50 protein-coding genes are annotated in these 57,671 nt (G+C 51.9%); 36 read left to right on the forward strand and 14 right to left on the reverse strand.

Annotated features, from left to right (window positions below):
* Positions 1-191 precede the first annotated feature (191 nt).
* The 5 genes from VIN76_RS00005 to VIN76_RS00025 are packed head-to-tail and all read left to right on the forward strand — an operon-like array spanning position 192 to position 5,589.
* A complete protein-coding gene (locus tag VIN76_RS00005) occupies positions 192-905 on the forward strand; it encodes a polysaccharide biosynthesis/export family protein (protein WP_332039758.1) in 714 nt (237 codons plus the stop codon).
* A 23-nt stretch (positions 906-928) separates the two neighbouring features.
* Positions 929-3,136 carry a GumC family protein gene (locus tag VIN76_RS00010; protein WP_332039759.1) on the forward strand — a complete coding sequence of 736 codons (2,208 nt, stop codon included), beginning with the start codon at positions 929-931 and terminating at the stop codon, positions 3,134-3,136.
* A 25-nt stretch (positions 3,137-3,161) separates the two neighbouring features.
* Positions 3,162-4,334 (forward strand): hypothetical protein, encoded by a 1,173-nt coding sequence (locus VIN76_RS00015; protein WP_332039760.1) that lies wholly within the window; start codon positions 3,162-3,164, stop codon positions 4,332-4,334.
* A gap of 11 nt (positions 4,335-4,345) precedes the next feature.
* Positions 4,346-4,939: a sugar transferase gene (locus VIN76_RS00020; RefSeq protein ID WP_332039761.1), complete on the forward strand. Its 594-nt coding sequence runs from the start codon at positions 4,346-4,348 to the stop codon at positions 4,937-4,939.
* A complete protein-coding gene (locus VIN76_RS00025) occupies positions 4,936-5,589 on the forward strand; it encodes a NeuD/PglB/VioB family sugar acetyltransferase (RefSeq protein ID WP_332039762.1) in 654 nt (217 codons plus the stop codon). Before VIN76_RS00020 ends, VIN76_RS00025 begins: the two co-directional genes overlap by 4 nt.
* Positions 5,590-5,602: 13 nt before the next feature.
* Here VIN76_RS00025 and VIN76_RS00030 read toward each other — a convergent pair whose 3' ends face one another.
* Positions 5,603-6,778: a DegT/DnrJ/EryC1/StrS aminotransferase family protein gene (locus tag VIN76_RS00030; RefSeq protein WP_332039763.1), complete on the reverse strand. Its 1,176-nt coding sequence runs from the start codon at positions 6,776-6,778 to the stop codon at positions 5,603-5,605.
* Positions 6,779-7,299: 521 nt separating this feature from the next.
* On the opposite strand from VIN76_RS00030, the gene wecB reads away from it, so the two are divergent.
* From wecB to VIN76_RS00100, 14 genes are all read left to right on the forward strand, one after another.
* Positions 7,300-8,415 carry a non-hydrolyzing UDP-N-acetylglucosamine 2-epimerase gene (gene wecB, locus VIN76_RS00035; protein ID WP_332039764.1) on the forward strand — a complete coding sequence of 372 codons (1,116 nt, stop codon included), beginning with the start codon at positions 7,300-7,302 and terminating at the stop codon, positions 8,413-8,415.
* Positions 8,416-8,456: 41 nt separating this feature from the next.
* Positions 8,457-9,692, forward strand: a complete 1,236-nt coding sequence (gene wecC, locus VIN76_RS00040; protein WP_332039765.1) for a UDP-N-acetyl-D-mannosamine dehydrogenase — start codon at positions 8,457-8,459, stop codon at positions 9,690-9,692.
* 6 nt (positions 9,693-9,698) lie between these two features.
* Positions 9,699-10,916: a glycosyltransferase family 4 protein gene (locus VIN76_RS00045; protein ID WP_332039766.1), complete on the forward strand. Its 1,218-nt coding sequence runs from the start codon at positions 9,699-9,701 to the stop codon at positions 10,914-10,916.
* A 98-nt stretch (positions 10,917-11,014) separates the two neighbouring features.
* Positions 11,015-12,013, forward strand: a complete 999-nt coding sequence (gene pseB / locus VIN76_RS00050) for a UDP-N-acetylglucosamine 4,6-dehydratase (inverting) (RefSeq protein WP_332039767.1) — start codon at positions 11,015-11,017, stop codon at positions 12,011-12,013.
* Positions 12,013-13,176 carry a UDP-4-amino-4,6-dideoxy-N-acetyl-beta-L-altrosamine transaminase gene (gene pseC / locus VIN76_RS00055; RefSeq protein ID WP_332039768.1) on the forward strand — a complete coding sequence of 388 codons (1,164 nt, stop codon included), beginning with the start codon at positions 12,013-12,015 and terminating at the stop codon, positions 13,174-13,176. Before pseB ends, pseC begins: the two co-directional genes overlap by 1 nt.
* Complete coding sequence (locus VIN76_RS00060; RefSeq protein WP_332039769.1) at positions 13,146-14,795, forward strand: aldo/keto reductase; 1,650 nt, start codon at positions 13,146-13,148, stop codon at positions 14,793-14,795. The genes pseC and VIN76_RS00060 overlap by 31 nt, the downstream gene beginning before the upstream one ends.
* The gene (locus VIN76_RS00065) at positions 14,795-15,592 is read left to right on the forward strand and encodes an SDR family NAD(P)-dependent oxidoreductase (RefSeq protein WP_332039770.1); all 798 of its coding nucleotides are present in this window, start codon (positions 14,795-14,797) and stop codon (positions 15,590-15,592) included. Before VIN76_RS00060 ends, VIN76_RS00065 begins: the two co-directional genes overlap by 1 nt.
* Positions 15,586-16,692: a UDP-2,4-diacetamido-2,4,6-trideoxy-beta-L-altropyranose hydrolase gene (gene pseG, locus VIN76_RS00070; RefSeq protein ID WP_332039771.1), complete on the forward strand. Its 1,107-nt coding sequence runs from the start codon at positions 15,586-15,588 to the stop codon at positions 16,690-16,692. Before VIN76_RS00065 ends, pseG begins: the two co-directional genes overlap by 7 nt.
* Positions 16,682-17,206, forward strand: a complete 525-nt coding sequence (gene pseH / locus VIN76_RS00075) for a UDP-4-amino-4,6-dideoxy-N-acetyl-beta-L-altrosamine N-acetyltransferase (RefSeq protein ID WP_332039772.1) — start codon at positions 16,682-16,684, stop codon at positions 17,204-17,206. The genes pseG and pseH overlap by 11 nt, the downstream gene beginning before the upstream one ends.
* Positions 17,203-18,270 (forward strand): pseudaminic acid synthase, encoded by a 1,068-nt coding sequence (gene pseI / locus VIN76_RS00080; protein ID WP_332039773.1) that lies wholly within the window; start codon positions 17,203-17,205, stop codon positions 18,268-18,270. Before pseH ends, pseI begins: the two co-directional genes overlap by 4 nt.
* 8 nt (positions 18,271-18,278) lie before the next feature.
* Positions 18,279-19,031 (forward strand): phytanoyl-CoA dioxygenase family protein, encoded by a 753-nt coding sequence (locus tag VIN76_RS00085; RefSeq protein WP_332039774.1) that lies wholly within the window; start codon positions 18,279-18,281, stop codon positions 19,029-19,031.
* Between the two features lie 33 nt (positions 19,032-19,064).
* Positions 19,065-20,240 (forward strand): hypothetical protein, encoded by a 1,176-nt coding sequence (locus tag VIN76_RS00090; RefSeq protein WP_332039775.1) that lies wholly within the window; start codon positions 19,065-19,067, stop codon positions 20,238-20,240.
* Positions 20,237-21,481, forward strand: a complete 1,245-nt coding sequence (locus tag VIN76_RS00095) for a hypothetical protein (RefSeq protein WP_332039776.1) — start codon at positions 20,237-20,239, stop codon at positions 21,479-21,481. The genes VIN76_RS00090 and VIN76_RS00095 overlap by 4 nt, the downstream gene beginning before the upstream one ends.
* Positions 21,482-21,644: 163 nt before the next feature.
* Positions 21,645-22,775, forward strand: a complete 1,131-nt coding sequence (locus VIN76_RS00100) for a hypothetical protein (protein WP_332039777.1) — start codon at positions 21,645-21,647, stop codon at positions 22,773-22,775.
* A gap of 125 nt (positions 22,776-22,900) precedes the next feature.
* Here the strand turns inward: VIN76_RS00100 and VIN76_RS00105 are convergent, their stop codons facing one another.
* The 3 genes from VIN76_RS00105 to VIN76_RS00115 form a co-directional block, all read right to left on the reverse strand.
* The gene (locus VIN76_RS00105) at positions 22,901-24,373 is read right to left on the reverse strand and encodes a putative sugar O-methyltransferase (protein WP_332039778.1); all 1,473 of its coding nucleotides are present in this window, start codon (positions 24,371-24,373) and stop codon (positions 22,901-22,903) included.
* A gap of 163 nt (positions 24,374-24,536) precedes the next feature.
* Complete coding sequence (locus VIN76_RS00110) at positions 24,537-25,655, reverse strand: M14 family metallopeptidase (RefSeq protein WP_332039779.1); 1,119 nt, start codon at positions 25,653-25,655, stop codon at positions 24,537-24,539.
* The gene (locus tag VIN76_RS00115; protein ID WP_332039780.1) at positions 25,652-26,188 is read right to left on the reverse strand and encodes a DUF4136 domain-containing protein; all 537 of its coding nucleotides are present in this window, start codon (positions 26,186-26,188) and stop codon (positions 25,652-25,654) included. The genes VIN76_RS00110 and VIN76_RS00115 overlap by 4 nt, the downstream gene beginning before the upstream one ends.
* 287 nt (positions 26,189-26,475) lie before the next feature.
* Between VIN76_RS00115 and galE the strand changes: the two genes are divergently transcribed.
* From galE to VIN76_RS00130, 3 genes are all read left to right on the forward strand, one after another.
* On the forward strand, positions 26,476-27,480 hold the full coding sequence (galE, locus tag VIN76_RS00120; protein ID WP_332039781.1) for a UDP-glucose 4-epimerase GalE: 1,005 nt from the start codon (positions 26,476-26,478) through the stop codon (positions 27,478-27,480).
* Between the two features lie 131 nt (positions 27,481-27,611).
* Positions 27,612-27,737, forward strand: coding sequence for a type B 50S ribosomal protein L36 (ykgO, locus tag VIN76_RS00125; protein WP_007165381.1), 126 nt, complete (start codon positions 27,612-27,614; stop codon positions 27,735-27,737).
* A gap of 9 nt (positions 27,738-27,746) precedes the next feature.
* On the forward strand, positions 27,747-28,376 hold the full coding sequence (locus VIN76_RS00130) for an HAD family phosphatase (RefSeq protein WP_332039782.1): 630 nt from the start codon (positions 27,747-27,749) through the stop codon (positions 28,374-28,376).
* A 53-nt stretch (positions 28,377-28,429) separates the two neighbouring features.
* On the opposite strand, the gene VIN76_RS00135 is transcribed toward VIN76_RS00130, so the two are convergent.
* Together VIN76_RS00135 and VIN76_RS00140 are read right to left on the reverse strand one after the other, a co-directional pair.
* Complete coding sequence (locus VIN76_RS00135) at positions 28,430-28,837, reverse strand: MerR family transcriptional regulator (RefSeq protein ID WP_332039783.1); 408 nt, start codon at positions 28,835-28,837, stop codon at positions 28,430-28,432.
* 17 nt (positions 28,838-28,854) lie between these two features.
* Entirely contained in the window at positions 28,855-29,154 is a 300-nt protein-coding gene (locus tag VIN76_RS00140) for an integration host factor subunit alpha (RefSeq protein WP_332039784.1), read from the reverse strand.
* Between the two features lie 136 nt (positions 29,155-29,290).
* Here VIN76_RS00140 and VIN76_RS00145 point away from each other — a divergent pair, with 136 nt between their 5' ends.
* A complete protein-coding gene (locus tag VIN76_RS00145) occupies positions 29,291-30,088 on the forward strand; it encodes a thioesterase family protein (protein WP_332039785.1) in 798 nt (265 codons plus the stop codon).
* A gap of 90 nt (positions 30,089-30,178) precedes the next feature.
* A complete protein-coding gene (locus VIN76_RS00150; protein WP_332039786.1) occupies positions 30,179-30,394 on the forward strand; it encodes a hypothetical protein in 216 nt (71 codons plus the stop codon).
* A gap of 7 nt (positions 30,395-30,401) precedes the next feature.
* On the opposite strand, the gene VIN76_RS00155 is transcribed toward VIN76_RS00150, so the two are convergent.
* Positions 30,402-31,097: an endonuclease/exonuclease/phosphatase family protein gene (locus VIN76_RS00155; RefSeq protein WP_332039787.1), complete on the reverse strand. Its 696-nt coding sequence runs from the start codon at positions 31,095-31,097 to the stop codon at positions 30,402-30,404.
* A 274-nt stretch (positions 31,098-31,371) separates the two neighbouring features.
* Here VIN76_RS00155 and VIN76_RS00160 point away from each other — a divergent pair, with 274 nt between their 5' ends.
* The 4 genes from VIN76_RS00160 (at position 31,372) to VIN76_RS00175 (ending at position 34,551) form a co-directional block, all read left to right on the forward strand.
* Entirely contained in the window at positions 31,372-32,208 is an 837-nt protein-coding gene (locus VIN76_RS00160) for a universal stress protein (RefSeq protein ID WP_332039788.1), read from the forward strand.
* A 95-nt stretch (positions 32,209-32,303) separates the two neighbouring features.
* Entirely contained in the window at positions 32,304-33,041 is a 738-nt protein-coding gene (locus VIN76_RS00165; protein ID WP_332039789.1) for a head GIN domain-containing protein, read from the forward strand.
* A gap of 164 nt (positions 33,042-33,205) precedes the next feature.
* A complete protein-coding gene (locus VIN76_RS00170; RefSeq protein ID WP_332039790.1) occupies positions 33,206-33,829 on the forward strand; it encodes a class I SAM-dependent methyltransferase in 624 nt (207 codons plus the stop codon).
* Entirely contained in the window at positions 33,826-34,551 is a 726-nt protein-coding gene (locus VIN76_RS00175) for a GIN domain-containing protein (RefSeq protein ID WP_332039791.1), read from the forward strand. Before VIN76_RS00170 ends, VIN76_RS00175 begins: the two co-directional genes overlap by 4 nt.
* A 54-nt stretch (positions 34,552-34,605) precedes the next feature.
* Here the strand turns inward: VIN76_RS00175 and VIN76_RS00180 are convergent, their stop codons facing one another.
* A complete protein-coding gene (locus tag VIN76_RS00180; RefSeq protein ID WP_332039792.1) occupies positions 34,606-34,815 on the reverse strand; it encodes a hypothetical protein in 210 nt (69 codons plus the stop codon).
* A gap of 192 nt (positions 34,816-35,007) precedes the next feature.
* Here VIN76_RS00180 and VIN76_RS00185 point away from each other — a divergent pair, with 192 nt between their 5' ends.
* Entirely contained in the window at positions 35,008-35,190 is a 183-nt protein-coding gene (locus VIN76_RS00185) for a hypothetical protein (protein WP_332039793.1), read from the forward strand.
* A gap of 113 nt (positions 35,191-35,303) precedes the next feature.
* Entirely contained in the window at positions 35,304-36,671 is a 1,368-nt protein-coding gene (locus VIN76_RS00190) for a sorbosone dehydrogenase family protein (RefSeq protein WP_332039794.1), read from the forward strand.
* Positions 36,672-36,705: 34 nt separating this feature from the next.
* On the opposite strand, the gene VIN76_RS00195 is transcribed toward VIN76_RS00190, so the two are convergent.
* Positions 36,706-37,551 (reverse strand): ATP-binding protein, encoded by an 846-nt coding sequence (locus VIN76_RS00195; protein ID WP_332039795.1) that lies wholly within the window; start codon positions 37,549-37,551, stop codon positions 36,706-36,708.
* A gap of 1 nt (position 37,552) precedes the next feature.
* Positions 37,553-39,304 (reverse strand): acyl-CoA dehydrogenase, encoded by a 1,752-nt coding sequence (locus VIN76_RS00200; RefSeq protein ID WP_332039796.1) that lies wholly within the window; start codon positions 39,302-39,304, stop codon positions 37,553-37,555.
* Between the two features lie 52 nt (positions 39,305-39,356).
* On the opposite strand from VIN76_RS00200, the gene VIN76_RS00205 reads away from it, so the two are divergent.
* The 6 genes from VIN76_RS00205 to VIN76_RS00230 all read left to right on the forward strand — a co-directional run bounded on the left by VIN76_RS00205 (position 39,357) and on the right by VIN76_RS00230 (position 46,567).
* A complete protein-coding gene (locus tag VIN76_RS00205) occupies positions 39,357-40,310 on the forward strand; it encodes an L-threonylcarbamoyladenylate synthase (RefSeq protein ID WP_332039797.1) in 954 nt (317 codons plus the stop codon).
* An 82-nt stretch (positions 40,311-40,392) separates the two neighbouring features.
* The gene (locus tag VIN76_RS00210; protein WP_332039798.1) at positions 40,393-41,481 is read left to right on the forward strand and encodes an efflux RND transporter periplasmic adaptor subunit; all 1,089 of its coding nucleotides are present in this window, start codon (positions 40,393-40,395) and stop codon (positions 41,479-41,481) included.
* Between the two features lie 36 nt (positions 41,482-41,517).
* Positions 41,518-44,613 (forward strand): efflux RND transporter permease subunit, encoded by a 3,096-nt coding sequence (locus VIN76_RS00215; protein ID WP_332039799.1) that lies wholly within the window; start codon positions 41,518-41,520, stop codon positions 44,611-44,613.
* Positions 44,614-44,756: 143 nt separating this feature from the next.
* Positions 44,757-45,290 carry a peptide-methionine (S)-S-oxide reductase MsrA gene (gene msrA, locus VIN76_RS00220; protein WP_332039800.1) on the forward strand — a complete coding sequence of 178 codons (534 nt, stop codon included), beginning with the start codon at positions 44,757-44,759 and terminating at the stop codon, positions 45,288-45,290.
* Positions 45,291-45,314: 24 nt separating this feature from the next.
* On the forward strand, positions 45,315-46,190 hold the full coding sequence (locus tag VIN76_RS00225) for a UTP--glucose-1-phosphate uridylyltransferase (RefSeq protein ID WP_414696236.1): 876 nt from the start codon (positions 45,315-45,317) through the stop codon (positions 46,188-46,190).
* Positions 46,191-46,258: 68 nt separating this feature from the next.
* Positions 46,259-46,567, forward strand: coding sequence for a DUF6726 family protein (locus tag VIN76_RS00230; RefSeq protein WP_332039801.1), 309 nt, complete (start codon positions 46,259-46,261; stop codon positions 46,565-46,567).
* Between the two features lie 111 nt (positions 46,568-46,678).
* On the opposite strand, the gene VIN76_RS00235 is transcribed toward VIN76_RS00230, so the two are convergent.
* The 4 genes from VIN76_RS00235 to rpoB form a co-directional block, all read right to left on the reverse strand.
* Positions 46,679-47,743: a M48 family metallopeptidase gene (locus VIN76_RS00235; RefSeq protein WP_332039802.1), complete on the reverse strand. Its 1,065-nt coding sequence runs from the start codon at positions 47,741-47,743 to the stop codon at positions 46,679-46,681.
* A 9-nt stretch (positions 47,744-47,752) separates the two neighbouring features.
* Positions 47,753-48,448: a LysE family translocator gene (locus VIN76_RS00240; protein ID WP_332039803.1), complete on the reverse strand. Its 696-nt coding sequence runs from the start codon at positions 48,446-48,448 to the stop codon at positions 47,753-47,755.
* A gap of 130 nt (positions 48,449-48,578) precedes the next feature.
* Complete coding sequence (gene rpoC / locus VIN76_RS00245; protein ID WP_332039804.1) at positions 48,579-52,925, reverse strand: DNA-directed RNA polymerase subunit beta'; 4,347 nt, start codon at positions 52,923-52,925, stop codon at positions 48,579-48,581.
* A 65-nt stretch (positions 52,926-52,990) separates the two neighbouring features.
* Positions 52,991-57,406 (reverse strand): DNA-directed RNA polymerase subunit beta, encoded by a 4,416-nt coding sequence (gene rpoB / locus VIN76_RS00250; RefSeq protein WP_414696237.1) that lies wholly within the window; start codon positions 57,404-57,406, stop codon positions 52,991-52,993.
* Positions 57,407-57,671 lie beyond the last annotated feature (265 nt).

Consider the following 57,671-nt stretch of genomic DNA (forward strand, 5'->3'; position numbering starts at 1 on the left):
CCCTCGTTAATCGCCCTGTTTGCGGTGATGGCATGTATTTTTAGCGATAGTATGCAGGCTGTTCAGCGCAATGCAATTAAAGCCCAATCATAAACCTTACATATTGTCATTAGGCTCACCTCGTCTATGAACAGTTTACGCAATAAACGGTTTCGTCTAACCGGGCTCAAAATCTATGGAAACTTTTGATAATGATGAAACGCCTATCCATCTTATTCTTGGCTCTCCTATTACCCGCCTGCGGTGGACCGACCACGCTAGGTGGCAGCCCAGACGTAACAGTCGTATCTAACGCAGAGGGGCTTCCCGAGCCAACACGACTGGATTTGCTCAGTTCCAATCGTCCTTATCTGATCGGGCCGTTTGACAAGCTTAAAATCGACGTTTTCGGTATCGAGGATTTGAGCAAGGAAGTTCAGATTGATGCCAGCGGCCGCCTCTCGTTCCCCCTCATCGGTGTCGTCGAGGCGTCCGGCCGAACCCCGGGCGAACTTGCCGATGAACTGGAGAAACGATTGCAGGGCCGCTATGTCCGTGATCCCCAGGTCACGGTCAACCTTGAGGAAACCGTGAGTCAGGTTATTACGGTTGACGGTCAAGTCGACGAGCCCGGATTATACCCCGTTATTGGCCGCATGACTCTTATGCGCGCCGTGGCGACAGCGGGCGGCACATCCGAATTTGCAAAGCTGAATGATGTCGTGATTTTCCGGAGCGTCAATGGCGAGCAACTGGCCGGACTCTACAACCTGAAAGATATTCGCCGCGGCGCTTATACTGATCCTGAAGTCTTTGCAAATGACGTCATTGTTGTGGGCGATTCGCAGGCGCGGCGTATGTTCCGTGACCTGATTCAGGCATCTCCGCTGATCACGACCCCGCTGATCATATTGTTTAGAAGATAATAGATGGTACAGACAGTCTGCGTATGAACAACATTTTATCTAGCGATAGTTTATCTAATGGTGGCCGGACCGTCTCAGCTGACGTCGATCCTTATGAGGATGTGGCTCACGAAACGCCGATATTGATCCAATATTGGCAAGCCGTGCTACGCCACAAGATAGCGATTGCGATTATCGTGGCCGCATGTATCGCACTCGGCATTATAATCACCTTGCTTATGACGCCTTATTATACGTCAACGGCAATGGTCGAGATCAGCCGCGAACAGGATAAGGTCACGAATGTCGAGGGCGTCACGGCATCCGATAGCGTCGGGCAAAATCTGGAGTTTTACCAGACGCAATATTCCTTGCTGGAATCACGCTCCCTTGCCGAGCGCGTTGTCCGTGCCAGAAATCTCTCTGCCAACGACCGCTTTTTTGAAACCTTCAATGTCGATGCGGACAATAGTGGGCTGCTGGCTGGCGGTTCAAATGCACAATCCGCCGCACAGCGTGACGCCCGGTTCAAACTTGCGGCAGATATTCTGCAAGAGCATATCAGCATTTCGCCGATCCGCGGCTCCAGTCTGGTGGAAATCAATTTCGAGAGCCCCAGCTCAGCACTTTCGGCACAGATTGCCAACACATGGGTTGAGCAGTTTATTGCATCCAACCTGGACAGGCGTTTCAGTTCGACCGCCGATGCCCGTAAGTTTCTTGAAAAGCAATTGGCAGAATTGAAGCAAAAGCTTGAAGATTCGGAACGTAATCTATCCGCTTATGCTGATAATAAAGAGATTATTACGCTGACGTCGGAACAGACCCCGGACGGCAAAACCGTTTCCCGGAAAACACTCGCTTCTGCAAATCTGGAAGCTCTGAATTCCGCCTTGGCACAAGCAACTGCCGACAGGATTGCCGCTGAAAGTGAAGCCCGTGGGCGGGCAGGTAACAAGCTTGCTCTTAGCAATAGTACACTTAATAACCTTCGCGAAGAACGCGCAAAGGTTCAGGCCGAATATGCCAAACAGCTGGTTCTGTTTGAACCGGAATATCCAGCTGCAAAAGCGCTCGCCACACAGATTGCCGCCCTCGACAAGAGCATCGCTGCCGAAGAAACACGTTCCCGCACGGGTACGTCTTCTCGCTTTCAGGAAGCGCTGGAGCGTGAGCAGCAGCTGCTTGCCCAGGTTAATTCATTGAAAGATGAATTTAGCGGGGAGCGACGCGACTCCATCCAGTATAATATTTTCCAGCGCGAGGTGGACACCAACCGCCAACTTTATGACGGCTTGCTCCAGCGATACAAGGAAATCGGCGTAGCAGGTGTTGGCACCAATAACATATCCGTTGTTGACCGCGCTCAACCGTCAAAATCGCCTTCAAGCCCCAAGCTTATTCTCAATATCGCGCTTGCAATGTTGGCTGGCCTTGGCTTGGCCGCGGCATATGTGTTCATCATGGAACAGATTGACCAAACGATCAAAGATCCGTCCGACCTGAAATCAAAGCTTGGTATTGCGCCGCTTGGTTCGATCCCGGACCTGGACAAGGATGATATAATCAGTTCCCTCAGCGACAAAAAATCGGTCGCATGGGAAGCCTATCTTTCGATCCGCACAAGCCTCGCCTTCCTCACAGATCATGGTGTGCCAAGGTCGTTCTTGCTTACCAGTACGCGGCCCAATGAAGGTAAAAGTACGTCTGCTCTCGCCCTTGCGGCCGTCCTTGCGAGTACCAAGAAGCGGATATTGCTTATCGATGGCGATATGCGTAATCCATCCCTGCATCAGATGCTGGGTGAAAAAAACACGAATGGCCTGAGCAATTATCTGGCAGGTGACAATGATCTGGACAAGTTGATTCACAAAGAAAGCGCTTATGGCTTTGACGCCATGGCGGCAGGACCAATACCACCCAATGCCGCGGAGCTTTTAAGCAGCTCACGCATGAGCGAGCTTGTCGCCAAGCTTACAGAAACTTATGATACCGTCATAATTGACGCCCCGCCGGTTCTGGGACTTGCGGATATTCCATTGCTGGCCGATTCCGTGGAGGGTGTGATCTATACAATTGAAGCAGGCGGCGTGAAACTGCGCGGTATCCAATCGGCGATTCAACGTGTCCGCAGCTCTCACGCTCATATATTTGGCGGCATCGTGACCAAAATCCAGCCTCAACATTCCGGTTATGGATATGGTTATGCCTATCAGTATAGCTACGGAAACAAAGTCGCCGATCCAGCCTGAAGCTGTTATAGGAAACTAGGTTGCTATGTTAAAAACCGGCATCATATGGATATCAGGTCTGGCGATCGCTCTGGTTTCCGGGCTAACGGCCATGGGTGCAATCGCAAAGAACAAGGCCCCCGAACTGGCCATCGCCCTGCCCCCGACGAACGGGTATGCTGCCGAAAACATAGCGTCAAAATCTGTCCAGATAGCCATTGCGGAAAATGCAGGGCAATTCCCTGACCAGATAGATCCAAAGGTGAGCGAACTTGCCCGGCAAGCCTTTATTGCTGAACCTGTGACACCCGAAGCGGTTGCAGTGCTTGCGCTGAGCGGAGCGGACCAGAGCAAGCGCGAGCTGATGGGCAAAGCATTATCGCTCACACGGCGGCAACCGCTCATCACCGCGTGGATGATCGCCGATAGCGGAGCGCAAAAAGACATTCCGGCTCTTTTGAACCATTATGACAGTATGTTACGCACGAACAGCTCTGCTGCATCAGCAATCATCCCGGTGATGGCAGAGGCACTTGCCGACGAAAGCTTCATAGCGCCATATACCAGTTTGCTGGAAAAACAGCCGCCCTGGGCGTCCCAATTCTGGGGAGCCGTAGTGCGCACACCAGTATCCGTAGTCAATGCCGCACTCTTGCGCGAGGCGCTGTACAAGCCGGATGAGAATGACGACATCTACCGGGACGCTGGCCTGATCCGCACACTCGCCTTCAACCAGCATTTCGAGACAGCCGAAGCTTTATACCATCTTTTAGCAGGTCAGAAAGAAACCAGCTCTTTCGTAAAAAATGGATCTTTCGATGCAGAGCCGGAATTTTACCCCATCGATTGGCAGCTATTCTCAACCGGAGAATATGGCGCTGCAGTCACGGGCGGCAAGCTACAATTAAGCGCTATCCAGAACTCCGGCGGCCTGTTTGCAAGGCAACTCGTCAAATTGCCGGCGAAGATAGTAAAACTGGACATAAAACCCCGCGATCCCATCCCTGACAATGCGCGGATAATCGTCAGCCTGAGATGCGCGCAAGCCATGGATAACGCGCCGCGAACCATTAGAATTCCCTTGGAACGAGAAATCACGGATCTTCAAATAAACAACGCAAATTCGGGATGCAGCTTTTATTGGATGGAAATCAGTGGCCGCGCTTCGGAAAATGGGGGTGGTTTTGATATTGCGCTGGATTCCATCTCACTGCGATAGGGTAGGCGGCAATGAAACGCACATTCGATTTTGTTACAGCACTGGCCGCGTTACTGATACTATTTCCTGTGATCCTCTTGGTCGCCATTCTCAATCGTATCTATCTCGGTAATCCCGTATTATTCATCCAACAGCGGCCCGGTCTGGGTGGAGAACCGTTTAATCTGCTGAAATTCCGGACGATGAAAGATGCCGTTAATGCAAAAGGTCATCCGCTACCGGATGCGGAACGGCTAACCCGCTATGGCAAATTCTTGCGTAGCACTAGTCTGGATGAACTGCCTGGCCTTTGGAATGTTATCAAGGGGGAAATGTCCCTTGTAGGGCCGCGCCCTTTGTTAATGGAATATCTGCCGCTCTATACCAAAGAACAAGCCCGGCGGCATGATGTTCGCCCCGGAATCACCGGATGGGCTCAAGTAAACGGTCGCAATGCCATAAGCTGGGACGAAAAATTTGCGGCCGATATCTGGTATGTGGATAATCAGTCTCTGGTGCTAGATTTAAAAATTCTTGCGATGACAGTGTTCAAAGTACTCAAAAAAGACGGAGTAAGCGCTGAAGGTGAGGCCACAATGCCGAGATTTAGAGGCACTTTGCCGTGACAACATCAATTCTCTATGGTGTTTATGGTGCCTCTGGATGTGGCAGAGGTGTCGCTCCCCTACTTGAGGAGCAGTTGCAACATCAAGCCGAGGCCGAAATCGTCTTTATCGACGATGGTCGTTCAGGTGAAGTCGTAAACAGCCTGAATGTCTTGTCCTACGAGCATTTCATACGATCAAAAATTGCAGAGAAACGGGTAACCATAGCAATTGCAGATGGCTTGGTTAGAAAGCGGCTTGCCGAGCGATGTACCTGCGATGGTGTCGAATTCTATACGATTGCTGCTAGACAACATATATCCATGAAAGATGTCATGGTCGGTGAGGGAGCGATATTTTCTCCGTTTACCACGGTTACGAGTAACATTCGTATCGGAGATCACTTTCACTGCAACATAGGAAGCTACGTTGAGCATGATTGCGTCATCGGCGATTTTGTTACGTTTGCGCCAGGAGTCAAATGCAATGGCAATGTGCATATTGGCGACGGAGCCTATATCGGTTCAGGGGCTATCCTAAAGCAGGGAACACCCGATAAGCCACTTGTTATCGGGGCTGGCGCAACTGTTGGCATGGGTGCTGTTGTTACAAAAGATGTTGCCCCCGGCGCCACCGTTATCGGCAATCCAGCACGCCCATTGGTAAAATAATGCTAGGCCAGATCTACTGCGTAGCTTTCTCAAACGACTGCCGAACCGCGCTGCAATATCCTTCGAGTTGATCTTCGGTAATTGAAGGATGTGTCAGAAACATGATACTCGTTTCGCCAAGTTCACGAGCGGCGGGCAAGCGTTGTTCGGGACGCCAGCCTGTTCCGTCAAAAGCCTTTTCCAGATAGACTTCGCTACAACTGCCTTGAAATGCCGGATAGCCCTGCGAGACTATATCTTCGATGATCCGGTCTCTAGTCCATCCGGATTTAAGTCCGTCCGGTTTAATGTAGTCATATTGACGGTAATAGGCATGCGTGAATCCGGGGCCGGGATCAGGCACACGGACGGCATCGGGAAAGGTTTGTAAAATAGCTTGCAATGCACGCGCGTTACGTGTGCGAAGAGCCGTCCATTCCGCCATGCGTGTAAGCTGAATCCGCCCGATTGCGGCCTGCATTTCCAGCATGCGCCAGTTTGTACCGAAACTTTCATGCAACCAGCGAAAGCCCGGTGGATGTTCACGATTATATACCGCGTCCCAGCTTTTCCCGTGATCTTTATATGACCACATCCGGCTCCAAAGCTCTTCGTCGTTGGTGGTCACCATACCGCCCTCACCACCGGTGGTCATGATTTTATCCTGACAGAATGACCAGGCTCCAACATGGCCTATGGATCCGACCATAGCATCACCAACTTTCGCACCGTGCGCCTGCGCGCAATCTTCGATGACGAACAGATCATGCTGCTTCGCAAGCGTCATGATACCATCCATATCACACGGCCAGCCGCCAAGATGCACCGGTATTATCGCTTTGGTTTTAGGAGAAATGACCTCGTTGACTGTGCGGGGACTGATATTCCCGCTATCCAGTTCGACATCAGCAAAAACCGGGGTAGCTCCTATCGTGACCACCGATGATACAGAAGCAATAAACGTGCGCGGCGTTACGATCACTTCGTCGCCGGGCCCGATGCCTAGAGCTTGAAGAGCCAAATCCAGGGCAACTGTACCATTGGCCAGGGCAATGGCGTGCTTCACATTGGTCCAGTTGGCGTATTCCTGCTCGAATTTACGGCCTATATCTCCGGTCCAGTAATTGACCTTATTCGATGCGATTACATCACGCACTGTATTGGCTTCCTCAGTTGAGAAATTGGGCCATGATACAATTTTAAAAACCATTGTGAAAACCGGCACCTCTATTAAATTTAGCTGTTAGTAGTGTAGGCTTAAGACGATTTTCAAGGTCAAGCCCCAGTCGAATGAACGTGCTTCTAAAGCGTTGATTTGTTGCAGTCATATGCTATCGAATAGCCATTATGCAACGGCTATTGCCTTCGAGCACCGTACAGGATTAATGATGGCGCTCTTTGAGCATATGAATTGCGATCAAACACTACGCCTTCACGATTTACAACCGTTGTTGCACTCAGATGACTCTGTGTGGGTTCTTAACCGATCCTCACCGGCATCGATCTTTGCCACATCCCGTTCTACCGTAAACTGGTTGACACATTGCCTCCTTATTGCAGACGCATCCGTAAAGATTATAGTCAACTTCTCCGCCGAGAAAAGGATGGCCTCAGGCAGCAAACAAGCTATTTGGGAAGGATAATTCGCATAAACTTTTTTGTTATTTCTTCCGTTTCTGCCAAAATTTCTTGGCGCAGTGTCAAAACTTCTTGTACGAAAAAGGGTAATTCATGAAAATCATGAGTGTATTTGGTACTCGCCCAGAGGCCATCAAAATGGCACCCGTCGTGAAAGCGCTGGAGGCCGATAGCCGTTTTGAAAGCTTTGTTTGTGTAACGGGCCAACATGCAGAAATGCTTGAACAGGTAAACGATCTGTTCGGGATAACTCCCGATAGAGACCTGAAAATAATGAAAGCAGGTCAGGGATTAACTCATATCACCACCGCTATTTTGGAAGGCATGGAAGCTATACTGGCGGAAGTCCAACCAGATTATGTGTTGGTTCATGGTGATACCACAACGTCAACTGCTGCCGCGTTGGCCGCATTCTACGCAGGTATTCGGGTCGGTCACGTCGAAGCTGGGCTACGGACCCATAATTTATTGTCGCCATGGCCCGAAGAGGCTAACCGGCAAATAACGGGTCGGCTCGCAAGCCTCCATTTTGCACCGACGCCTTTGTCGCAAGACAATTTGCTCAAGGAAAATGTGTCATCTTCCAGCATATATGTAACCGGGAATACAGTTATCGACGCACTTCTAATGGTAAAAGAGAGGCTAGACCAAGATACCAAACTTGATGCAGAACTTAGCGGGAAGTTCCCATTTCTGGACAACTCCAAGAGGTTGATACTGGTCACTGGGCATCGCCGGGAAAACCATGATGGCGGAATTGAACGCGTGTGTGAAGCTCTCACCGAAATAAGTCGCCGCGGCGATGTGCAGATACTCTACCCTGTACATCTCAATCCCAAGGTGAAGGCCGCAGTTGATAAGGTTTTGAATGGTGTGAAAAATGTCTTCCTGATCGAACCGCAATCCTATCTACCTTTTGTCTGGCTGCTCAACAAATCTCATATAGTGGTAACTGATTCCGGCGGAATTCAGGAAGAAGCACCAAGCTTTGGCAAACCCGTCCTAGTAACACGCGATACGACGGAACGTCCTGAAGCGGTCGATGCCGGAACCGTTGAACTAGTTGGAACAGACACTGCCATGCTCTTGAGAGAGGTCAATCATCTGCTAGATGACGAGCAGGCATATCTTGAAATGTCACGTGCCCATAATCCTTATGGGGACGGCAAGGCTGCGGCTCGTATCGCGGATGTACTGGCCGCACAATAAAATTCACGATTTATACGATTTGAATCAGACAGGATAATTAGATGCAACGGATTTCAGTTCTGGGCCTCGGCTATGTGGGCCTGCCAAGTGCGGCGGTTTTTGCCGATAGCGGCCTGAACGTCATAGGCGTGGATATTGATAGCAAGGCCGTGGAGACGATCAATAGCGGCAAAGCGCATATTATCGAACCGAATCTTGATGATTTGCTCCACAAAGTGGTCGGTAATGGCAGCCTGCGCGCTACGACACAGGCTGAAAAAGCAGACGTGTTTGTGATCGCGGTGCCAACGCCGTTCAAGGAAGGCAATCAACCAGATCTGCGTTTTGTGAAATCTGTTGCGGATATGATTGCGCCGCTGCTTGAAGCGGGAAATCTAGTGATTCTGGAATCGACCAGCCCTGTTGGTGCAACTGAACAACTTGCCGGGTGGCTCCGCGATGCCCGGCCGGATCTCAAGATTCCTAAACTGGACGGCGCAGAAGGCGATATCAATCTGGCTTATTGCCCGGAACGGATATTACCCGGTAAAGTGATAGAGGAAGTCGTTAATAATGACCGCGTGATTGGCGGCATGACACCAGCATGTAGTGAAGCTGCAGTGCGCTTTTATAAATATGCCGTTAAGGGCGAGTGTCATGTGACAAATGCTCGTACGGCTGAACTGTGTAAATTGTCAGAAAATTCGTTTCGCGATGTAAATATTGCCTTTGCCAATGAATTATCGGTGATTTCTTCCAAGCTTGGGGTAGATGTTTACGAACTGATCGCGCTGACCAACCGTCATCCGCGCGTTAATATCCTTAAACCCGGCACAGGCGTAGGTGGCCACTGTATTGCAGTGGACCCTTGGTTTATCGTAGATAGCGCTCCTGAGGAAGCACGGATCATCCGCACCGCGCGCGAAGTAAATGATAGCAAACCCGGCTGGGTGGTCGATCAAGTTGCGAAACTGGCCGAAGGCATGGATAAACCGACCATCGCATGCATGGGCCTAGCCTATAAGCCAGATGTTGATGATTTGCGTGAGAGCCCTGCGGTTCAGGCCGTAAAATTGCTCGTCGGTAAAGCTATTGGGAATACCGTTGTCTGCGAACCGTTTGTTGATACATTGCCGGAATCGTTAAATCAGTCGGGAGTTGAACTGATGGACGCTAACCAAGTATGCGATAAAGCGGATATTATTGTATTTCTGACCGCGCATGACCAGTTTCGGCATATTTCCCCGCATCAATTACAAGACAAAATTGTTTTTGATGCGTGCGGACTTACAAAGTAGCAACACGTGAAGATACTTTATTTCCACCAGCATTTTTCAACTCCTGCGGGTTCAGGAGGCACACGCTCATATGAAATGGCCCGTCGCTTACTGTCTTCGGGGCATGAAGTCACAATGATTTGCGGCAGTTCTGCTAATGGCAAAACCGGTATTGATAAGCCATTTGTCAAAGGCAAACGCCGCGGCCTTGTTGATGGAATAGATGTGATCGAATTTGATCTACCCTATAGCAATAAAGACGGATTTCTGAAGCGCAGTGCTTTGTTCATGAAATTTGCGCTTCGGAGCATCAGTATCGCGCTAAGAGAACCTACAGACATCGTTTTTGCCACCAGCACACCCCTGACTGCAGGTATTCCTGGTATCTTTGCGAAATGGATAAGGCGTAAACCTTTTGTCTTTGAGGTACGCGACCTTTGGCCGGAATTACCTAAAGCGATGGGAGTTATAACTAATCCAATCGTACTATGGGCAATGGGCGTTCTGGAATGGGTGAGCTATAAATCTGCTGATCGCCTTGTTGGGCTTAGCCCAGGGATCGTGGACGGTATAGCGCGCTATGTACCGGATCGTAGCAAAATCGCTCTTATTCCGAACGGCTGTGACCTGGAATTATTTGCCGGTGATGCCGAGCAGTGGCGGCCCGAAGGAGTTAGTGATAGCGACTTCATGGCGATATTTACCGGGACCCACGGAAAGGCCAACGGTCTTGGTGCCGTTATAGATGCAGCAGCTATATTGCACTCGCGAGGGACAAAGGGCATAAAAATTGTGCTGGTCGGGGATGGAGCAGAGAAGACGTCGCTAGTTGAACGGGTGGAGAAAGAGGGATTGGGGAATATTGTGCTCTTCCATGACCCCGTACCAAAAAATCACCTTGCAGGATTACTTGCATCAGCGGACGTAGGTCTGCAGATTCTTGCTAATGTTCCGGCATTTTACTATGGGACGTCGCCCAATAAATTTTTCGACTATTTAGCAGCAAGATTGCCGGTATTAACAAATTATCCGGGCTGGATTGCAGATTTGGTCGAAAGCAATCAATGCGGCATCGCAGTTCCTCCTGCAAATCCGGAATTGTTTGCACCCGCCCTAATCAACTTAGCAAACACAAGTAAGATTGAACGAAATGCTATGGGGGAACGTGCGCAAAATCTGGCAAATGATCAATTCAACCGCGATTATCTTTTTGCTATGTTTAATAAACATCTTTTAGGATTCTAAATCAAAGAAACAGCACTCTTCAATTCTTACTTTGGTCGATAAACTTGCGATAGTGAAAAACCGCCTTCCCCCTGGAACAATGCAGTCAAGGAATAAAAATGTTAACCGACAAAACGATTTTAGTCACTGGTGGTACCGGATCTTTCGGCCACACCTTCGTTCCAATGACCCTGGAAAAATATAATCCTAAAAAAATTATCATCTTTTCTCGCGACGAAATGAAGCAGTGGGAGATGGCGAAGCAGTTTGAAGGTGATAGTCGTGTCCGGTTTTTCATCGGCGATGTTCGGGACCGTGACCGTTTGTATAGAGCCCTTGATGGCGTGGATGTAGTTGTACACGCCGCCGCGACAAAAATCGTTCCCACAGCTGAATATAATCCTTTTGAATGCGTAAAAACCAACATCAACGGCGCCATGAACCTGATCGATGCTTGCATCGATAAAGGCGTCAAGCGTGTGGTTGCTCTATCAACAGATAAAGCCAGCAGTCCGGTCAATCTGTATGGCGCAACCAAGCTTGCATCCGATAAGCTGTTTGTTGCAGGAAACTCCTATAGCGGTGCTCATGATACGCGTTTTGCGGTCGTGCGCTATGGTAATGTTATGGGGTCACGGGGTTCAGTCATCCCCTTCTTCCTGTCCGTACGGGATAGCGGCGTCATTCCGATTACCGATGACCGCATGACCCGATTCATGATCTCGTTAGAGGAAGGTGTGGAATTGGTTTGGCACGCCCTAGATGATATGGAAGGCGGCGAAATCTACGTTAAAAAAATTCCATCTATGAAAGTGACAGAGCTTGCCAAAGTTGTCGCTCCGGATGCTGAATTCAAAATCGTCGGCATACGCCCCGGAGAGAAATTGCATGAGCAAATGATAAGCCCCGAAGATTCCTATTATACCTATGAATATGGTGAACATTTCAAAATATTGCCGACCATTAACGGATGGGCGAACTGCCCCAAAAGGATAAAAGACGGCAAGCGCGTGACTGAAGGTTTTGAATATTCCAGTGACAATAATTCTGAATGGATGAGCCCCGATCAACTTGCGGACTGGGTTGCTGCTAACCAGCAGAAAATCGGAAAAATTTAATGGCCCTGATACCATATGGGCGGCAAGATATTACTGATCGTGATATTGACGAGGTCGTGGCCGTTTTAAAATCTGATTTTTTAACGCAAGGCCCAATGGTACCGCAATTTGAGAATGTAGTAGCTGAATATTGCGGCGCGAAATATGCACTGGCAGTAAATAGCGCCACATCAGCCCTCCATATAGCTTGTCTGGCACTGGGCTTGCGCGAAGGCGATCAATTGTGGACAACACCAATCACATTTGTGGCCTCGGCTAATTGCGGACTTTATTGCGGTGCAAAGGTTGATTTTGTCGATATTGATCCGCGAACATATAATCTTTGTCCAGAGGCACTCTCTCAAAAACTGGAGAAGGCTGAGCGTGAAGGGAATTTGCCCAAGATTGTTGTAGCAGTCCATTTGTCGGGTCAGCCCTGCGATATGGAGGCGATTAAAAAACTTTCCGATCAATACGGTTTTTACATCATTGAAGATGCCTCGCATGCGATTGGCGGGAAATATAAAAACCGCCCGATCGGCAACGGGGAATATAGCGATGTAACCATATTCAGTTTTCACCCGGTCAAAATCATTACTACGGGCGAAGGCGGCATGGCTTTGACTAATGATGCGAAAATTGCAGCAAAAATGGACTTGCTGCGCAGCCACGGCATTACTCGCGACACCAAATTAATGGCTAACGAACCTGATGGCGCATGGTATTATGAGCAAATCGACCTAGGCTTTAATTATAGAATGACCGATTTGCAGGCGGCTCTCGGATTGTCTCAGATTCAGCGACTAGACAATTATGTGGCACAACGCCACAAACTGGCTCATCGCTACGACAAACTATTGGCCGAGCTGCCCTTGGTGCTTCCGTGGCAACATCCCGACAGCTATTCCGGGCTTCATCTTTATATTGTGCGGCTTAATCTTGATCAAATATCCTCATCCCACAAGCGCATTTTTGATCAGCTGAGAGAACAGGAAATAGGGGTGAATTTGCACTATATCCCGATATACCGGCAGCCCTATTACGCACAATTTGGATACTCCCAATCGGATTTCCCTCAGGCTGAGGCTTATTACAGCGAAGCGATTAGCATTCCCATGTTTGCAACTTTGACAGAGGGTCAACAGGATACAGTTTGCCAGACATTGGAAGAACTATTGGTATGAAGGCTATCGCTGTATTGCAGGCTCGCACAAACTCTTCCCGGCTTCCAGGTAAAATATTATTGCCTGTTTGCGGGATACCGATTGTTGTATTAGCGGCGAAACGCGCAGCCAATAAGCAGCGACATGTTATCGTTGCGACATCCACCGAACCTAGTGATGACCTTTTAGTATCTGTTTTAAAGCAACATGAAATTGAAGTTTTCCGCGGCAGTTTGGAAAACACACTGGGTAGATTTATCGGGGCAATTGGCGATTGTGACGATGAAACGCCGGTAATACGCCTGACTGCAGACAATCTATTGCCCGATGGCGAGTTTCTGGATGCGATTGAAGCTGATTTTATAGCGCGCGATTTGCAATATTTGTCCTGCAACAGCAAATCAGGTCTACCTTATGGGGTTAGCGCAGAGATTATCCGCGCTGGAGCTTTGCGGGCCGCAGCTAATAGCACCGATGCCCCTTATGATCTTGAACATGTTACACCTTGGGTCGTTCGTAAATACGGCATGGAGACTTATCGACCAGAGCAGGACGTTTCGATGCGGAACTATCGCTGTACAGTTGATACCCTTGATGACTACCTGCATGTCGCCAAGATTTTTTCTGACACCCAAGACCCGGTTTCGGAACCTATGTCACAATTACTGGAAGTGATGCGGGGTATGGGTGAACGTCCCCGAACAAATATTGACATGTCAAAATTTGTCCTGGGAACAGCTCAGATGGGGCTGGATTACGGTATTAATAACGCAACAGGTCAGCCAAGTATCAGCGCGGCCAGACATATCATCAGAACCGCTATTATGAACGGCGTAGCACAGCTTGATACTGCTCGTGCCTACGGTACAAGCGAGACGGTCGTAGGGAACGCTCTGGACAGTGGATGGAAAAGCCGCTGCAAGATTATCACCAAGATTGACCCTCTTGAATCCTGTTCTGCAGATACCCCGCCCGATATTGTAAAACGTTTTGTTGATGCGAGCGTATTCCAGTCATGCCGCGAGTTGAAGGTCCAGCGTTTGGACACTGTGCTTTTACATCGCGCAGCTCATCGAACAAAATGGGATGGCGCTGCATGGCAGCAGCTGCAAAAGCTACAACGGGAAGGTGTGATCGAAAGCTTGGGCGTCTCAATACAAAATCCGGTAGAATTGATTGATGCACTAACCGATAATTCGGTTGACCACATACAAATGCCTTACAATCTTTGTGATTGGCGGTGGACGGATGCAATAGCCGAACTGAAGGGCGTTAAACGCTCCAGAGGCCTGACTGTGCACACAAGAAGCACATTCTTGCAGGGCTTACTTCTATCCAGAGATAACAATCACTGGAAACGCGCGGGTGCGGATAATGGGTCAGAGATGATTGCATGGCTGGATCAACAAGTTAAACTTCGGGAACGCCGTGATCTGGCGGATCTGTGCCTTGCATATGTCAATGCACAAGATTGGATTGACGGAATTGTAATGGGCGTAGAAACTATAGATCAGCTTTTTGCCAATTTTACAGCCTTTTCATCCCCGCCGTTATCGCAGCAACAAGTTGCAGAAATGGAACAAAGCAGACCGCAAATGTCAGAAAATCTTCTTGATCCATCTCAATGGCAATCAACATAATGACTGTTCAGAATTTATTTAACCTGGAAGGGCGAACAGCACTCATAACAGGGGCTACGGGCTATTTGGGCGAACAAATGAGCTGGGCCCTGGCGGGTGCGGGAGCGCTGGTTCTGATTAATTCTCGCAGCCACTCAAAAGCCTCTGCCCTTGCTGACAAGATATGCCAGGCCGGCTTTCGCGCCCGTGCCGCAGCTTTCGATATTGTCGAGGAAAAGGACCTGAAAGCGACACTCGATGAAGTCACTCAAGGGGCTTTGCACATATTAATCAATAATGCCTATTCCGGAGGTTCCGGAACAATATCAACGGCATCAGCCAAAGATTATACCGACAGCTATAACGTCTCGGTGGTAGCAGCACATAACCTTATACAGGCGGCACTCCCATTGTTGCGGGAAGCCGTAAAAAGCGTCTCGGATGCTTCTATCATAAACATATCTTCCATGTATGGCATGGTTAGTCCCGATTTACGGATTTATAAGAATAAACTTCACGCAAATCCGCCATTTTATGGCACTGCAAAGGCTGCGCTTCTACAACTGACAAAATATGCCGCCTGTGAGTACGGGCCAGAGGGTATCCGGGTAAACTGCCTCTCACCGGGACCTTTTCCCAATCCGGATGTCCAGGAAGCCCAAGCTGATTTTATCGCTGATCTATCAAATAAAGTACCCATGTCACGGATTGGTCAAGCTCATGAAATCCAGGGCCCCGTCGTGTTTTTAGCTTCATCAGCGTCTTCTTTTGTAAACGGCGCGAATATTCCGATCGATGGCGGCTGGACCGCATGGTAAAGAAAAAAACTGCCGTCTTTCGGGCTGATGCCTCTCAGAAGATTGGCAGCGGGCATGTCATGCGATGTTTGACGCTGGCAGACTTGTTGCGTGAAGAGGGTTGGGCGACATATTTTATCTGCCGCGACCATCCGGGGCAAATGTCCGATACGTTAAAAGCTGCGGGCCATGTTGTTCATCTACTCGATCACAAACAAGCCACCGAGAGTGATATAGAACCGGACTATTCCGGCTGGCTTGGTACCAGTCAGGGCGATGATGCAGACGCAACGATCAAGTTCCTGAAAGATTTGCATGCGGATTGGGTCGTTGCGGACCATTATGCACTGGACTATGAATGGGAAAGTGCGGTTGCTCCATATTGCGACCATTTGATGGTTATCGATGATTTGGCCAATCGCAAGCATCAGTGTGATTTGATTCTGGATCAAACCCATGGCCGGATGCCAGCCGACTATTCGGCCCTTGTACCTAAGGAAGCACGCATATTATGCGGTGCCACATACGCGCTGCTGCGGCCCGATTTTGCCGCCATGCGCGAAACCAGCTTGCGTAACAAGTCACGCGACACGGTTAGCCATATTCTTATAAGCATGGGCGGGAGCGATCCTGACAATATCACTCACGATATATTGGGCCTTTTGAGCGATTTCCCACTTCCAGAAAAATGCAAAGTCACGGCTGTAGTCGGAGCTCAATCCCGGCATTTAGCTTCCCTGACGGATTGCGCCAGATCCCTGCCGTTCCCCTGCGATCTATTGTCTAACGTGACCGACATGGCCGCCTTGATGGCCTCCTGCGATCTTGCTATCGGTGCCGCCGGATCAACCTCTTGGGAGCGTTGTTGCCTAGGTCTGCCGAGTATAATGATAGTATTGGCAGATAATCAAAAATTAGTGGCTCAAAATCTGGAAAATAGTGGTGCTGCATTCATCGTCGAAAATGCAGGTCTGATAGAACGTGAATTTCCCCAATATATAAATTTGCTATTGTCTGACCCCCAGCTACGCAAAACGATGAGTATAGTTTCTTCGCATATTGTAGACGGGCTCGGCCGTGAGAGAGTGGCCTTTTCTATGGAAGAATTTAATGCCAGCTAATACAGATTTTGTAAGGCGGATGTGCCAAGATGACCTAGATATGGTCCGAAGCTGGCGGAATCATCCTGACGTCCGAAAATTTATGTATAAGAACCATGAGATAAGCGCCGAGGAGCACTCTGCCTGGTTCAGCAAAGCAAAGTGCGATCCCAAACGACATTTGCTTGTATATGAGCACCAGAATCAAGCTACTGGTTTCATTAACTTGCACCAAGTCGCAGATGGAGGCATAGCGGACTGGGGCTTTTACCTCGCTCCGGATGCAAAGCCGGGGACCGGAGCGAAAATGGGTTTATGTGCTTTGGATTATGCTTTTACTACGGCTGGCTTCCATAAAATATGCGGACAGGCAATCGCATATAATGAACGATCCTCCAACTTTCACCTTAAGCTCAATTTCCGCAAAGAGGGCATATTACGTGAGCAACACTTTGATGGCTCACGCTATCATGATGTAATCTGCTTTGGTTTGTTAAAAGACGAATGGGATAAAAATAAGGTAGCCCTTTTATGACTTCTGCACCGGATATAAAGATTTGTGGCCGTCCCATCGGCCTAGACCATTCGCCATATGTTATTGCCGAATTGTCAGCAAACCATAATGGCAGTATGGAAACGGCACTACGCATCGTGACAGAAGCAGCGAAGGCCGGCGTGGACGCGATTAAAATACAAACCTATACGGCTGATACCATCACCCTGAACAGTGACGCACCTGATTTTCGTATCGAAGGCGGCCTATGGGACGGGGAAACGCTCTACAAGCTTTATGAGCGTGCTCATATGCCTTGGGAATGGCATAAACCATTATTTGAGGCTGCCAAAAAAGCTGGGATTCCAATGTTCAGCTCTCCCTTTGATACGACAGCGGTTGACTTGCTCGAAGACCTGAACGCTCCTGCCTACAAAATCGCATCTTTCGAAGCCATAGATCTGCCCCTGATCCGCTATGTTGCAGGGACGGGCAAACCGATGATAATCTCGACAGGCATGGCGGATGCCCAGGAAATTGAAGAGGCTATTGCGGCTGCGAAAGACGGCGGATGCCGCGAGCTTGCCATTTTACATTGCGTTAGCGGATATCCAGCGCCTGCCGAAGATTATAATCTTCGCACTATTCCGGATATGATTGAGCGTTTTGGCCTTGTTACGGGCCTTTCGGATCATACTTTGGACAATAGTACCGCTATCGCATCTGTTGCGCTTGGTGCTTCAATCATCGAAAAACACTTTACGCTGGACCGCAATGGCGGTGGCCCTGATGATAGCTTCTCACTGGAGCCCGACGAACTGATGGCGCTATGCCGCGACACTAAGACGGCCTGGTCGGCGTTGGGCGAAGTCAATTATGGCCGCAAATCCAGTGAAAACGGAAATGTAAAATTCAGGCGGTCACTCTATTTCGTAAAGCCATTGCGCGCGGGCGATGTCATAACAAGGGATGCTGTACGTAGCGTTCGTCCCGGTTTCGGATTACCGCCTAAAATGCTGGACGAGGTAGTGGGGAGAACCGTTAATCGTGACATTGAGCCTAACACTGCCATTATCAGGGAAGTGCTTGCAGATCTGCAAAGTTGAGTGGTGAAATGATAAATACATCAGTAAATTTGATAAAAGTCCTTGCCTCTGATGGATATAAGAACATCTTCGGGAATCGAGGAAGATTTAAATTTCTCAACGATAACACTGCACAGGTATTTCCCAATGTTATTGATCCTGATCTATGCGCGGCTCTTAGATCTGTAATTGATGAAACGATCGATAAAAACGAGAATGGGCGAATTTGGCATGATGCACTAGGTTCTGATACTCGCATTTTACAATTCGAGCGAGATATTCCCAAGCTTGTTGAAAATTTCGATATTGAAGGCTGCATCTCAAATATTGATGCCTTTTTAGGGATTAAAACAAAATCTTGGATGTTGATGGCAAACCGGTTGATACCGAAAAGTGGTAATATTGGCTCTGGTGGAGGATACCATCGAGACTCGCCATTCTCTCACCAAATCAAATGCATATGGTATTTGGACGATGTTACTACAAAGAACGGCCCATTTTCCTACATTGATGGAACCAATCGTGATTTGATCGGGCAGCGATCAACCTACCCTTTGGGTCAATACAGATTTGATAATATTTCAGATAACATAACTGAGGTCACGGCCCCTGCGGGTTCTTTGCTAGTCTGCGACACACGGTGCATTCATGGTGGGCGGCCAATTTTAAAAGGCTCGCGCTATGCAGTTACACTGTATACTTTTCCGGACAGGAATGGTTTAGTACGGATATTTACCAAATCAGGGCTAGACCCTGAAATTGCGGCAGATCGGTCACACTAACTTCGCCTGAATCATTTTGAAAGACCGCGCAATATGCAATCCGTCTACTTATTGATACAGCGCGCTTCTGTCCTGCTAATTCGTCCCATCACGGTGTTGGCTGAAGGAAAATTTGTGCCGGGGGGGAATATTTTGATATTCCTGCTCCCCATAGCGGCAATGGCGTTGACGATTTCATCCATACCGGTCCATTTACAATTTTTCCGCAGTACGGCAACTCATGCAGAACGTAAGAGTATCGAAAGTACATATATAAGCGGGCTCTTAATCATCAGCTTGCTTGCTGTAGTGCTTTTAATTGCGGCATTGATGATTGCATGGAAAGACATGTCCTTGACGATGCTCTTAAGTATCTGTGCGGTTTTCCTGATTGAAAAATTTTCTGATGAACTAACAAGATACTTCGAGTTTCATCGTCAATATCACCACTGGTTTGGAGTTCAATTGTTGCGCAGTGCGTGGCTGTTTATTCCAATCGGCTTATACCTTGCCGGATATAATTATGCTGCTTCCTTAGCTATTTTGGCTGTTCTCATTGCAATTGGTTCAGTCACGGCGTTCTTTGTTTCTACCAAATTACGCCCTTCTTTTAATATGAACGGATGGCATTTAATTAAAACCAATATAGCTTTTATTAGCAGCGCCGGTTTGGTAGCGATTCATCGGCAAGTGCCTCGCATTGCAGTTGCATCATTATTTCCACAGTTTGCACATATTTTCCAAGCAATAGCGCAACTGATGCAAGGCGTGTCGTTATTGTTTAACGTTAAGTACCAAATCCCTTATCGAGCAATGATCGCAAGACGCCCCCTTTATTTTGAACGTCTATTCCACCCTATTTTTAGGACATTCTCATTTATCGCCATAATTTTGGGATTCTCGGGCATTGCTATCTCTATCCTGGCACCCTCTGTATTGGATTATCAAATAGCGATAATTCTGGGCTTAGGAGTAGCCATGACAGCGGATAGTCTGGGTTTTTCTCTGGCCACAATTTATCTAGGCTATCTACCATGGCTTTTAGAGCCGAAACAAGCTTTGATGACCTACGGATATACGGCTATGGTTCTTTTGATATGTTTTCTGATCGGCTATGGCATATTAATGGTAGCGAACAATGCTCTCATAGTTGTTCCAGCCACCACAATCGCGGTGTCCTTGCTTTGGGTCACGTTGATCAGGCACAAACATTTTAAGGCAATTGGATGACTATGCGTTTCACCAAATCTTCAGCTAAACGCCCCAGTTACAACAAGTTAGCCGATCTCGATCTTAGTGAAATTGCGAGGACAAATACTTTTCGTTTTATTGCAGTACTTTTTGTATCAGATGTATTTTGGTTAACTTTGAACAGGCTTATGAGCACAACGGGCTGGGTTTTTTATAATACTTCCTCATTCAGATTAGATTTTTACTTATTAACCGTAGCAGGCGCGGCATTTTTCTCTCTTATTGCATATTTCTTCTGTCGAATTATTACATTTATACCGAAGATACCGGTTCCTAAGCTATTGATAGTCAGCATATTTGTGGCTGCAATTTTTACTAATTTAATTACCGCCACTTTTCTAACTGAAGGTGCTCGCTATACTTCAGAAGGCCTAACCGGAATAAATGGGATTGTTTACGCCATTTCGCGCTCACTATCGATACTTTCAATAATTCTGTCCATAAAGGACAAGTATAGTGAAAGGACAGGCATTAATATAATGATTGTCATGGCATTATTGCTAAGTCTAATTGCAACTATTGATGGTCTTTCTATAGCAATCACAATTTCTTGTTTTGTTTTTATTTATTTTCAGACATCTGGTTTTAAAAATATTATTTTGTTTTTATCTGTATTAATGGCATTTATGCTACTTTTATATTTAGGGTTTCAAAGTAAGTTTACAATTATACCGAATTACTTAACCCCGGAATTTGCCTTGAGGTGGTCAATTGCTCGAATGGCCATTTCTTCCGAACATCTTTACATGTATATTTCTGGAGAGAGCATTCTAAATGGAGAAGGCGAGTATCTTAAGCTCATTATTCGCTCTTGGGCGAATAGGTGGGGAGTGATATTCCAAGGTAGCAATATATTATTCGAATATCCTCGTGCAGTCGGAGAAGCAACATATTTCGACATGTATAATGAATATGGAGCGGGCTCAAGTCCTGGATTTTACCTTGGGATTTTACTTAATAAATCTTTTTCCTTCATATTTTTATTTGGAGCAGTCTACATTTTTGGACAAATGTTTTACGGAATTAGAAAAATTTTCAATATTGTAGAGTTATATGCTCTTGTTTTGATAACAAAAGTCATTCATGCCAATATTAGTGAATATATAGTGTTTCTATCTCCCTTGACGCTTTCTCTTTTTACCTTCGTTTTGGCTGCGATAATAGTTCCTAGACATATAGAGCAGAATTTAGAGGTGAAGAAGAGTGGTTTACGAGCATAAAGCCACAGAACTGCATAGTCTGGAATGCCTCCTAAGCGAGGCCTCGAAATTTTTCAGCCATAAGCGATTTAGCGGTGCTGGCGATGCTATCATACGCAAGCGCCCAAGATTGAAGCAGGTCTTTTCGCTTGCACACCGGGTTTCCCAAAGGGGTCTTGGTAATATGGCCCTGCTTATTTGCATTATACTTTTCTACTATCCTTTTCGTCGTCCGATTGGCGGATCCATTTTCCAATATGGCATGTCAGCGAATAATATACGATCGTTCAAACGCATTAACGCTTGCGCTGGCCAGTCTGATCTAGACCCGATGATAAATGGCAAGCCCTTGTCGTTATTAAGACGGTTTTCATGCCTCTTCCCGTTAAGCAAGCTGTGGTACGCTTCAAATGTCTTAAAGCGCCAACGCGCTATATCACCATTCTCTCACGCCCAACTCGTGATAACGAGCGCCGCATGGTTGATTTATGGAAAAGAGGATTTTTCAAAGATTGAGGTAATCTGTGTAGCCAGTGACCACTCACCTATAACAATGGCTTTGCTCCATATCGCACGCTCACGGCACATCAAAACATGCTATCTACAACATGCTCCTGTAGCGAATTATTTCCCTCCGTTGAATTATGATCTGGCCGTCTTGTTCGATCGCCAATCTTTAGCTCTATACGAAGAGGCCGCAGCCAATCGGGACATTGTAAATAAAGGAAAGGTGGTCGTATTACCCCCTTTTGAGGAGAATGCGACTAGCATTTCCGTTGGAAAGCCACCTTTCCGAATAGGAATATTTCTGAGCTACTTGTTTGATGAACCTGCGTTATCTGCTCTTATTGCCGCATTGGTAGATCATCCGAAAGTAGGTAGCATCCACATTCGCCGTCACCCCAGATGCAAAGCCGATATTCATGAATTGACGAAATATGCGTCAGTAGATGAACCAAAATCGGCTTCTGTAGTAGAATTTATCAGCCAGTGTGATATTGCCCTTGTCCCGAATAGTGGGGTGGCAATAGAAGCTTTGCACCTTGGCGTACCCACATTTTACACACCGGGCGTCGATTATATCGAGCATGATTATTACGGTTTTGTAAAAGCAGGGATTTTACCGATATTCGACATAGATGCCGTTGCGTATGCAGATAAAATTACCGCTTTCTTTGATAAGAGCTGGCTAGCAAATTTCACTATCTATGACGAGACTTCGGCAGTTGATTTGACCCACTCGCAAAATATCGCCGGGACTGCTTTTCAAGCGCTCTTAAGTTTCTCTGACCGAGAATATCCACAGTTTGATTAAAACAGGGTAAACCAATATGAGTTTCAGAATCCTTGCCATATCAGAACCAGTTATTGAGCTTGTGGATAGCAGGTCGTACATGTGACATATAGCATTGGGGCATTTTGACAAAGTATGCGAGTCAATTACCTCAAATATTTCATAATCAAATTTTTGACCTTCACTGCGGCAGGGATATCTCCCTTGGTAAACGGCCTTGTGACCAATCTGACATTGTATTGCCGTATCTTGAACAGCGCCAACCGTTGCACAGGATTGTGCAGGTCAAGCTTCATGGTCTTGAGCAAAAATTCAGTTCTGACACCGTTAGTATAGTTCTGATCTGCCAAATAAGCCTTATCGATTTGCATTAGTACAAACCGCGCGATGGCTTCTGCAACAGCAGACCGAGATTGCGGAACATAGTCGGCAAGTTTAAGTTTTGCTGCGGCTTTCTTGCCGAGATTGAAAAGCTCTATCCCGTGAAGATAATCCACGGCCGCCTGCAAGCCTGCATCAGAAAATTTGATCTTCAGATCGATGATGCCTTTTCCATATATGTCTTTAACATAAGTGAGGAATTTCTCTTGTTCGGCGTTTAAGTCATTGTTCGCCACACCTTTGAGAATACTAGATATTTCGTAATGAATGCCTGACCGAAACAATTCTGATATGGTATCAAAAAGCGTCCCTGATACGCTTACCGAGCCATTCGCACTTTTCTTCTTTAAGTATAGCACGTGTGAGTGATGATCGAAAACCAGGCTCGGCACCTGAGTAGGTTCGATTTTAAGCAAATCAAATCTATCATATCCGTAATCCGTTACCTTTTCAGTTGTTCCTACGGAACGTCGATGCCCGTTTTTAGAATAAAATATTCCATCTTCGGATAAGGCTTCTGAGATAAATGAAATATATGTGCTTGCAACAGACGCCGGCATTTCGCCCAAGCTATCGCAATTAAGCACCAAGTCGAACTTTTTCTCAGCCAAATCCTGAAGCTGCTGAGGTACTATAAAGTTCAGTGCTTTGGAGTGTAATAGGGGACCGCAAATATTGAACTCATAGGAGGATTCAAACACAGCTTTCAAATATGTGCTGGATAGAACAAGATTATTTGGCAGGTCTATGATTGTATAACTATCCACTATGCCGGCTGAAATCAGTTGTTCTGCCATGCCCCCATAGCCGGCCCCGATTTCTAGGACATGAATTGGACGACGGAACCTTTCTTTACAGAAAGGAATAAGATCGCGATTTCTGCTGTAGTTTTGAAGGTAGGAGGCGTAGCTATAAATTTCTCCTACTTTCAGCACATCCGGATTGCCAAACATACTACAATCAGGGATCTTGGTACCTTCAAAAACGGCACTATAGAGGCGCGAGTAAATTTCCTTGTCTTCATCCTTGATTTTCAACGCCACACCAGATGTGCTGTCATAGCGCCCGTTCAGCATATTCAATATGCCATCGAATTCCTCTTGTCTCGTCCGGTTAGCAAAGAAAGCCTCCCACATCTCGGAAACACCACTGACTTCGTTCTCAGGAAGCGCGTCCACGGTCTGTTTTATCACGTCTTTAGCATTGAGATAATAGTGCGCTAGTTCGTTGAGCTGCATATTTTATGATTACTTTCATAATTTTGATGAAAGTAAACTACCGCAAGGTATCCAAATATCAACCTCTTTGTGTTTACTCTTAAACGTCAATGTCACCTGAATAATCAAATAAAATAGCAAACAATTTATACTCAAGGCCGCTCAAACACGAGTTACCTACTCCTCACCCCAAAACCTCCACCAACGTCGCCAAGCACTCCCGCGCCAACAGCTTGCACCGCTCCGGGGACCAACCCTGCTCTTCGTCCGGCAGCTCGCGGTTATCCTTGAACGGCATTTCCAGGGTCATGGCTACCGCGCCAAAGCGTTCGGCGATCTGGTTGGTGGACATGGAGAGGTTTGCTTTGCCTTCGCCTGCGGTGGGGTAGCCTAGTTCTGTCTGGAAATCCGGGGTGCGGGCGGCGAGGCGGTCTCGGTAGTCGTTATATTTGCGGCCCTGTTCCTCGGTCCAGCTGGGGATGCCTTCGAAACCGGCGATGAATACGGCGGGGATGGCTTCGTCGCCGTGGATGTCCATGGCAAAATCTACGCCGCTTTCGTCCATGGCATTACGCACGCACAGGACTTCCGGGCTTTTTTCTGCGCTTGGTTCATGCCATTCGCGGTTGAGGTTGGTGCCCGCATAGTTGGTCCGCAAATGTCCGCGGAAGGAGCCATCGGGGTTCATGTTGGGTACGATATGAAAGCGGCATTTCTGTAACAATGCACGCGCATGCGGGTCAGCGGGATCGGCGAGCATTTCCAGTGCGCCTTCCATCCACCATTCGGCCATGCTTTCGCCGGGATGCTGCCGGGCATAGAGCCAGACTTGTTTGTCGCCCTCACCCATCTCGATACAGTCTATCGGCTGCCCCTCAAGCGAATGGCCCAGAGTGCGACAGGTCACGCCCTCAACCGATGCCATTTCCGCGATCAGGTCGTGATGGCGATCTATGCTGTAAGGTGCGAAATAGGCGAACCACACGATATTGCTGGCGGCAGTGTAGCGGATGGACAATATGCCCTTGTCCTCGTCATAGCTGCTGTCGGCGCGGCCCCAATATTCGCGGTCTTCGCTGACACAGGCATTATAGCCGGGCCATCCTTGCGGATAGGCAGAGTCTTTCAGCCCGTTTATGTTGAGTTCCAGCGTATCGCCAATTTCGCAGGTAACGCGAAAATGGAACCATTGGAAAAAATCGCTGTCTTTGTCCTTGCGAATCGACAGCTCGGCCTTGGTGCCGGAAATGTCGTGGACGGTGATGTTTCCGCTATCGAAAGCGGCGGTAAGTTGAATGCTCATGGGACGGTGATAGTGGTTCCTGACTCTCCGGGGAAGTCCTTGAATAACGCTTCGGCCAATTTGGAGGCCGCCAGAGCGGGTTGCGATCCCGGTGAACCGGCTTTGGCCTCTATCCAGGAGCGGCCTTCCCATATCGCCTGGTTATCGGCGCGGCGGGAAATGCGGACCGACAATTCGGTGGCAATCTTGTCCTTTGGCTTGCCGCTCAGGTTGATACCGATACCGACCCCGATGCCTGAGCCATAGCTGCCCGTGCTACCGCCGACGCCAACCGATACCGGGGAGCGCGAGCCATCTGCGGAAAGCCGGCTTGTCTGGACAGAGATGCGCGCGACATATTCGCTATCCTCTGCTCCCGAAGCCAGTTCGGTATATCCGATCCTCTGCAATTCCCGGCGGACGGCGGCGGTATATGTGCCATATTCCAGCACAGTTCCCTCGCTCGATTCGGCTGGCGACATAATAGAGATGGTTCCGGTGGTGATCGGAGCTGTCGGAGCGTTATGGAAACGGGTGACGTTGGCAGGAGGCATAGATGCGACACAGGCCGTCATCGCCAATGATGCGAAGGATAATGCGGCGATTCTAAACAGTCTTGAACTAACCAGACTTGAACTAAACAGACTGGGGCTAAACAGCCTGGGCCCACATAGCTTTTCCATAAACATGATTCCAACTCCCTTACTCAAAGCCTGAGCTATCTTTAGCCCATTTTATGCCGCCTGCGGGTAAATAATTGCGACCGCGTGGCTCTATGGTTAACCGGATAGCTACTTTTCCCCGATATCACCCCGGAAATATCAGCTTTCTGGGGGATATTATGCCGGGGCGTTTCACTATACTGGTCACGGGCGGAGCCGGCTATATTGGCAGCCACGCCGTATGCGCGCTGAAAGATGCCGGATGGCCGGTGGCCGTCATCGACAATCTGGTCACCGGTTTCCGCTGGGCCGTGCCGGATGACGTGCCATTTTACGAAGGCAATGTCGCGGACAGTGATCTTGTCGCGAAAATTATCAAGGAACAGAATATCGGCGCGGTGATGCATTTTGCAGGATCGGTTGTCGTTCCGGAATCGGTGGAAAATCCGCTGAAATATTATGACAATAACAGCTCCAAAAGCCGCTGCCTGATCGAATCTGTTGTGAAAAACGGCGTAAAGCATTTCATTTTTTCCTCTACCGCCGCAACATACGGCATACCCAAGGAAAGCCCTGTGACAGAGGACACAGCGCAAGTGCCGATCAATCCTTATGGCATGTCCAAATTGATGACCGAATATATGCTGCGCGATGTATCGGCTGCCCATGATCTTAATTTCTGTGCCCTTCGCTATTTCAACGTAGCAGGCGCGGACCCGCAAGGGCGCACCGGCCAATCCACGGCGGGCGCGACGCATCTTATCAAGGTCGCGGTCGAAGCCGCACTGGGCAAGCGCAGCGGTGTTGCCATATTCGGCAGCGATTATGATACGCCAGATGGCACCGGGGTGCGCGATTATATCCATGTGTCCGATCTGGCCGCGGCCCATGTTCATGCGCTGGAAGCGCTAATTGCGGAGCCTGACCGGAACCACTTGCTCAACTGCGGTTATGGCAGGGGGTTTTCCGTGCTAGAGGTGCTCGACGCCGTGGATCGGGTCACGAATCGAAAGATTGTCCGCAAAATGGAAGGACGCCGGGCAGGCGATCCTGATTCGCTGATTTCGGACAATCGCGCGATCATGGAACGCTTTGCATGGCAGCCGCAAAATGCGGATTTGGACAAAATTGTGAGCCATGCACTGGCCTGGGAACGCAAATTGGGTGAGATTCGCCCAGAATGACCCCCTCAATACTTGACTTTGGCTGGGCATAACCCTAACTGCCCACTTGATTATGTCGGGCTGCAATGCGGCCACGGCTGTTTTCAAGACATTCAAATAGTAAATTTCAAACATTAAGGTGTGATACCAAAATGAAGATCCGCAACTCTTTAAAGTCGCTCAAAAACCGTCATCGTGACTGCCGCGTGATCCGTCGTCGTGGCCGCACCTATGTGATCAACAAAACGAATCGCCGGTTCAAAGCCCGTCAAGGCTAAGCCCGCTTCGTGGCAGGCCCCCTGCCTTACGGAATTGACACAGTAATTTTTGACATCGGGAATGTGATTTCCCGGTGGGACATACGCTTTCTCTATGAAAAGCTGATCGATGACGCGCAGGAACTCGAATGGTTTCTGGAAAATGTCGTCACACCCGATTGGCATTTCCAGCATGATGCCGGACGCGCTTTTGCCGATACCAGCAAAGAATTGATAAGCCGGTTTCCCGATCATGCCGACCTTATCAAAGCCTTTTACCCCCGCTTTAACGAAACCAACCCCGGCGAGGTTGACGGTGTTCCCGCACTGATAGAGCGGCTGAATGACGCCAATGTCCGCCTGTTCGCCATATCCAATTTTTCCGCAGAATTCTGGCCGCATTTCCGGGCGGGCAAGCCGATATTCGATTATTTTTCCGATATTATCATCTCCGGCGAAGAGAAGCTGGCAAAGCCCGATCCGGCAATATACCGGCTTGCGCTGCGCCGTTTTGATGTGACGGCGGGGCAATGCTTGTTTGTTGATGACCGGCCGGACAATATCGAAGCCAGCGAAAAACTGGGAATCAAGGGACATGTTTTCAAAGACGCGGTAACGCTGGAGCGGGAGCTTGAAGCGCTGGGGTTATTTGGGCGTTAAGGTCGTTTATTACACTTAATCCCGATAAGCTTCGGCTCAGCCATCAGCGCAAATCAGGCGCGGCTCAACGCACTCGATAGCTGGTCGCGGATTGCTTTTAACTCTTTTAGCATCAGGCCATTATCGACGCTCTGGCTGGCTGTGGCCGGAACCGGTGAGGCGGCCTCATCCTTCACGGATTCGCCTGTCGGACCCGATGGCTGATTCTTGCGCCCACCCTTCTGACCGGCCGCCAGGAATTTGCGCGCGCCTTTTATCGTATAGCCTTCTTCATTGAGCAGGCGGTTGATTGTCCTGACCATTTCGACATCATCGGGGCGGTAATGCCTGCGTGAGCCAGCGCGTTTCAGCGGTTGGAGCATACCAAACTGCTCTTCCCAATACCGCAAGATATGCGGCTTGATGTTCAACTCTTTTGAAAGTTCACCTATCGTCCGGAATGCTCCGAGGTCTTTGGTCATTTGTTACTCGATTCAGACTATCCAGCCGCAATGATGCGGTCACGCATGGTCTGGCTGGCGCGGAAAGTCAGCACGCGGCGCGGAGCGATCGGCACTTCCACACCGGTCTTGGGATTACGGCCTGTGCGCTCTCCCTTGTCGCGCAGGACAAAGGTGCCAAAGCCGGAAATCTTGACATTTTCCCCATTAATCAATGCGTTAATCATATGGTCGAGAATGGATTCCACCATCTCTGCGCTATCGGCACGGGACAATCCAACCTGACGATTCATGGTATCGGAAAGGTCGGCGCGCGTAAGAGTGTTACTGTAACCCATATGAAATATCTCCTAGTAAGAGATTGAAAATCCTGCCCTTCCTATAGGCCAAATTGCAAATTAAGTAAATCGCACCTTCAATCTATTACTGGATTTCGTTCTTTTCCCGCGATAAGCCGATTGGATGAACGATCAGATGACCATAAATTCCGACCAGACGCTAAGCTTATCGGACCTTTTAAACCAGTGCGGGCCGGGCGGTGACGCCAATCCCGTGACCTTGCCGCAAAGCTGGACCCAGGGGCGAACTGCCTTTGGCGGGCTGTCGACGGCGATCGCCTATCATGCCGCCAGCCATATCGAAGATGACCTGCCAGGCCTCCGGTCTGCGCAGATTGCCTTTACCGGACCTCTGTTCGGGGCGCTGACCGCACAGACGAAAATGCTGCGGCGCGGACGCAGCACGGCCTTTGTCCAGTCCGAGATATTCGGTGACAAGGGATTGGGCCTCCACTGCAATTTCATCTTTGCGGGCCAGCGCGAGACAGAGGTCAAGGCCCATGATATGCCGCAACCCGATTTCCCGCCCCTTCCCAAAGAGGACGAGGTTCGCAGCGGGCCGGAACAATTTTTCACATCCCGGATGGAATTTGTCGGCAAGCGGATCGATACCAGCACAAAAACCCAACGGCTAACCCGCTGGATGCGGCTGAAAGACCGCGAAGGGCTTGACCCGATGGCAGAGATATTATGCATGGGGGACAGTTTGCCGCCATCCATCATGGGGTTGCTCGATCAAAATGCAATGGTCAGCTCCATGAACTGGCAGGTCAATATCATCGCCGATCATCCCGCAACCAGTAATGGATGGTGGTTGATCGATTCGCAAACCCACCATGCCGACCACGGCGCCAGCAGCCAGTACATGGCCATATGGAACAGCGAGCGGGAATTGATCGCAACCGGTATGCAAAGCGTGGCCTATTACGCATAATCGCCTGAACCTATTATAGCTGCGGTGGCGGGGTGGCCAGCCATGGCAGATCAGGGTATAAGGACTTAGCGGGAAACCAAAGGAGTCTTTATGATAGAACAGGTTGAAACCAGCTTGGCACAGAATATTTCTGCACAGGACAAGCCGGACGATTTTCCTGCTTCTCCGCCGGAATCTCCGCCTATGGAGCCCGGCAAGACCAGCGAACCCGGCTTACCGGAAACGCCGCCGCGCACTCCCGAAACCCCGCCCGAGCGGCCTTCGGAATATCCACCGGGCGAGCCATCGGAATATCCGCCGGAATAATCAGCCTCTAGGCAAGCTCAACCTGCGCCCAGATCGGAAGATGGTCCGATGCCTTGCGTGATGCCGCGCTGTCATGCACGCCGCCTGCTATGGCTTTTAACCGGTCGCAATGCATGATCCGGTCGAGCGCGGCGATTGGCCCGCGTGAGTGGAAGCTGCGGCCACAATCGACAAAATTATAGTTGCGGGCAAAAACACTCAGGCAGCCGCCAGAGGCACTCCATTCGTTGAGGTCCCCCATCAATACGGTCGGCGTATCCGTACCATATTGCTCGGTCAGTTTGACAATCGCACCGGCCTGACGTCGGCGCCACAGGCCGGATAGATCAAGGTGCATGCCAAAGACCGACAGATCAATTCCGTTCATTTCAATCTGCGCCATCACCGCGCCTCGCGGCTCCAGATAGGGGATATGCAATATGTCATGGGTGGTGACCTCTGCCGACTTATGCACCAATATCGCATTACCATGCCAGCCCATCGAGTCAGTCTGCACATCCAGCGGAATGGCCCGGTAATCGCTATATTGTTCGAGCATTAACGGCGGTATGGTCGCCGCACGCGGGCCGAAACGGCGATCCGCCTCCTGGAGCGCAACAATATCGGCATCCAGTTCATTAAGCACATCAATCACCCGCCCCGGATTACGCCGCCGGTCGGTGCCAACGGCCTTGTGAATGTTATAGCTGGCAATTTTTAACATCGAGGGGTCTGTAATTATCCTGCACCGATTCCTATGGTCCGGATTCGGCTTGAAAATATTATAGAGTAACTAGGGGCAAGCGCCAGTCATGTAAATCCAAACGATCGATGAAACCGACTGAACACCCTATATCCGTGCTGATCCGAAGTCGTGAAAATAAAGTACACCCTTGTTGACCCCAAACCCGGTTGATTTAGGTCCAGTAAATACTAGAAGAATAATGAAACGATCCTGCGTAATCGGCATTTGCCGTTAAATAGAAAGGCATAACCCCATGTCAGCGACCTCTGACCAGACTATTCTCCTCACCACCGACCTCTCCGCCCGTGGTGACCGGCCAATGGACCGTGCGGTCAATCTTGCCAAGACGCGGGGCGCAAAGCTGGTCATCCTTCATGTTCTGGAAAAGGAACCTTATGAAGAGGATGCGGTTGAAGCGGCCAAGGCGGAGATCGAACTGGACCTTGCCAGTCAGGACGTGGAAGCGCAGATCATTATCGAGAGCGGCAATGTCGTCACCCGAATTATCGAGAATGCGAAAGCCTGCAACGCAGCGATGATTGTAACCGGCGTGGCCCGGACCGCCAGTATCGGTGATCTGATTATGGGCATGCAGCTGGAACGGATCATCCAGCACAGCCCGCTACCCATTTTAATCGCAAAAAATCGTGCAACTGCGTCTTATGAACGGCTGCTCCTCGCCAGCGACCTATCATATCCATCCGCCTATGCGCTGGAACGCGGAAGTGCGCTTTTCCCGGATCTGCCCGCCCATATCGTCAATGCCTTTCACGTTCCATTTGAAGGGTTCTTGCACACTGATGACGCAATCACGGATGAATTCCGGACCGAACAACACAAGCAGATGAAGAAATTTATCGATGGCTTGAAACTGCCGGACGATGTTCGGGAAAAGCTTGGCTATTCCGTGGAATATGGCGAAACCTGCACCGTTGTAAGACAAGCCATAACCGACAGCCGCACCGATCTTGCCGTTGTCGGCACGCACGGCACAAGCGGCTTCAGGGCCAACAGGATGGGCAGCATGGCACGTGCGCTGATAACCCTTTTGCCATGCGATACATTGGTGGTGCGCCAGCCACTGAAATAGCTGTTCTACAAGCATTATCCGGCCGCTCCATCTGATCTCTTGCCATGGCGAACTTCATGGTGTATTAATGACGTAATACACAGTGGAGGACTCTGATGAAGAAGCTATTATTACTCGTCCCTTTCCTTGCCCTTAGCGCCTGTGAAGGCTCTATTGCCGAGGCCGTTGGCAATGTCGGCAGCAGTACGTTCGAAGGCGGCACGGCAATTGGACAGACCGCAAAGAATCCCGGTGAATTTGCGGGCGTAACCCTCGCCGGGCCGGATAATATTATCTTCACCACCGGACCGGAACATTCCATCCGGGCCGAAGGGGATGAGGATGCACTGGAACAATTGCGTTACAAAATTACCGACGGACAGATAAAAGTCGGGCGCGAAAGTGATGGCCTGTTATCCACGACATCGGGTGCAGCGACAGTCTATGTTACCGCACCAACGCTAAGCAATATCAAGCTAGCCGGTTCGGGCGATATTGACGCGGACAAGATGGAAGGTGAAAGCACGGCTCTGACACTGGCCGGATCAGGTAATATCAAGATTGCCGACCTGCAAACGGCATCGCTCACAACCAAAATCGCTGGTTCTGGTGATATCCTGATCGCTGGCAGCGCGCAATCGACCAAAATATCGATCGCCGGTTCGGGAGATATTAATGGCAAGGCCCTCAAAACGGAAAATGTCTCGATCAAGATCGCCGGTAGCGGAAATGTTGTCCTGGCATCGGACGGCACCGTGGATACCACTATTCTCGGGTCCGGGAATGTCCGCATCCATGGCAAAGCCACCTGCGAAACCAATGCTATGGGGTCAGGCGAAGTGACCTGCGAGTGATGCTTTCCTGTTAGCGGTGAGCCTGCCGAACCACGCTTTAAGATTCGATAGCAAGCTTGACTTGGAAGCATGGTTCGTCAAGCTCTGCATTAACGAAAAAACAAAGGTGGGGATGATGGGAAGGCACAAGCATCACAGCATAGTTTCCGGCGGGAATCCGGACCATGCCTAATCTATGGGAAAAGCACGCGGTCCCGCGGCTGATAAAATTTGCCTGCTCGCAACCGGCGGTGATGAAGGACCGCAGCCACATTGTGCCCAAGGCGCAAGGCCATGTTCTGGAACTGGGCTGCGGCGGCGGGATCAACCTGCAATTTTATGACCGGGCAAAAGTCACCAGGCTGACCGGGCTTGACCCCTCGGCAGAGCTGCTCGACTATACCCGAAAGGAAGCCCAAAAGCTGGACTTTGCCATGGATATACTGGACGGCGTGGGGGAAGCCATGCCCTTTGCTGACAATAGTTTCGATACGCTTCTCACCACCTTTACCCTTTGTTCAGTGCAGGATGGTAAACAGGTTTTGAAAGAAATGCGGCGGGTTTTGAAACCGGGCGGCAAGATCCTGTTCCTCGAACATGGCCGCGCGCCTGATAAAGGACCGGAGAAATGGCAGCAGCGGATCGAACCTGTGTGGAAACATATTGCCGGTGGCTGTCACCTGCACCGGCCCGTCGCGAAATTATTCGAGGCAGAGGGCTTCGCATTGCTCGATAATGCCGGCCATTATGCGCCCAAAACTCCCAGATGGCTGGGCTGGATGGAATATGGAGAGGCACGGCCGTTATGAAAAAACCGTTCGCCGGATTGATATGCGTTCTGGCTGGCTGCTTAACAATAATGCACTCGGTGCAGGTAGCGCAGGCGGCTGAACGCAAATTCTCCATTTCCAGTTTTGAAGATGTTCGCATTATCGGCAATATCAATGTCTCCATCTCCACGGATCGCGGAGTATCGGCCAGTGCAGAAGCCGCGAACAGGGAAGTGCTGGACCGGGTGCTACTGCGTAAAAATGGCAGCCAGTTGATCGTATCTGTCCAGCCAAAAACAAGTAACGACAGCCACTTTTCCGGAGATGAGCCGGTAACGGTCACGCTCAGCAGCCCTGTGGTAAAGAGCATCACCCATTCCGGTTCCGGCGCGGTTGCTCTAGACAAGCTGGGCGGGCGCGATGCGCGGGCGCGGCTCAGCGGCTTTGGCGTGCTCACCATCGGCGATGTCGATAGCGACACGCTCAACATCGCGATGACCGGCGGAGGGCAGATCATCATCGCTGGTCAGGCGAAAAAGGGCCGAATCGAACTTCTTGGCTCCAGCGTGCTCGATGGTTCGGGACTACGCCTGCAAACGCTTGATCTCGTCCAGCGCGGGCCCGCGAGCAGCCATGTCTTTGTGGAAAAGGAAGTCACGATTTCCAACAACGGCACCGGTAAAATCCAGATTGATGGACGCCCCAATTGCAGCGTCCGCTCTGGCACAACGGCCCAGATTATCTGCGACCCGAAACGGTAGAGCTGATAATGCCACGATGAGCGCCACTTCGATTATTCAGGCTGTCCCGTATCTCTAATGCACCGTACCGATCGAATGGTCGATGGATAGCAGCAGGCAGATCCGCTCGACCTGCCGCCATTTGCAATAATGCAGGTGATTGCCCAAAGCGCGGCTTTTATCCGCTCTGATCGAGGCTTCCAGTCCGGCCTCTTCGCCAAAGTTGAGGATAAGCTGCTCGGCATCGGAATAATTGGCGGAGTCTATGAATACGGGTAAGTGCATGACAGGCTCCTGCAATAGAAAGACACGTCCTTTGCGGCCGCGCTGTATGGCACGATTAAGGGCGAAGGGATGGAAATATTGTCAAAGGCGATGGTGAACAAAAATTTACTTTGTTGGTAAAAAGCTGTTCCCACCCGCCGCAATAGGGCATGGAGCTATCCGAATTGAAATCGCACATCACGCGGGGATAATATGACAAACAACCAAGAACCAGAAAGAGGCTCCAAGAAAAGCGCCGGTGGTTTCTTTCTGGCGGTAGGCTGTATTTTCGGCGCCATTGGCGGCGGTCTGCTGGGGCAGCCGGTTATCGGGCTTCTCGCCGGATTTGCGGCAGGCACGCTGATTTCCATCGCGATATGGTATTACGACCTTTGAAATTTGGCAGGGTTCCGGTCTAAACGCGGCTGATTATCGCCAAGCGATTACAATAATATAGGGCATCTCATAGCGCGCTTGTCATATGGTGCGGCCCTATCTATTATTGATAAATGCTGAAACATATCCGCAATATCACGATATTGATCATTGTCATCGCCATCGGCGCGGGCTTTTACCTGATGCGCGGTGACACCGCCCGATTGCCGCTGGAGGCAACCACCGGTGTTGACCCGTCGCTCACCGATGTCCGGAAAGAAAATTTCCCGACCATCAATGTCGCTGAAGCCGTTCCCTGGGAAGACGGTGAAGGACCAGTGGCGGCAGAGGGCCTGACGGTCGAACGCTTTGCCGAGGGGCTGGACCATCCGCGCAATATGCTGCGCCTTCCCAACGGCGACATATTGGTAGCCGAAACCAATAGTCCGCCCCGCACGAATCGCGGCATCGAGGGATGGATCATGCGCCAGTTGATGAGCAAAGCGGGCGCAGGCACGGAATCTGCCAACCGGATCAGTTTGCTGCGCGACAATGACGGCGATGGCAAGGTGGACGAGAAATTTGCCCTGCTCGAAAATCTGAACTCCCCGTTCGGCATGGCGCTTATCGAAGACACATTATATGTCGCCAACACCAACGAAGTTCTGGCTTTCCCATATACAGAGGGTGACACGAAAATCACCGCAGAGGGGCGCAAGGTCGCCAATCTTAATGCCCTTGCCCCCAATAATCACTGGACCCGCAATCTTGTCGCCAGCCCGGACGGCAAATATCTGTTTGTCGCCGTTGGATCAAACAGCAATATTGCCGAAAACGGATTGGATAAGGAAAAAGGACGGGCCGCCATTTTGCGCATCGAACTGGCGACCAACAATAAAATTGTCTATTCGGACGGCCTGCGCAACCCCGTTGGCCTGGCCTATGAACCGGTTACAGAAACGCTTTGGACGGTCGTGAACGAGCGTGACATGCTGGGCAGCGACATGGTGCCGGACTATCTGACCGAAGTCGTCTTTGCCTCTCATTATGGCTGGCCATGGCATTTCTGGCGCGGCCATATTGACCCGCGCGTGAAGCCGAAAAACCTCGATCACCGCCAGTATGAACGCCGCCCCGATTATAGCCTTGGTGCCCATGTCGCGCCTTTGGGGCTGGCATTTTCCCATGGTCAGGCTTTGGGCGCACCCTTTGATAGCGGCGCGATCATCGCACGGCACGGATCATGGAACCGCAAGCCCCTATCAGGCTATGACGTTGTCTATGTCGACTTTGACGAAAAAGGAAAGCCGCAAGGCAAGCCCCAAACCGTACTCAGCGGTTTTATAGATGACGAAGAAAGAGCACGCGGCCGCCCGACCATGGTCACATTTGACCAAAGTGGCGCATTGCTGGTCAGCGATGATGTGAGCGGCATTATCTGGCGCGTGTCAAAACCCGGTGCGGTAAAGTCTGAAACGGACGAAGCGTCAGATGCGGAATAATCGGGCGCGTCAGCGCTCAACAGCTAACATCACTCTAACCCAGCCGCTTCCCTGCGCGTCCGGCCAGTTCGACCACATATTGCCACGCCACCCGGCCCGACCGGCTGCCGCGTTGCTTGGACCATAGAAGCGCGTCCTCGCTGTCGAAATCCAGTCCGTGAACGTCTGCATAACGCTGTATCATCGCCAGATAATCGTCCTGTGATGCCGCGTGGAAACCCAGCCGCAAGCCAAAACGGTCGGACAGCGCCAACTTGTCGTCAATCACGTCACGCGGGTTAATCGGGTCATCCTGTTCCGCCATATGCCGCGGGACGATATGCCGCCGGTTCGATGTTACATAGAGCCGCACATTGGCTGGCCGCGCCGCCGCTCCGCCCTCCAGCATGGAGCGCAGCAAGCGGGGGGCTGCGCTGCCTTCCTCAAAGCCGATATCGTCGATGAACAGGATGAAGGCGCGCGCCTCTTTACCCAGCATCGCGAATAGATCCGGCAGGCTTTCCAGCATATCCGCACCCGCCTCAACCAGCGCTATATCGCTACCGGCATTTTGCAGTTCACGGACCACCCCTTTGACCAGAGCGGATTTCCCCATGCCGCGCGACCCCCACAGCATGACATCATGCGCGGCAAAACCGTCTGCCAGCCGCTTGCTGTTTTCAAGCAATCTGGCCTTTTGCTCGTCAACACCGGTGAGCATATCGAGGGGAAGCGGGGCAAAACCCTCAATCGCTTGCATGGATTTGCCAGTCCAGTGATAGGCCGCGCCATGGCTTAGGTCAGCGGAAGCGGGAGGGACCGGGGACAGCCGCTCCAAAGCATCGGCAATCCGGTGCAAAGCCGCATCGGTCGCCGAATAGCCATTCCCCGAATCCGCCATGTCAGAGCGCCAGTTCTTCTCTGTCGAGGCGATATAGAATATCGGCCCCCGCCATTGCAGCGGCTTTGAGCCCCATGGCTTCCGGGACCAGATGATCGAGATAATAGCGCGTTGTCACCAGCTTGGCTTTCAGAAACGCATCATCCCCGCCTGCCAGTTCCGCTTCGGCAATCCGGTTCTGTTTCTTCATCAACATTCCGCAAGTCGCCGTCGCCAGCATGGTCATGAACGGGTAGCTTCCGGCCAGCCGGTCATCAATAGACGCATCGCCGCCCGCCATCCAGCGCGCAACTTCTTCTGCCGCCAGTGCCAGAGCCATCAGTGCGTCTTCGTCCTGCGCTTCTGCCTTTATGTCAGAGATCAGCGCCATCAACGCATCGCCGCCATCAAGGCCAAGTTTTCGCCCGACAAGGTCCGCCGCCTGAATACCGTTAGTGCCTTCGTAAATCGGAGCGATACGGGCATCGCGGTAATATTGGGCCGCTCCCGTTTCCTCGATGAAACCCATGCCGCCATGCACCTGCACACCGATAGAGGCGACTTCATTGCCAATGTCCGTGCCGTAACCTTTGATGAGCGGGGTCAGGATTTCGGCACGCGATTTTGCGCCTTCTATGCCCAGTGTCGCGCCGTCCACATGGGATGTCGCATAATAAAGCAGGGCACGCGCCGCTTGCGTCAACGCCTTGCTGCGCAGGATCATCCGGCGGACATCGGGATGCTCGATAATCGCAACCGGCTCTTTGCTGCCGCTTCCCGCCCGTGCGGATTGCACGCGGTCATTTGCATATTGGGTGGCTTGCTGCATGGCACGTTCGGCAATCTGCACACCTTGTGAACCGACATTGATGCGCGCGTTGTTCATCATCGTGAACATGGCCTTCATGCCGCCAAATTCACCGCCAATCATCTCCCCGATACATTCGCCATTTTCGCCATAAGCCATGACACAGGTTGGCGAGGCATGAATGCCAAGCTTATGTTCAATCGAAACACAGCTCACATCATTGGCTGCACCCGGATTGCCGTCGGGATCCAGGTGATATTTGGGAACGATGAACAGCGATATGCCCCGTGTCCCTTCCGGTGCGCCGGGTGTCCGGGCCAATACCAGGTGGATGATATTGTCGGTCAGGTCATGTTGGCCAAAGGTGATGAATATCTTCTGGCCCTTGATCTTGTATTTCCCGGCATGCTCGCCTTGCGTGATCGGTTCGGCAGTCGCACGCAATGCCCCGACATCGGACCCGGCTTGCGGTTCCGTAAGGTTCATCGTGCCTGTCCATTCACCGGAAATCATCTTGGGCAGATAGGCCGCTTTCTGCTCGTCACTGCCGTGGGCATGGATCGCCTCAACCGCGCCAAAGCTGAGCATAGGGCACAGGGTAAAGGCAAAATTGGCAGCGCCGCAGGTTTCCAGGACAAGCGCCGACAGGGAATAAGGCAAAGCCTGGCCGCCAAATTCTTCCGGACCGTCAATCGATGCCCAGCCCCCTTCGACAAATTGGTCATAAGCCTGCTTGAAACCATCGGGCAAGGTCACAGCGCCGTCTTTCCACTGTGCCCCGACAGTATCACCGATGCGGTTTATCGGGGCAAATTCCCCTGCCGCAAACTGGCCGATGCCTTCCACAATTGCTTCGACCATATCATCGCTGGCGCCGGCAAACCGCTCATGCTCGGCTAGCGCCCCAATATTGGCGATATGTTTCAGGACGAAATTCTGTTCTCTGCTTGGCGCTGTAAAGCTCATGTTCAATCTATCCGCTATTGCTTGAAATCTCGCTGCGCTATAGCGCCCTATTATGTCAGGCTCAAATAATCATATTGCAGATAACACAGAACCTTATGACAAGGAGGCGCTCGCCGCCGCCGCGCAGAGGCTGCAATCGGGCAAACTGGTCGCTGTTCCCACCGAAACCGTCTATGGACTGGCCGCCGATGCCAGCAATGCCGATGCCATAGCCGATATATACCGGACAAAGGGCCGTCCGGATTTCAACCCGCTCATTGTGCATGTGTCGAACCTTGCCGCTGCGCGTAAGCTGGGCGAGTTTAATGCGCTTGCCACCCGGTTGGCGGAGCAATTCTGGCCCGGTCCGCTGACGATCATAGTGCCCAAAACGCCGGTTTGCCCGGCCGCGCCAGCGGTAACGGCGGGACTGGACACCATTGCCCTGCGCTGCCCCGCCCATCCGTTGATGCAAAAGCTGTTACAGCTTTCCGGGCTGTTCCTCGCCGCGCCTTCGGCCAATAAAAGCGGCGGGATAAGCCCGACCATAGCCAGCCATGTTTCCAGCAGTCTGGGCAATGATGCCCCGATGATACTGGATGGCGGGCCGTGTCATAGCGGGGTAGAGTCCACCATCGTTGCGGTCCGCGGGGATGATTACCAGATCCTGCGCCCCGGTCCGATTACGCGGGAAGAGCTGGAAACCGCACTCGGCAAGCCCGCGATAATCTCTGCCAGCGACAAAATCGAATCGCCGGGACAGATGTTAAGCCATTATGCCCCCGCCAAACCCGTCCGTTTGAATGTTACCAAGGCGACTGCGCAGGAATATCATATCGGTTTTGGCGCAATAGAGGGCGATCACAACCTTTCGAAGAGCGGCGATTTGGCAGAAGCGGCCAGCAAGCTGTTTGCCGCTTTGCATCTGGCCGATAGCAGTGCATCGACCGGCATCGCGGTTGCGCCCATCCCGGAAACGGGGATTGGGGCGGCCATAAATGACAGGTTGAAGCGCGCCGCAAGCTAGAGACTGCGACCCGTAGAACACAATTCACGGCATTTACGTTGCAATTCGCAATTTTTTGTTTGTCAGCGCAGTCTGGCGACTTATGAAGGGCCGGGGAATAGGGGGACTAGAGCAGAAAATGCCGGTGCGTTATCGTAAATTATTAGTGTTTGGCATCGCCGCCGCCTTGGCCGGGTGCAGCGGAGCAAGCACGGAAGACAAGCCGAAAGAGCAAGCCGCTATTCCTGCCGCGACGGCCAGGGTCCAGACTGCCGCCCAGAATAAAATCATCACCGCCGCCGGCACAGTGCGTCTGCGCCGGGAAGTGGCATTGGGCTTCACCACTTCCGGTCAGGTCGCGGTGGTCCACTATGACGAGGGCGACCGGGTCAAACGCGGGGCTGTTCTGGCTGCGCTGGACAAAAGCACCGTGTCCGCCGATCTGGAATCCGCCCAGGCCGAGCTGAACCGGGCACAGGCGGAATATGACCGGATAAAATCCCTTTATGACGATGGCTGGATAACCAAGGCGCGGCTGGAACAAGCCGAAGCGGCAACGCTTTCCGCCAAGGCCCGCGTGAACTCCAGCAGCTTTGCGAGCCGCACCGCCAATATTGTGGCCCCCGGCGATGGCATCATCCTCAGCAGGGATATTGACGCAGGTCAGATTGTCTCTGCCGGACAAACGGTCATGGTGCTGGGGGAACTGGACAAGGGTTTCGTTCTGAAAGTGCCATTAACGGATGTCGATGCATCCCGCGTCCGCGTCGGTATGCGCGCCAAGGTTTCGGTGCCCGCCATATCCCGCGATCCCATCGACGCGGTGGTGAGCGAAAAAGACGGACGGGCGGACGAGCGGACGGGGACTTTTGAACTCAGCTTTCGGCTGCCTGCCAATGACCGGCTGCGTTCCGGACAGCTTGGAAGCGCGGCTATCGAGGTTTCACGCGACCATAACGGGGCGGTAACCATCCCCGCAACCGCGATATTTGGCGTGCGCTCCGACGAAGGGCTGGTCTTTGTTGTCGATGGCAATAACCGCGTGAAGCAGCGCAATGTCACTGTCGGGGAGCTTACCGACGATGCTCTGGAAATCATATCGGGCCTGAAAGACGGAGAGGTCGTTGTTTCCCGCGGGGTTGAGAAATTACGCGATGGCGACCGGATCAAGCCGGTCAGCACCGCGAAATGATGACCGCCGCAATCATGCACGAGAATATCTTTTAGGATGCTGGCAGAGTTTTTCATAAGACGTTGGCAGTTGACGATTGTGATGTTCATCCTGCTCGCCGTCATGGGCGTCAACGCGCTTATGAACATCACCCGCGCGGTGGACCCGCATTTCCCGATTCCGGTCGTCAATATCATTGCCGTGCTGCCCGGTGCCGATGCTCAGGATATGGAAGAAACGGTCGCCAAACCGATCGAGGAAGTGGTCCAGGGGCTGGACGATATTGTCGAGGTCGAATCGACCAGCACCGATGGCGGAACGATGGTCAATGTCGAATTCAGCAACTGGTCCGGCGATGTTGACGGCTATTTCGACGATGTGGTCCGCGAAGTATCGGCCATTCGCGACCAGCTCCCCCCCAATCTGCAACGGCTGGAATTCCTGAAAGTCCGCACAACAGAAGCGGCTGTCGTCCAACTGGCGCTGGTCAGCGAAAATGCGTCATGGCGGCGGATGGAAAAATATGCGGATGACCTGTCCGACAATCTGACCCGCTATAAAGGGGTCCGCCAGTCCCGGATATTCGGCTTGCCCCGTCCAGAGGTCAGCATCGCAATCAACCCGGCGCGCCTGTCCGAACTGAAAGTCCCGGCCAGCGCGGTTGCCGACGCCGTGCGCCAGGGGGGGATGGAATTGCCCGGCGGCGCGGTCCAAAGCGGTGGCCGCCGGTTGAATGTCGAAGCGGGCGGCGCGTTTCGTGATCTGGACGATATCAGGAGGCTGCCGCTACGCGCCGCGGATGGAACATTGTTGACGGTTGACGATGTTGCCGACGTGGAATGGGGCTCGGAGGAACAGATTTACCGCACGCGGCACAATGGCAAACGGGCCATATTCCTGACGGTCACGCAAAAAGACGGTATCGACGTGACCCGGCTGAAAGCCCAACTGGATGAGGAAATAAAGAAGCATCAGGAAATATTGCCGCCCGACATCAAACTGATCGAGCAATTTGACCAAAGCCGTGATGTCAAAAAGCGGCTAAGCGAACTGACCCGCGATTTTGCCGTTGCCATTGGTCTGGTGATTTTCACCCTGTTACCACTGGGTCCGCGCGCATCCGGCATCGTGATGATATCCATCCCGCTCTCTCTCGCTTCGGGGCTGCTGGTCATCTATGCGATGGGCTATAATCTTAACCAGCTCGCCATTGCCGGATTCATTGTCTCGCTGGGCCTGTTGGTCGATGACAGTATCGTTGTGACCGAAAATATTGCCCGCCATTTACGCATGGGCAAAAGCCGGGTGCAGGCGGCGATAGACGCCAGCCTGGAAATCCGTACAGCCGTTATCGGTTCCACTCTGGTGCTGGTTTTCGCCTTTGTGCCCTTGCTGTTCCTGCCCGGAGGAGCGGGTGCCTATACCGAGTCCTTTTTCGTGTCGATCATGGTCACCGTGGCCGCATCCCTCGTCATTTCGCTGTCCCTGATCCCGTTTCTGGCCAGCCGGATGCTACGCCGTGACGAAGACCCGGAAGGCAACCCCGCGCTGCAATGGATAAACAATAAAATCCAGACCTTATACCGCCCAGTGCTGCACATGGCGCTGGGTGCGCCGTGGAAAACCGTTATCATCGCCATGACGCTTTGCCTGTCGGCCTTTGCGCTGGTGCCGAGCATGGGCTTTTCCCTGTTCCCCTATGCCGATGCCCCCTATTTCCGCGTCTCAGTGGAAACAGAGCAAGGCAGCAGCCTCGATCAAACCGACATTGCGGTCAAACAAGTCACCGAAATATTGAAAACCGAACCCAGCATAAAGGTCCGCGCGGAAAATGTCGGCAACGGCAATCCGCAGGTTTTCTATAATATCGGCCCCCGTGCAGAGCGCACCAACTATGGCGAGGTGCTGGCCGTACTGGACGAATGGAAATCGAAAGAGGGCGAAGCGCTGGTCAACCGCCTGAGACCGCAATTTGACCAGATTGCCGGCGCACGGGTGAAACTGGAACTTTTCCAGAATGGCGCCCCTGTGGAAGCGCCCATCGTCATCCGCATTTCCGGTCCCGAACTGGATATATTAAAGCAACTGGCCGCGCAGGTCGCAGGGATTTTGCGCGATACCGAGGGCGCGAGGGACGTTAAAAACCCGATAGCCACCGACAAGATCGACCTTGATATCGGGCTGGACGAACGCAAAGCGGCCTTGCTGAATATTCCGCCCGGCGAAGCGCGCCGCGCCATCAGATTGGCTTTAAGCGGGGAGCGTGCGGCCACGTTCCGCGATACAGAAGGGGACAATTATCCGGTAACCGTCCGCTTGCCGCTGGATGAAAACCAGCCTGTTTCCGCACTGGATGACATTTATCTGGCTACACGCAGCGGCGATCCGGTCCCGCTATCCCAGGTCAGCAACCCGCATCTGACCAACGTGCCGCCGCAGATCCAGCGCTTTGAATTACAGCGCTCTGTTTCGGTGACGGCGCAGGTCGATTATCGTGGTATTCCTGCAAATGTGACCGACGCGGCGGTTGAGGAAATCAGCAAGATCGATTTTCCGGACGGCTATGAATATTCTATCGGCGGCGAAAGCGAAGCAATTGACGATACATTTGGCGATTTCGGACCCATTATCGCGGCGGCTTTGCTTTTGATCTTTGCGGTACTGGTCGCCGAATTCCGCCGGTTCCGTGAAACAATCGTGGTCGCGGGTGTTATTCCGCTCGGCACATTTGGCGGTATCATCGCCCTGTTTGTCACAGGCAACAGCATGGGATTCATGGCGATCATCGGGTTTATCGCGTTGATCGGAATCGAAATTAAAAACTCTATCCTGCTGGTCGATTTCGCCACCAAATTGCGCGAGCGCGGAATGCCGCTGAGAGAAGCGATCGAGGAGGCTGGCGAAGTGCGCTTCTTGCCGGTTCTGCTGACCTCCGTCACCGCGATAGGCGGGCTTATGCCGCTGGCGCTGCTGGGCGGGGCGCTTTACGCACCGGTTGCCATCATCATCATTGGCGGCCTGATAAGCTCGACCCTGCTATCGCGCATCGTCACCCCGGCCATGTACTGGCTGATCGCCCGGCGCGATGCAGAGCGCCGCGAGGCCAGGGCAAAGAATGACGCAGCCGCCCCCGACGAACCGGCATCCGCCTGAAACCGCAGCGTGAAATTTGGATGATGTCCCTGATCTGATATGGCGAGGACAGGCGCAGGACTGACAGCGCCTTATATATCTGCAAGACATACTTATCTAAAAGACATACAAAGCCTGATACAATGCCCCCAAAGGAGTTTAACATGACCACACAGGAAGCAATTTTTGCCGGTGGCTGTTTCTGGTGCACCGAAGCGGTGTTCAACGATATTGCCGGTGTCCGGAGCGTCGAAAGCGGCTATATCGGCGGCAACGTGCCAGACCCCACCTATCGGCAGGTCTGTTCCGGAACGACCGGCCATGCAGAGGCTATTAAAGTCGCTTTTGACCCCGATATCGTCAGCTATGACGACCTGCTCGACATATTTTTCGCCACCCATGATCCGACCCAGCTCAACCGGCAGGGCAATGACATCGGAACGCAATATAGATCCGCTATATTCCCGTTGGACGAGGATCAGCGCGCAGCGGCCAGCGCCGGTATAGAACGGGCCGCCGCAGAAAGATCGGAAGCCGTTGTTACTACTATAGAAGGACCGGCAACCTGGTACGAGGCGGAGGATTATCACCAGCAATATTGGGCGGATGAAGGGCGCAGCAATCCTTATTGTATTGCAACCATCCCGCCGAAACTGCAAAAGCTACGGACGAAATTTGCGGATAAATTAAAGGATTAAACTAATTCCCATGGGCCGATTTTCATGAAACCGATCAAGAAAGCCGTCTTTCCCGTGGCCGGTATGGGCACACGTTTCCTGCCCGCGACCAAGGTCATGCCCAAAGAGCTGTTCCCCGTTGTTGACCGGCCGCTGATTCAATATGCCGTCGATGAAGCATTGGAAGCCGGGATCGAGCAGATGATCTTTGTCAACGGGCGCGGCAAGGGGATGATCGAGGACCATTTCGATATCGCTTATGAGCTGGAACGGACGATGGCCGACCGCGACAAGGATGCCTCGATACTGGAAGGAACCCGCCTCTCCCCGGGTAACAGCGTGTTCGTGCGGCAGCAGGAGCCACTGGGGCTGGGCCATGCGATCTGGTGCGCGCGTGATATTATCGGGGATGAACCTTTTGCCATCCTGCTGCCCGACGAGTTCATGGTCGGCAGTCCCGGCTGCATGAAGCAGATGGTGCAAGCTTATGAACAGCTTGGCGGCAATATTGTCTGTGCGCTGGAAATCCCGATCGAGAAGACACCATCCTATGGCGTGATTGATCCGGGCAAGCGTGAAGGAGCGATTACCGAGGTTAAGGGACTGGTGGAGAAACCCGCCGCCGGAACCGCGCCATCCAACCTGATATTGCCGGGACGCTATATACTGCAACCCGAAGTCATGCGGATATTGGAAACGCAGGAAGCGGGCGCCGGCGGAGAAATCCAGCTTACCGACGCCATGGCGCAATTGATCGGGAAACAGCCTTTTCATGGCATGACCTTTGATGGCGCACGCTATGATTGCGGGTCAAAGGCCGGTTATGTCGAGGCCAATCTGGCGCTGGGGCTGGCGCATCCCGAAATCGGCAGTGATATTCGTGCTGCGGCAGAAAAATTACTTGCAAGACCAGCGGGTTGATACGCGAACGGTCATGTTCATGTCTTCTTCATTGGCCAAAGCGCACACCATCACCTGAGGAATTGACCATGACATTCATGCCCCTGACATCCATGCCCCCGATGCGATTATCGTCGATATTCTTGCCGGCACTCGCCCTCACCCTGCTAAGCGGCTGCACGGTCGGTAAAATCGTGACGGCCCCGATCAGGGTCGCTGGAACAGCCGTGGAAACAGCGGTTGATGCCACGACCCAGACCCAGTCCGAAAAAGAGGAAGATCTTGGCCGCCGCGTCCTTGCCGAGCGCAAGAAAGAGCTGAACGCCTGTCTGGACCGCGCCGAAACCAAGGCAGAGCGCAAGCAGTGCAAAGATGCTTATGAAGATGATGGCTATTAAGCCAGATAAAGACCGTTAGGGGTGAGCTTGTCGAACCACGGCTCTATAATTTGCGATCTATCAAGGCCCTAGCCACCCTTTGACAGGCTCAGACTAAACGGGAGCGGGAGTTTACTGGGCCATCCCCGCTAATAAAGGCGGCGCATATTTGCCATCTAACGGCTTCATCTCCGCCATTTTGGCCATTTCCTCCTCGAACAGCTCCACGCGCTTTTTCCAGCGGTAATGCGTCGATGCAGAGAAAATACCCTTGTCATATTGCTGCCCATAGCGGGTCCAGAACCGGACCGCGGATTGCGGGTCATAGCCCGCATTGGCCATCAGCCAGACCGAGAGCCGGTCCGCCTCTATCTCGGTCGCTTTGATCCGTCCGGCGCTCTTGCCAAACTGGCCAAAAAAGCCACGATTAACCCCTTGATCGTCCAACCGTTCGCGGTGATCCAAAAGATTATGGGCAAGCTCGTGGGCCGCAATGGCGGCAAGCTCGCCCTCATCCAGCACATATTCCGCAAGGGTTGATGAAATGCTGACCATTTTGCCGTCCGCCGCAGCCTCGCGGTCATCGCTGACCCGGATTTGAAACTGGCTGGGGCATGTCTGTACCGGTTTAAGCTCGATATCCTGCTCCACCCCGCCGCGTATGACCGAAAGCATCATACTGCCATCCGCGGCTGCTTTGGCCAGCATCGCACCTATGGTCGCAATCCGTCTATATTCCGGCTGTTCATCGTCCAGCTTTTCGGCGTCTATCGCTACGTCCTCAACCGCTATGCCGTCCACTGCGATCAGGCCATCACCGACCTGCACTCCGGCCTCTGCTGCGGGGCTGCGCGGGGCAACCGCGTTTACCGCGATGTCACTGGCGAAACCATGGGCAAAGCGGGCCGCGGCGCTGTCACCATATTGCTGTATGTCGTGCAGCAGCAGGCCCGTATTCGGCACGGTTTCTTTGCAATAGGCCGCGTTGGCCGAAACCAGCCTATATCCTGCGGTATGAACACGCTGGTCAAGAAGTTGCAGCGCTTTCAGCGCCAGCACGGATTCCGACTCAATCGCCTGACTCGCGTTGTTTTGCGCGGCTTGCGGGGCCGCGTCCTGCTCTCCAACAGTGGCCAATGTTGGAAATGGCAGCGCGGCGGCGAGCAAGGCAAGGCAGAAAGGCAAAATACGCATCATAGACTCCATTTACTCCATCCAGCCTTTCACACCCTTGAACGCCAGATCAACGCCGCTCTCTTCAAGATTGAGATAAGCCATGATGATAGCAACCGCAATCAGCACAAAAGCCGCGACATATCTGAATGCATCCTGCACCTTGTCCGCACTCCCCAAATGGCGCGAACGCGATGCCAAGGCCGCGTAAAAGGTCAGGCCTGCTGTTTCGGTAAAGATCGTCAGCCCCGCCAATGTCCCGAACTGCAGCCACAAATTGCCCATCGGATCTACGAAAGGCGGTATGATGACGGTATAGAAAAACAGCGCTTTCGGATTGGACAGATGAACCGCCAACCCGCTTAGGAACCCGCGCTTGAAACTCGCTGCTTTGGCGGCAGATTGATGGACAAGGCGCTTACTCGCACCATGCAGCATTGCCGCACCAAGAAACGCCAGATAAGCCACACCCAACCATCGCAATACCGCATAAGCCGTCGGGAAAGCCTGGATCATCGCGATCAAGCCAAAAGCGGTCAGCGCATACCAGATGAAATTGCCAATATTGATCCCGGCAATCGGTCCCAAAGCTCCCCGCATCCCGCCCTGCTTTCCGGCAGGCAAAGCGTGGCTGACCGTCACCATGGTTGCCGGTCCCGGCGTAAAACAGAATGTCAGGTCTGTAATCAGAAAAAGCATTATGGTTTCGAGCGGCATATCGTCGATCACTCCCCTCCCGAAATCCGGAACTCTAATCACATAGATTGAAAAACCGAATGTGAAACATCAAAAAAAGCCCCTCCGAAAATAACTTCCGGAGGGGCTTTTTTAACTCAGCCATGACTGGAACGATCAAGAATTATTTCTCGTCTTCGCCCTCACCGTCTGTGACAACATCGCCCAGCGGAGTATCGCCAATCGCTGCATCAGCATCCTGCGCCAGTTCAGCCTCATGCTGTTCCGCGGCATTATCGGCAGCGACCAGAGTTTCTTCGACTTCTACCGGAGAATCGAAAGCATTATCAGCGGCGCTGGAAATATCCGCTGCTTCTTTTGCTTTCAATTCCTGGGCAGCAACCATGGCATCGACCATTTTCTGCTGCTGTGCACGAAGAGCAGCATCACGGCTGGTAGCCGCAATCCGTGCCCGGTTCATGCCCGCGCCCGTTCCTGCCGGAATCAAACGCCCAACGATGACGTTTTCTTTCAGGCCGACCAGTTGGTCCTTCTTGCCTTCTACCGCCGCCTGGGTCAGCACCCGCGTGGTTTCCTGGAAAGAGGCCGCCGAGATGAACGAACGTGTTTGCAGGCTTGCCTTGGTAATACCAAGCAGAACCGGCTTACCTTCGGCAGGAATCTGCTTCTTGGTCAGCTTTGCATTATATTCCATCATCTCTTCAAGATCGACTTGTTCGCCGGGAAGAAGCGTGGTGTCACCGCCATTGGTGATTTCAACTTTCTGCAACATCTGACGAACAATCGTCTCGATATGCTTATCGTTGATTTTCACGCCCTGCAGACGGTAAACTTCCTGAATTTCCGCAACCAGATATTCAGCCAGAGCTTCAACACCCATCACTTCAAGAATATCATGCGGGTCAGGTGAACCGGAAACCAGGTTATCGCCTTTCTTCACGAAGTCGCCTTCCTGAACGTCGATAACTTTCGTCTTCGGTACCAGATATTCTACTGGTTCACCTTCCTCTGGAACAATCGCAATCTTGCGCTTGGCTTTATAGTCGCGCAGATATTCAACGCGGCCATCGACCTTCGCAATGATTGAATTGTCTTTCGGAATTCGTGCTTCGAAAAGCTCGGCAACACGGGGAAGACCACCGGTAATATCACGGGTTTTCGCAGCCTCGCGGGACACACGCGCGATAACATCGCCCGCCTGTACTTCCTGACCGTCATTGACCGACAATGTCGCGCCATTGGCCAGCAGGTACCGTGCCGTTTCACCGCTATTCTCGTCAAGCAAGGTCAAGCGAGGACGCAGATCTTCCTTGTTAGCGCCGCGGCCCGATGCCCGATATTCGGTAATCACACGCTGTGCGATACCGGTCGCCTCATCGGTCTGCTCGGTCATCGTTTTGCCTTCGATGACGTCCTGATATTTGATGATACCCGGTTTCTCGGTAATCACTGGCATGGTGAATGGATCCCATTCGGCCAGACGATCGCCCAGTTTCACCTTCGCACCATCCTTGATCAGCACGTTGGCACCATAAGGAAGCTTGTCGGCAGACCGCTCCCGGCCATCATTGTCGATCACGGCAATAATGCCGGAGCGAGCAAGCGACAGGAAACGTCCGTTCTTGTCTTCGATGACAGGCATGTCGCGATACTGGACCGTACCTTCGGCTACGGCCTCCAGATTGGACTGCTCGTTAAGCTGTGCCGCGCCGCCGATGTGGAAGGTCCGCATCGTAAGCTGCGTGCCCGGCTCACCGATCGACTGTGCCGCAATAACACCAACGGCTTCACCGATATTCACCGGCGTTCCGCGTGCAAGGTCACGGCCATAGCATGTGGCACAAACCCCCATTTTGGATTCGCAGACCAGTGGCGAGCGAATACGTGCGGACTGGATGCCCAGATCTTCGATCACCTTGATGGCAGCTTCATCCAGCAACGTGCCGGCTTTGATCACAACCGTGTCGTCTTTGCTGTCAACGATATCTTCGGCCATGGTCCGGCCCAGGATACGCTCACCAAGCGACGCGATAACCGAACCGCCCTGAACGATGGCTTTCATTTCCAGCGCATTTTCGGTGCCGCAATCGGTTTCGACAATCGTACAGTCCTGTGAAACGTCAACCAGACGCCGCGTCAGATAACCGGAGTTAGCGGTTTTCAGAGCGGTATCGGCCAGACCTTTACGCGCACCGTGGGTCGAGTTGAAATATTCAAGAACCGTCAAACCTTCTTTAAAGTTCGAGATAATTGGCGTTTCAATAATCTCGCCAGAAGGTTTCGCCATCAGTCCGCGCATACCGCCCAGCTGCTTCATCTGTGCTGGGCTACCACGCGCACCGGAGTGGCTCATCATGTAGATGGCGTTGATCTCGCGCTCACGGCCGTTCTCATCCAGAGGCGTCGCGGCCAGTTCTTCCATCATGGCATTCGCAACCAGGTCACCACAGCGGCTCCAGGCGTCGATCACCTTGTTATATTTTTCCTGCTGCGTAATCAGACCGTCCTGATATTGCTGTTCGTAATCAGCAACCTGAGTACGCGTAGCTTCAACCGTCTTATCCTTGGAATCCGGAATGATCATATCATCCTTACCAAAGGAAATACCGGCTTTACACGCATAGCGGAAGCCAAGGTTCATGATCGCGTCTGCAAACAGAACCGTGTCTTTCTGGCCAGTGTGACGGTAAACCTGGTCAATCACGTCGCCGACTTCTTTTTTGGTCAGCAAGCGGTTCACGATGTCGAACGGAACCTTGTGTGATTTTGGTAGACATTCCGCGATCAGCAGACGGCCCGGAGTGGTTTCGAAACGCTTGAGGATGGGGTTGCCTTCCTCGTCGGTTTGCGGAACCCGGGTGGTGATCTTGGAGTGCAAGGTCACAGCGCCGATTTCAAGTGCCTGATGCACTTCGGCCATGTCAGCCAAGAGCATACCTTCGCCCGGCTCGCCCTTGCGGTCCATGGTAAGGTAATAGATACCAAGCACCATATCCTGAGAAGGAACGATAATCGGCTTACCATTGGCTGGTGACAGGATGTTGTTGGTGGACATCATCAAGACACGGGCTTCCAACTGCGCCTCAAGGCTCAGTGGAACATGGACAGCCATCTGGTCACCGTCAAAGTCGGCGTTAAACGCGGAACAGACCAGCGGGTGAAGCTGAATAGCCTTACCTTCGATCAATACCGGTTCAAATGCCTGAATGCCCAAACGGTGGAGCGTGGGCGCACGGTTCAGCATCACGGGATGCTCGCGGATCACTTCCTCAAGGATGTCCCAGACTTCCTTACGCTCTTTTTCGACCCATTTTTTGGCCTGTTTAAGCGTCATCGAAAGACCCTTGGCGTCAAGGCGCGCATAGATGAACGGCTTGAACAGTTCCAAAGCCATTTTCTTTGGCAGACCACATTGATGCAGCTTCAATTCAGGGCCGGTCACGATAACCGAACGACCGGAATAGTCGACGCGCTTACCGAGAAGGTTCTGACGGAAACGCCCCTGCTTGCCTTTCAGCATGTCGGAAAGCGATTTCAGCGGGCGTTTATTAGCGCCGGTAATGGTGCGGCCACGGCGGCCATTGTCGAACAGCGCATCTACCGATTCCTGCAACATGCGCTTTTCGTTACGGACAATAATATCCGGCGCGCGCAGTTCCATAAGGCGTTTCAGACGGTTATTCCGGTTAATCACACGCCGGTAAAGGTCGTTAAGATCCGAAGTAGCGAAACGGCCACCGTCCAGAGGCACCAGCGGGCGCAGTTCGGGCGGGATCACCGGAATGATTTCAAGGATCATCCATTCCGGTTTATTACCGGATTCGATGAAACTCTCGACAACCTTGAGGCGTTTGATGATCTTCTTGGGCTTCAGCGTCGACTTGGTCGTCGCCAATTCCTCAAGCAAGTCAGCTTTTTCACGCTCAAGATCCAGATCCTGCAACATGATCTTGACAGCTTCAGCACCAATACCGGCAGAGAAAGCATCCTCGCCATATTCGTCCTGTGCTTCGAGCATCTCGTCTTCGGTCAACAACTGGAATTTTTCCAGAGCGGTCAGGCCGGGCTCGATAACCACATAGCTTTCGAAATAAAGAACCCGCTCAAGCTGTTTAAGCTGCATGTCGAGCAGCAAGCCAATACGGCTAGGCAGGGATTTCAGGAACCAGATATGCGCCACAGGAGCGGCCAGATCAATATGACCCATACGTTCCCGGCGAACCTTGGTTACCGTGACTTCGACACCGCATTTTTCGCAGACGATGCCTTTATATTTCATGCGCTTATATTTACCGCACAGACATTCGTAATCTTTTACAGGGCCAAAGATACGCGCACAGAACAGACCGTCACGTTCTGGTTTGAACGTCCGGTAGTTAATGGTTTCCGGCTTTTTGATTTCACCGAATGACCAGCTACGAATGCGCTCTGGCGACGCAAGGCCGATTTGAATCTGGTCAAATGTTTCCGGCTTTGCGATCGGGTTTGCGAAATTTGTTACTTGGTTCATTTTTTCTTCCTTCGGGGCCTATGCCCAAAAATTGAAATGCTGGGGCGGGAGTGAGTTTAAACTCCTCACTCCGCCGCTATCGCTACTCCGTCATCATCACCGTCTTCATCTTCGTCACCAAAGCTGGAGAGTTCGATATTAAGACCAAGAGAACGCATTTCCTTGACCAGAACGTTAAAGCTTTCCGGCACACCGGCTTCAAAAGTATCGTCGCCCTTGACGATTGCTTCATAAACCTTGGTCCGCCCGATCACGTCATCCGATTTGACCGTCAGCATTTCCTGCAACGTATAAGCTGCGCCATATGCCTGCAGCGCCCAGACTTCCATTTCCCCGAAGCGCTGTCCGCCAAACTGGGCTTTACCGCCCAGTGGCTGTTGCGTGACGAGAGAATATGGTCCGATCGAACGGGCGTGGATCTTGTCATCAACCAAGTGATGCAGTTTGAGCATATAGATATAGCCCACTGTCACTTTACGGTGGAATTTGTCACCGGTCCGTCCGTCATACAGGTCCACCTGACCGCTGCGATCAAGTCCGGCGAGTTCCAGCATGTCGGAAACATCACTTTCATGGGCACCGTCAAACACTGGCGTTCCCATGGGCACACCGTTGCGAAGATGGCCAACCATCTCGATGATTTCCGCTGTATCACGCGAGTCAATATCCTCATGATATTGTTCACCGTAAATGGCCTTGAGCCGCTCTTTCACCGCGTCGGGCGGAGGTGCCGCCTGTGGATCGGGATTGGCCAGTCTCCATTCTTCCAGAGCTTTCGTCACCTGTTCGCCCAAACCGCGTGCGGCCCAGCCCAAGTGGGTTTCAAAAATCTGTCCGACGTTCATACGTGATGGCACACCGAGCGGGTTCAACACGAGATCAACCGGCGTTCCGTCTTCAAGAAACGGCATGTCTTCCTGTGGAAGGATGCGGGAGATAACCCCCTTGTTTCCGTGACGGCCAGCCATTTTATCGCCGGGCTGCAACTTACGTTTTACAGCGACGAACACCTTGACCATTTTCAGAACACCCGGAGACAGTTCGTCACCACGTTCCAGTTTCTCGCGGCGATCTTCAAAGCGTTCGTTAATTTCCTTGATCGCTTCGTCATATTGCGCACGGGTCGCTTCGAAATCGGACTGAACCTTGTCGTCTTTGACGGCGATTTTCCACCAATCGACATTTTCCAGTTCGGCCAGGCCTTCCTCGGTGATTTCAGCGCCCTTCTTCATCGGTTTTGGCGCGGAAGTCGCCGTCTGGCCGATCAGCATGTCTTTCAGGCTGTTGAAGGTCGCGCGATTCAGGATGGCGCGTTCGTCATCACGGTCCTTCGTGAAGCGCGCGATTTCTTCGCGTTCGATCGCCAGCGCACGTTCGTCCTTGTCGATGCCGTGGCGGTTAAACACACGAACCTCAACCACAGTCCCCGCAACACCGGGAGGCAGACGCAGCGATGTATCGCGGACGTCTGATGCTTTTTCACCAAAGATCGCGCGAAGAAGCTTTTCTTCCGGCGTCATCGGAGATTCGCCCTTGGGTGTAATCTTGCCAACAAGAATATCGCCCGGCTCGATTTCGGCACCGATGTAAACGATACCTGCTTCGTCAAGGTTCCGCAGAGCCTCTTCACCGACATTCGGAATATCGCGGGTAATGTCTTCGGGGCCGAGTTTTGTATCGCGGGCCATGACTTCAAATTCTTCGATATGGATCGAAGTGAAGACATCGTCTTTCACGATACGTTCGGAGATGAGGATACTATCCTCGTAGTTATAGCCGTTCCAGGGCATGAAGGCGACGAGGCTGTTTTTGCCCAGTGCCAGTTCACCCATATCCGTTGACGGACCGTCAGCAATGATATCGCCCTGCTGAACAATCTCGCCCACTTTCACCAGTGGACGCTGGTTGATGCAGGTATTCTGGTTGGAGCGCTGGAACTTCTGGAGACTATAGATGTCCACACCGGATTTTCCGGCCTCGACCTCGCCCTGGGCGCGGATCACGATACGGGTCGCATCGACCTGATCGACAATACCGCCGCGCCGCGCACCAATTGCAGCGCCGCTGTCACGGGCTACGGTTTCTTCCATGCCGGTTCCGACAAACGGTGCCTCTGCCTTAACCAAAGGCACAGCCTGACGTTGCATGTTCGACCCCATCAGGGCGCGGTTGGCGTCATCGTTTTCCAGGAACGGGATGAGCGAGGCCGCGACAGACACAAGCTGTTTCGGCGACACGTCCATAAGGGTAATCTGCTCACGCGGGGCGATCAAAAATTCGCCCGCTTCACGAGACGACACCAGCTCTTCCACAAAGCTGCCATCTTCGGTCAGCTCTGCGTTGGCCTGCGCCACAGTGTGCTTCTGCTCTTCCATGGCGGAGAGATACACAACATCATCGGTAACCTTGCCGTCCTTGATCTGGCGATAAGGTGTTTCGATAAAGCCGTATTTATTCACGCGGCTGAATGACGCCAGCGAGTTGATCAGACCGATGTTTGGACCTTCAGGCGTTTCAATCGGGCAGATACGGCCATAGTGGGTCGGGTGAACGTCGCGCACTTCAAAGCCGGCACGCTCACGGGTCAGACCGCCTGGCCCAAGCGCCGACACACGGCGTTTATGGGTAACTTCGGACAGCGGGTTTGTCTGATCCATGAACTGGGACAGCTGCGAGCTACCGAAAAATTCGCGGACCGTTGCAACAGCCGGTTTGGCGTTAATCAGATCGTTCGGCATCACGGTGGATACGTCAACGCTCGACATACGCTCTTTAACCGCACGCTCCATACGCAGCAGGCCAACGCGGTACTGGTTTTCCAGAAGCTCACCCACCGAACGCACACGCCGGTTGCCCAGGTTGTCAATATCGTCGACTTCGCCCTTGCCGTCTTTCAGATCGACGAGGGTTTTGACAACGGCCAGAATGTCTTCCTTGCGCAGGACTGTATAATCATCCGGCGCATCGAGATCGAGGCGCATATTGAGTTTGACACGGCCAACGGCGCTAAGGTCATAGCGGTCAGGATCGAAAAACAGGCCTTCGAACAATGCTTCAGCCGTTTCACGGGTTGGCGGTTCGCCGGGGCGCATGACACGGTAAATATCGGACAGCGCATCATCGCGGTTTTCAGCCTTGTCGACCTTCAGCGTGTTGCGGATCCAAGGACCGGTTGTCACATGGTCAATGTCGAGCAGCTCGAGCTGGTCAATGCCGGCAGCGTCCAGCTTCTCAAGATTCTCGACCGTCACTTCGTCACCGGCCTCGATATAAATCTCGCCGGTTTTTTCGTTAATCAGGTCAAAAGCGCTGTAACGGCCGAAAATTTCCTCGGTCGGAATAACGACATTTTTCATGCCATCTTTTTCAGCCTTGTTGGCACTGCGCGGTGTGATCTTGGTGCCGCTGGCGAAAACAACTTCGCCGCTGTCGGCATCGACAATATCAAATGTCGGCCGCTGGCCACGCCATTGCTCCGTAACGAAAGGAATGGTCCAGCCGTCTTTGGCGCGCTTGTAAACAATGCGTCCGTAAAATTCGTTGAGGATATCCTCTTCGGAAAAGCCCTGTTTCAATATGCCGGTGATTTCCGCGCTCTTGGTCTGACCTTCGTCTTCAATCTTGCCATGGATTTCAATCGCACCCATGGGCTCTTTGATCGTAATGCGGCTGCCGTCGATGTCCACGATCTCGGCTGGCTGTTTCATACCGGAAACGCGCACCATTTCACCAATGGCGAAAGGTGGCTTTTTCTCTTTCACTTCGATGATCGCATCACCAAGCGAACGCAGCAGCGCCGTTACCGGTAGCTTGCGCTTGCGGTCGATACGGACGTTGACGATATCTTTTGCATCAAATTCAAAGTCGAGCCACGAACCACGGTAAGGAATGACGCGGGCAGCGAACAGGAACTTGCCTGACGAGTGGGTTTTGCCGCGGTCATGGTCGAACAGAACACCGGGCGAACGGTGCATCTGGCTGACAATAACGCGCTCTGTGCCATTGATGACGAACGTGCCGTTCTTGGTCATCAGCGGCATGTCGCCCATATAAACGTCCTGCTCTTTGATATCGAGAACGGAGCGCGCTTCGGTTTCCGGATCGACTTCAAAGACGATCAGGCGCAGCGTCACTTTCATGGGCGCTGCATAGGTGATGCCGCGCTGACGACATTCCTCGACATTATATTTGGGATCTTCGAGCTGGTAGTTGACGAAGTCCATTTCGGCGGTGCCGGCAAAATCGCGGATCGGAAAAACGCTGCGCAGCGTTTTTTCAAGACCGGAAACATAGCCAATCGAAGGATCGGAACGCAAAAACTGTTCGTATGATTCGCGCTGGACCTCGATCAGGTTCGGCATTTCGATGACTTCATGAATGTCGCCAAAGATTTTGCGGATACGTTTTTTGCGGGTCGGGGTGAGAGCTGTTGTCTTTACCGAAGATGCTTTCGTCGCCATGTATTTTTGCCTTCTCGCCATCACCGGATTTGCGCGCCTTATGAAGCGGTTAGCCGGTGGAAAATCATCATGTGGGGCGCTCCAGAACAAAAAGCCACGAGCCCTCATACCCGTCGTTCCGGGGCGGAGAGTCGCAGCCTATAGCGTCCTGAAAACCGGTCAGATTTCATTTCTTTTGGCGCGCTGCGCAACTGCACGCCCTGTCTCGAAATCTGTGGTGAACGACGTATATAGAAACTTGTTGGATTTAGGTCAAGGGACCTGTGGGCAGATCAGGCCATCCATT

Source organism: Parasphingorhabdus sp. (genome assembly GCF_036568145.1).
GTDB lineage: Bacteria > Pseudomonadota > Alphaproteobacteria > Sphingomonadales > Sphingomonadaceae > Parasphingorhabdus.

Bases quoted from the DNA above. Each gene is read 5' to 3' on its own strand.
- ykgO (WP_007165381.1), top strand. From the start codon at position 27,612: ATGAAGATCCGCAACTCTTTAAAGTCGCTCAAAAACCGTCATCGTGAC.
- VIN76_RS00150 (WP_332039786.1), top strand. From the start codon at position 30,179: ATGATAGAACAGGTTGAAACCAGCTTGGCACAGAATATTTCTGCACAG.
- VIN76_RS00225 (WP_414696236.1), top strand. From the start codon at position 45,315: ATGAAACCGATCAAGAAAGCCGTCTTTCCCGTGGCCGGTATGGGCACA.
- VIN76_RS00085 (WP_332039774.1), top strand. From the start codon at position 18,279: ATGATAAATACATCAGTAAATTTGATAAAAGTCCTTGCCTCTGATGGA.
- VIN76_RS00155 (WP_332039787.1), bottom strand. From the start codon at position 31,097: ATGTTAAAAATTGCCAGCTATAACATTCACAAGGCCGTTGGCACCGAC.
- VIN76_RS00010 (WP_332039759.1), top strand. From the start codon at position 929: ATGAACAACATTTTATCTAGCGATAGTTTATCTAATGGTGGCCGGACC.
- VIN76_RS00110 (WP_332039779.1), bottom strand. From the start codon at position 25,655: ATGAGCATTCAACTTACCGCCGCTTTCGATAGCGGAAACATCACCGTC.
- VIN76_RS00235 (WP_332039802.1), bottom strand. From the start codon at position 47,743: ATGATGCGTATTTTGCCTTTCTGCCTTGCCTTGCTCGCCGCCGCGCTG.
- VIN76_RS00030 (WP_332039763.1), bottom strand. From the start codon at position 6,778: ATGGTTTTTAAAATTGTATCATGGCCCAATTTCTCAACTGAGGAAGCC.
- VIN76_RS00100 (WP_332039777.1), top strand. From the start codon at position 21,645: ATGGCCCTGCTTATTTGCATTATACTTTTCTACTATCCTTTTCGTCGT.
- VIN76_RS00195 (WP_332039795.1), bottom strand. From the start codon at position 37,551: ATGGCGGATTCGGGGAATGGCTATTCGGCGACCGATGCGGCTTTGCAC.
- VIN76_RS00160 (WP_332039788.1), top strand. From the start codon at position 31,372: ATGTCAGCGACCTCTGACCAGACTATTCTCCTCACCACCGACCTCTCC.
- VIN76_RS00140 (WP_332039784.1), bottom strand. From the start codon at position 29,154: ATGGGTTACAGTAACACTCTTACGCGCGCCGACCTTTCCGATACCATG.
- VIN76_RS00015 (WP_332039760.1), top strand. From the start codon at position 3,162: ATGTTAAAAACCGGCATCATATGGATATCAGGTCTGGCGATCGCTCTG.
- VIN76_RS00145 (WP_332039785.1), top strand. From the start codon at position 29,291: ATGACCATAAATTCCGACCAGACGCTAAGCTTATCGGACCTTTTAAAC.
- VIN76_RS00170 (WP_332039790.1), top strand. From the start codon at position 33,206: ATGCCTAATCTATGGGAAAAGCACGCGGTCCCGCGGCTGATAAAATTT.
- pseC (WP_332039768.1), top strand. From the start codon at position 12,013: ATGGCCCTGATACCATATGGGCGGCAAGATATTACTGATCGTGATATT.
- pseI (WP_332039773.1), top strand. From the start codon at position 17,203: ATGACTTCTGCACCGGATATAAAGATTTGTGGCCGTCCCATCGGCCTA.
- galE (WP_332039781.1), top strand. From the start codon at position 26,476: ATGCCGGGGCGTTTCACTATACTGGTCACGGGCGGAGCCGGCTATATT.
- VIN76_RS00020 (WP_332039761.1), top strand. From the start codon at position 4,346: ATGAAACGCACATTCGATTTTGTTACAGCACTGGCCGCGTTACTGATA.
- VIN76_RS00165 (WP_332039789.1), top strand. From the start codon at position 32,304: ATGAAGAAGCTATTATTACTCGTCCCTTTCCTTGCCCTTAGCGCCTGT.
- VIN76_RS00135 (WP_332039783.1), bottom strand. From the start codon at position 28,837: ATGACCAAAGACCTCGGAGCATTCCGGACGATAGGTGAACTTTCAAAA.
- VIN76_RS00185 (WP_332039793.1), top strand. From the start codon at position 35,008: ATGACAAACAACCAAGAACCAGAAAGAGGCTCCAAGAAAAGCGCCGGT.
- msrA (WP_332039800.1), top strand. From the start codon at position 44,757: ATGACCACACAGGAAGCAATTTTTGCCGGTGGCTGTTTCTGGTGCACC.
- VIN76_RS00005 (WP_332039758.1), top strand. From the start codon at position 192: ATGATGAAACGCCTATCCATCTTATTCTTGGCTCTCCTATTACCCGCC.
- VIN76_RS00215 (WP_332039799.1), top strand. From the start codon at position 41,518: ATGCTGGCAGAGTTTTTCATAAGACGTTGGCAGTTGACGATTGTGATG.
- pseG (WP_332039771.1), top strand. From the start codon at position 15,586: ATGGTAAAGAAAAAAACTGCCGTCTTTCGGGCTGATGCCTCTCAGAAG.
- VIN76_RS00200 (WP_332039796.1), bottom strand. From the start codon at position 39,304: ATGAGCTTTACAGCGCCAAGCAGAGAACAGAATTTCGTCCTGAAACAT.
- rpoB (WP_414696237.1), bottom strand. From the start codon at position 57,406: ATGGCGAGAAGGCAAAAATACATGGCGACGAAAGCATCTTCGGTAAAG.
- VIN76_RS00095 (WP_332039776.1), top strand. From the start codon at position 20,237: ATGACTATGCGTTTCACCAAATCTTCAGCTAAACGCCCCAGTTACAAC.
- pseB (WP_332039767.1), top strand. From the start codon at position 11,015: ATGTTAACCGACAAAACGATTTTAGTCACTGGTGGTACCGGATCTTTC.
- wecC (WP_332039765.1), top strand. From the start codon at position 8,457: ATGCAACGGATTTCAGTTCTGGGCCTCGGCTATGTGGGCCTGCCAAGT.
- VIN76_RS00210 (WP_332039798.1), top strand. From the start codon at position 40,393: ATGAAGGGCCGGGGAATAGGGGGACTAGAGCAGAAAATGCCGGTGCGT.
- VIN76_RS00230 (WP_332039801.1), top strand. From the start codon at position 46,259: ATGACATTCATGCCCCTGACATCCATGCCCCCGATGCGATTATCGTCG.
- VIN76_RS00105 (WP_332039778.1), bottom strand. From the start codon at position 24,373: ATGCAGCTCAACGAACTAGCGCACTATTATCTCAATGCTAAAGACGTG.
- VIN76_RS00115 (WP_332039780.1), bottom strand. From the start codon at position 26,188: ATGCCTCCTGCCAACGTCACCCGTTTCCATAACGCTCCGACAGCTCCG.
- pseH (WP_332039772.1), top strand. From the start codon at position 16,682: ATGCCAGCTAATACAGATTTTGTAAGGCGGATGTGCCAAGATGACCTA.
- wecB (WP_332039764.1), top strand. From the start codon at position 7,300: ATGAAAATCATGAGTGTATTTGGTACTCGCCCAGAGGCCATCAAAATG.
- VIN76_RS00190 (WP_332039794.1), top strand. From the start codon at position 35,304: ATGCTGAAACATATCCGCAATATCACGATATTGATCATTGTCATCGCC.
- VIN76_RS00175 (WP_332039791.1), top strand. From the start codon at position 33,826: ATGAAAAAACCGTTCGCCGGATTGATATGCGTTCTGGCTGGCTGCTTA.
- VIN76_RS00090 (WP_332039775.1), top strand. From the start codon at position 19,065: ATGCAATCCGTCTACTTATTGATACAGCGCGCTTCTGTCCTGCTAATT.
- VIN76_RS00180 (WP_332039792.1), bottom strand. From the start codon at position 34,815: ATGCACTTACCCGTATTCATAGACTCCGCCAATTATTCCGATGCCGAG.
- VIN76_RS00065 (WP_332039770.1), top strand. From the start codon at position 14,795: ATGACTGTTCAGAATTTATTTAACCTGGAAGGGCGAACAGCACTCATA.
- VIN76_RS00205 (WP_332039797.1), top strand. From the start codon at position 39,357: ATGTCAGGCTCAAATAATCATATTGCAGATAACACAGAACCTTATGAC.
- rpoC (WP_332039804.1), bottom strand. From the start codon at position 52,925: ATGAACCAAGTAACAAATTTCGCAAACCCGATCGCAAAGCCGGAAACA.